The sequence below is a fragment of the Psychroflexus curvus genome, from assembly GCF_020164585.1.
GTDB lineage: Bacteria > Bacteroidota > Bacteroidia > Flavobacteriales > Flavobacteriaceae > Psychroflexus > Psychroflexus curvus.
This window is the reverse complement of record NZ_JAIQZF010000005.1, coordinates 230,687-288,357: the sequence shown is the minus strand read 5'-3', so window position 1 is coordinate 288,357 and position 57,671 is coordinate 230,687. Positions and strand designations below refer to the sequence as shown.

The window sequence follows — 57,671 nt, the reverse complement described above, 5'->3', positions numbered from 1 at the left end:
TTCCATTTGTCGGTCATTTCTTTGGCTTTTTTATCACCGTGTACTTTTTTATAAACTGCAAACGGACTGTCTTTTTTATCGTCTTCATCCAAAGCAGCATAACTAGGAAATGTTTCAGAGACCATATAATCGGGAGCCTCTTGTCCTCCACCCATAAAGCTATACCAATAACCTCTTGGTTCGCCTTCTTCAGCAGCCAGAGTTCCAGAGACCTCTTTAACAACCTCGTTAAACAAAGCTCCATCCTTTACTTTAAAATAGGTCACCCAAACCAGCTCAAAGTCTGTACTCGTGTTCTTTTTACTCCATTTGGGTATGGTTTTAGTAATGTTGTAGACCGCTTTTTCGACATGTGGCATAATAAAGTTCATGGCTACGATTCTGCAGGCTTCTCCTGCTTCATCTTCTTTATCCATTTCAGCCCAGTTGGGCATGAAACCCGATACCCCAAATACATTTCTTTCGCCCTGCACTCTCGACCAGAAGTTCCAGGAATCGGTACCATCATTTTCCTTGTAACAGGCTTTCCATTGTTTAACACCTCCCAGAAACTGAGCAGCATGTCCTTGTTTGATGGTAAATTCTGTTAAGGTCAATAACTGCGTATCTGCATCTTGAGACATAGCCATCAACGGCAACATCAGGATAATCATAACTAATTTTTTCATAACTAATTTTTTTAAATTTATGTTAATTTAACAGTTGAAAAGTATTTAAGAAAGACTTGTCTGTCAATCACATATTGATGTGGTTATATGCTAGAAATGAGTATCTTTGATTTATATCCGCCTATTAAATTGAAAGTCAGGGTTTTAATCGGTTGTGTGTTGTGGGTCATCATTTCAATGGCTTCACTACTCCTCGCGCAAAATTCAATTCAGGTAGAGAAGCTTACTACTCAAGAAGGCTTGAATTTTAGACATGTAGATGCTGTTATCCAGGATAGAGAGGGATTTATGTGGTTTGGTACGACTCAGGGTATTGCCAAATACGACGGTAACCAATTTATAATCTTCGACAGTAGTAAGGGTAACCCGCATTTTATTCCTTTTGAGCAGATCTCTAAATTCATATATCAAGAGACTTCAAATACATTGTGGTTTATTGCTAATCACAAGTTATTCGCCTTAAATCTCGACACCGAAAAACTTAACATAATCAAGGATCCAGAGAAAATACTCGCAGGAGAAGTCCTGGAGATTGCACTGGATAAAACTGATAATTTGTGGGTTGTGACTGATGAATTTGATTCGTATAAAATAAAGCGTCAGTTTCTTATAAAATTCGATGGTAACTCATTCAGATTAATCAAGTCTCTTGAGCGAAAAAGTACGGGCTTTACCTCTATAGATATTACAGCTACCAATCTTATTTGCTGGTCTACTGTCAACCATGGGATCATGTTTCTGAATCAAAACGGCGAAATATTACAGAACAAAATTTTAGAGACTTACGACTGGTATGGTTATAAGATTCATTTCGCAGAGTCTTTTTTCGATTCTAAAAACAGTCATTATTATTTTTCTGAAAGTAAAGGCGGCGTTGATGTTTATAAAGATTTAGAATTTAGCCATACCCTTTTAAAGCATAAGGAAGTTTTTTAGATGCATATGGGGGCATTTGGTTTGCAGGAAAAAAAGAACTGTTTTACCTCGATGCAAACCGTAAGATTATAGATTACAGCTACGATGTTTCGAAAAAAATGAATTTCAGCAGTATTAATACCATTTTTTTGGATGACTCAAATCTTTTATGGGTTGGGACAGATAACGGGTTGCTAAAAGTAAAACTTAAACCTCAAAATTTCGAAAGGATTCTTGAAAATAAAGATAGGAAATGGGGTAAAACCTTTAGAAGTATTTTTCCGTTGAAGGATGGTTATGTGGCCGTCATGTGTGAATCTGAAAACCAGCTTTATAAAATAAATACTGCTGGTAACGCATCGCCTATCCTATTGCAGAATTCTTATCAAAAGCTGAAATATGCACGGTTTTTTGTATCAGATACAGTAAAGAATAAAGCATTCACAGTCAATAATTCTTTAATCGAAATCGATTTTAACTCACAGAGTTTAAACACCTATGACGAATTTAGCTTTTATTTGAATGAAACAAAACCCAACCCAATTTTAAGACTAAAAGACGGTTCACTTTTAACTGGTTTTAAGCTTTCAAAATTAATTCAGATAGATGCTGATACTAAAGCATTTTCACTCATTTTTGATAGTCAACCCTTAAAAGATTACGAGCTCATAACCTATATACAAAGTGAAATCAATCCTGAAATCATATGGATTGCCACTCAGAGTCAGGGTCTTTTAAAAGTTAATCTCAATGGAACTATAGAAGAAGAATTCACGGTTAACACGAATCCGTCTTTGAGTAAAAATTCGGTTTTATCATTGCTGGAATATAAAAATAATCTTCTAATAGGCACTTTTGGAGGGGGCGTTAATGTTTTAGATCTCGAAAAGCATACGATTGAAGTTATAGATAAGAAAAAAGGTTTGTCTGATAATAATGTTGTGTCTATCTTACCTGCTGATGCCAATAAAATCGTTGTGGCTACATATAACGGGTTGAGTACTTTCAATTTAAAAACCAAAATGCATTACAATTATTTTGTGGAAGACGGGTTAACACATAATGAGTTTAATTATACGTCTGCCTATAAAGATATAAACGGAAACTTTTATCTTGGCGGTCTAAACGGAATCAATAAATTTAAATTTGAAGAGCTCTTCCAGGAATATACTTTACCTGCTTTAAATTTTACAGGATTTGAAGTGTATAACCAAAGAAATAAAAGCACACGACGAATCAGTAAATTAAAAGAAGAAGCTATTGTTTTAAGTCCCTATGACCAGCATTTTATGATAGACTGGTCTATTCCCGTTTACTTTGGGAAAAGTCAATATTCTTTTTATACCAAGCTAGAAGGTTTTGATCAGGACTGGTTTTACCAAGGCAGTGCTAACAGTATCAGGTATAATAAATTACCCGCCGGCACTTATAATTTCAAAGTGAAAGGAATGGATGCTAACGGAAATGAGAGCAGGGCAGGGCTGAGTATTCCAATCTATGTGGAACAGATATTTTACAAGCGCTGGTGGTTTATAAGTCTGCTTGTTTTGTTTGTTTTTGGTGTCATTTATCTGTTTTTTCAGTACAGATTGAATCAGGCTTTAGCAATGGAACGCTTGCGGACAAAGATTTCGAGCGATTTACATGATGATGTGGGTTCTATGCTGACAGGATTGGCGATGCAAACCGAAATGCTGGAGATGCAAACCAATCATAAAATTGATAAAAACAGGTTGCATAAAATTACAACTATGAGTAGAGATACGATCTCTCACATGCGAGATCTAGTCTGGAGCATAGATAGCAGACGAGATACCTTTGCCGATTTATTGGAACGCATGCAGGAGCTGGCAGAAGAAATGCTTCTTCCTGCTCAAATCGCTTATAGTATTGATGCTGATGTGATAAACCCTAATAGAAAAATCAACTTTAACTGCAAGCGCAATCTTTTTTTAATATTCAAAGAAGCCATCACTAATATCCTTAAACATTCTAATGCTGATAAAGTAAACGTAAAGATTTCCAATAAAGACGAGCAGTGTATACTTCACATAAAAGACAACGGCCGTGTTGAAACTTTTGAAAGTGGATCAGGAATGGGTCTGGCCAATATGAAATTAAGATGTGAGAACATTAATGGCCAACTCACTTTAGATTTTGAAAACGGCTTTGGGGTAAAAGTTTACTTGCCGCATAGTATTTAATATAATTCACATCAAGATGTGGTTGGAAGGTATCAATAATTATAAGTACTTATCCCTAAAAAATTGCCAGCACAGATTAACATCGCAATAGTAGAAGATGACCCGGTCGTTTTAGACGGGTTGGTGTCATTTTTCACTATGCAAACAAGCATTAAGCTTTTGCATACTTTTGGGAGTGTGGAGAAGTTCATCGAATGGATAGACAAATCCAGTTCCCCTTTTATTTTGTTGCTTGATATTCAATTGCCTGGACAGAGCGGAATCGAGGCCTTGCCAAAAATAAAAACGCTTTTACCAGAACTGGAAGTGATTATACTTACCACCTTTGAAGAAACCGATGTCATTTTTAAAGCTCTAAGTGCCGGGGCCTGTTCATATATCTCCAAACGAAGTTCGTTGCCCAAAATCAAGGAGGCGGTTGAAGTGGTTGCTCAGGGAGGCTCCTATATGTCGCCAGCCATCGCCAGAAAAATTTCAGATTACTACAAACCCAAACCCAAAAGTCAGCTTACCGAAAGACAACTTGAAATCGTTAAGGGTATTGTGATAGGTAAGAGTTATAAAATGATTGCCTCCGATTTATTTATTTCTCTGGATACAGTGAGGAGTCATATTAAGAATATTTATAAGGCTTTGGAAATCAATTCTAAAGCTGAGTTGATTCGCAAATCGTATGATAATGAGTTGTGAGTTGGATAGTATTGAGTTGTAGACGTTTTTCGTAAAATCGTGTATTATAATCGAATAATCGTTTAAAAAGTGAATGGTGAAGGGTGAAATTCCTCCCCAGCCGTTCCAAAGGTGTAGAGTGAGTGTTTGATGACTTTTTTTCGTTTACGCAATAGCCAAGTAGACCATTTGACAAGTTTTATTACTTTAAATGATGATTAGTTAGTGATAGAAACGGCCGACTTTTTATCGAATTGCAAAAAATAAAATCGTGGCGAAGTTTTGGGTGGAAGAGTAACGCCCACGTTCTGGCGCGAGCGTTCCGCTCGTTTCCTTTCGTCTCGCCTGCCTTTGCTGCCAGGCAGGCTCGTGTCCTTGGAAATGTCTATTGCTTGTGGTTTTGATTTTCTGGATTAACGGTGTTAATCCAGATGAGAAGCCCGCTCCTGCAAATAGAAATTCAAAAACCGCTATCGCGTTTTTTGTCTTTTTTGTTGTCGCAGGCGCGAGCGTTCCGCTCGTGTCCTTTTGTCTCGCCTGCCTTTGCTGCCAGGTAGGCTCGTGTCCTTGGAAATGTCTATTGCTTGTGGTTTTGATTTTCTGGATTAACGGTGTTGATCCAGATGAGAAGCCCGCTCCTGCAAATAGAAATCCAAATCCGCTATCGCGTTTTTTGTCTTTTTCATTGGGTACACCCCTACAAGCAAGCTTGGGTTTGTACCCAATGAAAAATCCAATACCTTTGGGTATTGGATTTCTGCTTGATGTGGGTCATACTGGATTCGAACCAGTGACTTCTACCCTGTCAAGGTAACACTCTGAACCAACTGAGTTAATGACCCGGCTTAAAAATAAAAAACCCTAACTTTCAGCTAGGGTTAGTGGGCGATGAGGGGTTCGAACCCCCGACCCCCTCGGTGTAAACGAGGTGCTCTGAACCAGCTGAGCTAATCGCCCCAAATTGGGATTGCAAATATAAACCTTATTTTGATTTCTCAAACTAAAAGCTTTATTTTTTATAAAATTTCTGCCACTGTAAAGGTACTTCCACCTACAAAAATTAAATCCTCTTTTTTTGCTTCTCTCCGTGCGGCCTTTAGCGCGTTATCTACCGTTGTAAAGGCTTTACCGAAAAGCGCATAGTCCTTGGCTTTGTAATATAAGCTGGTTGCTTCCATACCTCTGGGAACGTCAGGTTTAGAAAAGTAATACTTAGCCGTTTTAGGAAATAAAGGTAGAACGCTATCCAGGTCTTTATCGTTTACAAAGCCTAAAACGATGTGTAAATCCTTAAATTTCTCCTGTAGTACTTGCTCTATTACTAAAGTTAGACCTTCTTTGTTGTGCGCCGTGTCTGCAATTATCTTAGGGTACTCGTCTAAAATATCCCAACGTCCTCTTAATCGTGTATTGGCTTTAACTTCTGCTAAACCCCTTTTGATAGCTGTTTTGGTCACTTTCCAGCCGTCTAAAGCATTTAAAACCTCAAGACTTTTCAAACAGGTTTTTAAATTGAATTTTTGATAACTGCCTTTTAGATCGCAATTGGGTAGAGGAGTGTCCCATACTTCAGCAAAGTGTATAGGAGCCATTTCTTTTTTAGCTTTTTTCATAAATACAGCTTTGGTTTTAGGAGTGGTTTCGCCAATTACTACAGGAACCGTTTTCTTGATAATTCCTGCTTTTTCTCCAGCGATTTTTTCCAAAGTGTCTCCTAGAAAAGCCATGTGATCCATGCCTATGTTGGTAATCACAGAGAGGAGGGGAGTGATGATATTGGTAGAGTCGAGTCGGCCGCCCATACCCACTTCAATAATGGCTATATCCACCTTTTTAGCAGCAAAATAATCAAAAGCCATTCCTACGGTCATTTCGAAAAAAGACAGGTTTTGAGTTTCGAGAAAAGTCTTGTGCCGGGCTATAAATTCAATCACATTGGCCTTAGGAATGTGTTCGCCGTTGATTTTGATTCGCTCCCTGAAATCTGTAAGATGAGGAGAGGTATACAGACCAACGTTATACCCTGCGCTTTGCAACACAGAAGCCAACATATGACTTACAGACCCTTTTCCATTGGTGCCTGCCACATGTATGCTTTTGAACTGCTGCTCGGGATTTCCTAGCGCTTTGGTCAAGGCTAAGGTATTGGTTAAATCTTTTTTGAAGGCTGTTTTGCCTTGCCGCTGGTACATAGGAAGTTGATCAAACATCCAGTGTAGCGTTTCAGTATAGGTCATTTGTATTTATTCAGATAATTTAAAAACGTAAGTGATAAAACCGATTTGTGTAGATGGCGCTTTAGAATCACTGTTGAATTTTGTTGCCAGTGCTGCTCGCTTGGCGGGATCCAAAAGGCATGTACTTGAGTTGGTGGTTCCTTTGGCGCCTGGCGTTGCTTTCACCACGTCACCCATTCTGTTGACTTCTATTCTCACAACCACCTCTCCGGACTCATCACATTCCTGGACAAATTTCTTTTTAGAAAGGGCTTTTCTTCCACCAAGTCGGTAGTTGCCATCTCCATCCAGTCCTTTTCCAGTTCCGTAATAGTTTTTGGCATTGGGGTCACCTTCCGGGTCGCCTTTATCTCCTGCCTGATTGTCGGTGCCTTCTCCGCCTTCAGCCTGTCCGTCATTTTCGGGCCCGTTCATCAAACTTTCCATAGCATCGGTAACCGATTTTTCCGGTTTTTGCTCTTTGACAGGTTCGGGTTCTGGAGTAGGTTCAGGTGGAGCTTCCTCGACTTTTTCCTGAACCTCTTCCTTTGGCTTTTCGGGTTGCTTTTTGATTTCTTTTACAACCTTTTCTTTTTCTTTGATGACTGGAGCTTCTTCAAGGTCCTGAGTCACTACATCCTCCTGAATATCCTCAACAACAGCTTCTTCCACTTCTTGAGGTGGTGGAGGCGTACTTGCAGGTTGTGGAGAAGTTTTTAATGGTGTACTGGGTTGTTCGTCGCCAGAACCCATATCTGTCGTTCCAAAATTAATTGCAATGCCTCTCTGCTCCGGAGGATCCATATAGTTTAATCCAAAGAAAAACATCAGCAACACAAACAGGATATACAGCCCTGTGGTGATGAGGAAGGATTTCTTCTCGTGTTTGGTCTTAAATATGCTCACGATTTAGTTGGGTTTCACAGCCAGTACAATTTTATATTTATTTCTGTTGGCAATATCCATTATGAGTACCGCTTTTTCAATAGGAACTCCTTCCGCGGCACGCAAAATGATTGTAGGTTCCTCAATACCGCTCAGCCTGGATTTTAGAGCTTTTTCTATGCTCTTGAAATTGACTTCTTCTTCATCGATATAAAATTTCAAATCTTCAGTAATGCTTACGGCCACGTTTTGTTTGGAAGTGGTCTTTCCTTTGGCTTTTGGTAATATTAAATCCAAAGCTTCGGGGGTGATTATTGGAGACGTCAACATAAAAAAGATGAGCAACAAGAACACAATGTCTGTCATAGAAGACATGCTGAAGGTGGCACTCACTTTATTTCTACCTCGTAAATTCATAACTAACTAGGTTCGTTCAATAAATCCAGAAAATCTACGGCGGTAGCTTCCATCTGGTGTACCACTTTGTCGGTTCTGACGACCACGTGGTTGTAACCGATGTAAGCAATAATACCAACGATAAGGCCAGCCACAGTTGTGGTCATTGCGGTATAAATACCTTCGGCCAGCGATCCCATTTCGGCTTGGCCGCTGCTGCTCGCCAGCTCATGAAAAGCAATAACCATTCCTATCACCGTTCCCAAAAAACCAATCATTGGGGCAGCACCGGCGATGGTTGCCAAAACACTGACGTTTTTTTCCAGCTTGTAAACTTCAAGTCGGCCGGCATTTTCTATGGCAGTATTGATGTCTTCCAAAGGGGAGCCAATTCTGGAAATCCCCTTTTCAGTAAGCCTTGCTACCGGTGAGTTTTCCTGTGCACAACGCATCTTTGCCGACTCAATATTGCCTGATGTCACGCTGTCTTTGATCTGGTTCATAAAATTCTTATCGGTTCTGGAAGCTGCTTTGATAGCGAAAATACGTTCAAAATAAATGTAAATTGCAAGGAACAAAAGCACGGCCAAAATCAATATGATAATAGTTCCTCCTGGCCCACCACTGAACATTAAATCGATGATGGATAAGGTTTTCTCTTCAACAAGTTCTTCTCCGGCGACAGGAGTTTCTTGAGTAAATGGTATCAACATGAGTTATGGTGTATTTATGATATAAACAACGCTAATGTAAGCAATTAATTTTATCACTTCATAAGTATTTCAGCATTAGACCAATTGTTTTAGGGCAATCTCAAAAGCCACACTGCTGATGTGTTTTTTGTCATTGTTATTTTCAAAGGTATGCTGAATGGCATTTTCAATGGTGATAGAAATATCATTAAAAATCGCCTCATCGGTCATCAAAACTTTGCGTTCCATAAAGTAAGCAAAGACTCTGGCCATACCACAGTTGGCAATAAAGTCGGGAATCACGCTGGCCTTTTGGTCGGCGTATTCCATGATAGGACCAAAGAAGATTTCCTTGTCTGCAAAAGGCACATTCGCCCCACAGGAAATCACTTCCAGACCATGCTCCACCAAACTGTCAATCTGGTCTTTTTGAATAAGTCTGGAAGAAGCGCAAGGGGCAAAAATCTCTGCGCCAAGCGACCAGAACTCTTTATTGGCCTTGTCAAAAGGAATTAAATCCTGGCTTTTTAAGGTGTTTCCTTCTTTAGCTAAAAACAAGTCTTTGATCTGTTCATAAGTATATCCGTCTTTATTGATCAATCCCCCATCTCGGTCCAGGATACCAATGATTTTAGCCCCCATTTTGGAGAGGTAAAAGGCTGCTGCAGAACCCACATTTCCAAAACCCTGGATAATAGCTGTTTTACCTTTTACATCACCCCCGTAAATATTATAAAAATGCTTTACCGACTCTGCAACGCCATAGCCTGTACACATGTCGGCCACAGTGAATTTTCTCAATACATCTGGTGTATAATCGGTGTTTTCTATAACCTTGATCACACCTTGTCTCAGCTGACCAATTCTGTTGATTTTATCGGCTTCTGTAGGTTGAAAATGCCCGTTAAAAACACCTTCCTGTGGATGCCACACCCCACAGCTTTCAGTGATGGGAATGACCTCGTTGATTTCATCTACATTCAGGTCTCCACCAGTTCCGTAATAGCTTTTCAACAATGGCGAAACCGCCTTATACCAGCGTTCCAAAACTGCATGTTTCCTGGGGTCATTTGGGTCGAAATTAATGCCCGATTTTGCACCGCCAATGTCCGGGCCAGACACTGTAAATTTTATTTCCATGGTTTTTGCCAAAGACAGCACCTCATTTTCGTTGAGTCCTTCTCGCATGCGCGTTCCACCGCCAGCAGCGCCACCTCTCAGTGAGTTGATCACCGTCCAACCCTCGGCTTCCGTTTCAGAATCTCTCCAGTGAAACACTATTTCGGGCGCTTTATCTTCGTATTTTTTTAAAAGTTCTTTCATAAGAAATCTTCGCGTTTTGATGATTTGCTCGCAAATATATAGATTCAGTAAAGCATGACTAATTATAGATTCAATAATTCTTAAAAATCTATTAAGGCAATAAAACTCGACCAGAAGAATGATCTCGCGAAGCCCCCGTGACCGATGCCAGAACATTCACTTCTCCACGCGCTTTCAAAACCCCCAGAAGGGCAAAAATCAAAGCCTCTTTGTAATGAATCACTTCAGGGTTTGGGATGACAAGTTTGGCATCACATTGCTTAGAAATCAGCTCCACCAAATAGGTATTGAAGGCTCCACCACCCGTAAAAAGAACCTTTCGGTGACCAGTAATAGCCTTTGCAATTTGTTGAGCGAAGTGTTGTGTGCAGGTGCTTATTATTTCTTCGGAACTCAATTCTGTAAGATTCAATAGGGGGAGAAATTCAGCTTCCAGCCATTCGATGCCTAAGGATTTGGGCGGGGGTTTGGAATAATACTGAAGCTTTTCCAGTTTATAACCAAGCTCAACATTTGGAACTGAAGTTCTGGCGATAGAGCCGCTTTCGTCAAATTCTTTTCCAAGCCTGTTGGCATAAATATTCAGGATTTTATTGACAGGGCAGATGTCATAAGCAATACGCTGATTATTCTTTTCAAAGGAAATATTGGCAAAGCCCCCCAGATTCACACAGGCATCGTACTCTCCAAAAAGCAGGCGATCGCCAATAGGAACCAAAGGGGCACCCTGTCCGCCCCGTTCCACATCCTGTACCCTGAAATCGCAGATGACTTTTTGTTTGGTCAACGTGGCCAGCTTTGGCAGATTGCCAATTTGGTAAGTGAATCCCTTTTCGGGTTGGTGTAAAATGGTATGACCGTGAGAAGCGATAAAATCAATGTCAGACAAGTGGTTCTCGTTGATAAATCGGTTGATATAGTCAGCTAGCAAAAGCGTGTAGTCTTCATCCAGGGTTTTAATGTGCTCTAAAGGCCAGGTGTGAGCCTGTTTCAACTTTTCTATCCAGATTGAGGAATAGGCATAAGTACTGCCTGTATGAATTTCAAAAGAAAAGGGTTTTCCTTTTTGGAACCTGCAGTGCAGAAGGTCAATTCCATCGAGGGAAGTGCCAGACATGACGCCGATAACAGAATAGGTGTTCATAGATGAGTTCTCTGTGCTCAAAATTAATTTAAAGTCCTCAAATCCTGTACTTATATCTATTTTTTCTGAAGGAACTTTTGCTTCATGTTTTTTTACATTAATCTTAAATTATGAAAGCTTTGATTGAAAATTCTTTAGGTTAATCTTATATTTGTGTCAAATTTTTAATAAAACTGAAACAGAAATTATATGGATTTTAAGTTGACAGAAGAGCACGAAATGATTCGCCAGGCAGCGAGAGATTTCGCTATAAATGAATTGAAACCCGGGGTCATCGAACGTGATGAAAAACAGGAATTTCCTAAAGAGCAGGTTAAGAAAATGGGTGAACTTGGTTTTATGGGAATGATGGCCTCTCCAGAGTATGGAGGAGGTGGGATGGACACCGTTTCTTATGTGTTGGCAATGGAAGAGTTATCCAAAATAGATGCGTCGGCTTCTGTTGTGGTTTCTGTGAATAATTCGCTGGTATGCTGGGGACTGGATACTTACGGTACCGAAGAGCAAAAGAAAAAATATTTATCCAAACTGACCACAGGTGAGAAAATTGGAGCCTTTTGTTTAAGTGAACCTGAAGCGGGAAGTGATGCGACGTCTCAAAAAACGACGGCCATAGATAAAGGGGATCACTACATCCTTAACGGCACCAAAAACTGGATAACCAATGGGAATTCAGCAGAAATATATCTGGTGATAGCTCATACCGATAAAGAGAAAAAACACCGTGGAATCAATGCGTTTATCGTAGAAAAAGGCATGGAAGGTTTTGAAGTGGGTCCTAAAGAACAAAAAATGGGCATTCGCGGAAGTGATACGCATTCGTTGACCTTCAATGATGTGAAAGTGCCTAAAGAAAACAGAATTGGAGAAGATGGTTTCGGATTCAAGTTTGCCATGAAAACTCTGGCTGGTGGAAGAATTGGAATTGCTGCTCAGGCTCTGGGAATTGCTGCCGGTGCTTATGAAATGGCAAAAGAGTATTCCAAAATCAGAAAAGCCTTTGGAACTGAAATCAAAAATCACCAGGCCATTGCTTTTAAACTGGCAGACATGCACACCAGCATTGAAGCGGCGAGACATATGGTTATGAAAGCAGCCTGGGATAAGGACAATGGACATAACTACGATTTGTCTGGGGCTATGGCTAAGCTTTATGCGTCTCAGGTTGCGATGGATGTAACAGTAGAAGCGGTTCAGGTTCACGGTGGAAATGGATACGTGAAAGAATACCATGTGGAACGAATGATGCGTGATGCGAAAATCACTCAGATTTACGAAGGAACCTCAGAAATTCAAAAAATAGTCATCTCCAGAAGTATTTTGGCAGACTAATTTTGAATTTGAATTATAGCAAAAGCCTGAAATTCTAAATCTAGAATTTCAGGCTTTTTTTGTTTGTCATTCCGACGATAGAAAGTGCAAAGTAGAAAGTAGAAAGTAGAATGACCTTTGACCTTCCCTAAATAGCGTTGACCGTTTAAAACCATTTACAGATGATAAAGAGCGGAAAACGTTTAGGACCTCGAAAGATTTATTCTGAGGATTTTAAATTAAAAATTGTCAAGTTTTATGAATCAGGAAAACATTCAGTTTATGAACTGGAAAAGATTTACGACATTACTAACCAAACGATTTACAATTGGATTTACAAGTATTCAAAGTACAATAAGAAGTCGGTAAAAGTTGTTGAATTTAAAGATAGTCATATGAATAAAGTTAAAGAAATGCAATCTCGTATAGCAGATCTAGAACGAGCTTTAGGGCAAAAGCAAATGAATATAGACTATCTAGAAAAGATGATAGAACTGGCTAAGCAAGACTATGATATCGACATTAAAAAAAACTCAAACACCCCACAATCTGGTGGTTCCAAGACCACAAAGAAGAATTAGATTATAGTCTTAATGCGTTTTATCGATGTTTAAACATCAGCAAACAAGCTGTTTATCAAGCGCGTAATAGACAAATCAAATTTGATTTAGAACTCATGGATTTAGTAAGTCAGGTCGACATTAGTTAGAGAAGAACATCCAGGTTGTGGGGTTGAGAAGTTGTATCGTACGCTCAAACCAGAGTGTATGGGAAGGGATAAGTTTTGTGAGATATTCATTGATTTAGGTTATCGTGTTAGAAGGATTAAAAATTATATAAGAACGACTACACCTACTCATTTGAATTATCCTAACTTAATTGAAGGAATGATAGTCACAGAGCCTTATCAGGTCTTACAAAGTGATATTACATACTTTGATATCGATGGTAAATTTTATTATCTAGTTTTTATAATAGATGTTTATACCAGAGAAATAATAGGCTATAATGTAAGTAAAAATATGCGTAAACAGAGTAACATAAAAGCTTTAAGAATGGCATTGAAACAGATAAAGTCTTCAGAACCAGAAACAATGATCCATCATTCTGACCGCGGTTCACAGTATGGTAGCGAGGCATATAAAGATTTGCTTGGAAATGCTGGTATAGAAGTGAGTATGGGATAAATTGCTCAAGACAATGCCTATGCAGAACGCATTAATGGAACGATAAAAAATGAGTATTTAAAACTTTGGCATATCAAGGATTTAAAGACTTTAAAAGCCAAAAAGCTATAAGGCATTACAATACAAAAAGGCAACACAGTGGCTTAGATGGAAGAACACCAAAAGCCTTTAGAAATTATTTGTTAGATTTAAAGAACTAAAAAAGACCAATGGTTATTATCTATGCTGAGGAAAATTATGAAATCAAATTAGAACTAAGCAAACAAGATTTTGATCCAAAAGAAGAACCTCAAGCTATTAATTGTCCAATAAAATTATGAAAAAAGTAAATTAGTATATTAATCAAAACGGTCAACCTATATCAGGGAATGACAGAATGAAATGGAAATCTTTATTCTATAGTTTGTATGAAAGCGTCGTGGGTCGTGGATCCTGTGTCCTGATTCCTTGAGCCTGCAAAGATTCATCAGTCGCGAAAAAGGCTTCTTCTGAATGACAGTGTGATCTTGTCATCCCGAGAAAGCGCAGCTTGTGCGGAGCGACGAGGGATCTCTTTTTCGTGTAGGATAGGTGATAAGTGGAATTTTTTAGTAAATTGAATAAAATTTTCATTAATCTTTAAAATGAAAACACTTGGGACTCATAACTATTACGTTTATATCCTTTCAAATAAAAATAAAACGGTACTTTAAACAGGTGTTACAAACGACTTACAGGGAAGACTTTATTTCCATAAAAACCCAACAGCATTATCAAAAGCTTTTACTACAAAATACAAATGCTATTATTTAATTTATTTTGAACATTTTCAGGATATTAATCAAGCTATAGCAAGGGAAAAGCAAATAAAAGGATACAGAAGATCTAAAAAAGAAGCACTAATCAATAATTTTAATCCAGAATGGGAATTTTTGAATGATAAAATTTAAGATGATCCCGACTCTAGGAGAAGTCTAATGCTTTTCGAAAGAAAAAGATTCATCAGTCGCTAAAAAGGCTCCTTCTGAATGACAGTGTGATCTTGTCATCCCGACGATAGAAAGTAGAAAGTAGAAAGTAGTCGGTAGTCAGTAGGGGATAGAATGAAAAGCGATATTCGGTGTTTCATAGTCTGTATGTAAGCGTCGTGGGTCGTGGATCCTGTGTCCTGATTCCTTGAGCCTGCAAAGATTCATCAGTCGCGAAAAAGGCTTCTTCTGAATGACAGTGTGATCTTGTCATCCCGACGATAGGAGGGATCTCTTATTGAAAGATATCAGAAGTTAGATTTCAGATATTAGAAGTAGGAAGTACTGCGTTTAGTGTTGATAAGTAAAAAGTAGTCTGTATGAAAGGGGAAATTGTATTCGATATGAAGTAGTTTGTGAGTTTTGAGTTGCTAGTTTGAAATTTGTCCCGCTAGGGACTATTTATAGGTAAAGGTAAAACAAATACATCACTTATCCAGCGTGCCGTAAGGTACGCCATATGATTTTGGGTTGTATATCTTAATCTATCACTTCAAGTTGGAAATCTACTGCTATCGCGAGCGTCTCACCTGCCTTTGCCGTCAGGCAGGCTCGTGAAGAAGCAGCCTTTAGTTTATTTAATTGAAACTTAGTCGTCAAGCATTGAATACTATTGTAGTCAAAAACACTTTTTAATTTTAAATAAATGTATTAACTTTGTAATTACATGATTAAGCTATGGAAACATCAATTATCAAAATCGGGAATTCTAAAGGTCTGCGTTTAAGCAAAACTATTTTGGAAAAATACAACATCAAGAATAAGGTCGAAATGATTCTGGAAAAAGAACAAATCGTTTTGAAACCCATCGACAATCCAAGGAAAGGATGGGAAAAGGAATTTGAAAAAATGCACGAGAATAAAGATGATGAATTGTTGATTAATGATGTCTTTGAAGACGAAAATCTCGACGAATGGAATTGAAACAATATTCTATTGTACTTGTAAATCTTGATCCGACCCAGGGCAGCGAAATCAAAAAGACCCGTCCTTGTGTTATTGTTTCGCCAGATGAAGTCAATAAATTTTTAAATACTATAGTTGTTGCACCTATGACAACTAATTTGAAAAAATATCCTACCAGGATAGGAGTTAAACACAAGGGTAAAAAAGGAATGATCGCCATTGACCAGATTCGAACAATTGATAAATCACGACTACTTAAAAAATTCGATCAATTGTCAAAAACTGAAATACAGAAGTGTAAAGCTATCATCAAAGAAACCTTTGTGGACTGATTTTTTAGTAAAGTCTTTTTGACTATAGAAAGTATAAAGTAGTCAGTAGGGAATAGAATGAAATGGAAATCGGTATTCTATAGTCTGTAGTTAAGCGTCGTGAGTCGTGGATTGTGTCCTGATTCCTTGAGCCTGCAAAGATTCATCAGTCGCTAAAAAGGCTCCTTCCATGTCTGGGCGGGACAGTGAGCCTTGTCATCCCGACGATAGGAGGGATCTCCCTTTCGAGTAAAAAGAGGAGTATGAGATATTTTTCAGTAAATTGAGTAAATTTTCATCAGTCAAAAAATGAAAACACTAGGAACGCACAATTACTACGTTTATATCTTAACCAATAAAAATAAAACGGTGCTATATACTGGTGTTACAAACAATTTACAAGAAAGACTCTATTTTCATAAAAACCCAACAGCCTTGTCAAAAGCTTTTACTACTAAATACAAATGCTTCTACTTGATTTATTTTGAACATTTTCAAGATGTAAGCCAAGCTATAGCGAGAGAAAAACAAATCAAGGGATACAGAAGGTCCAAAAAAGAAGCATTGATTGATGGTTTTAATCCAGAATGGGAATTTTTGAATGATAAGATTTAAAGTAATCTCGACTATAGGAGAAGTTTAATGCTTTTCGATAGATAAAGATTCTTCATTCCATTGCATTTCGTTCAGAATGACAGTGAGCCTTGTCATTCATGCGAGCGATCTTCCATTGTCATCCCGACGATAGGAGGGGTCTCTTATTGAAAGATATCAGAAGTCAGATTTCAAATAGTGGAAGTAAGGAGTACTGCCTTAAGTGTTGATAAGTATAAAGTACTAAGCAGTCGATATGAAACGGAAAATTATATTCGGTGTTTTATATTCAGTATTCGATATGAAGTAGTCTGTGAGTTTTTGAGTGCTTAGTTTGAAATAACATATTCACACCAAGCCCGTTTTGAAATGTCACACACCTGCTTAACGCATAAGATGTGGAACCTGTCCCGCTAGGGACTATTTATGGGTAAAAACAAAGACATCACTTATCCAGTGTGCCGTTAGGTACGCTATATCATTTTGTATTGTATATCTGTTAATCAATCATCTCAAATGGGTGGCCTACTGCTATCGCGATCGTCTAACCTGCCTTTGCCGTCAGGCAGGCTCTTGAAGAAGCAAGCCATTAGTTAATTTGATGGATTCCAACTCACCTTTGCCTATTACTTGTTTTGAAAAGTTTTTCTTCTAAGAAAAAATAGTAACCTTGCCATTCAAAAGCTAAACTATGAAAATTTCAGTAGAACTGACACTGACACCCATTCAGGACGATTATGAACCTATCATTATCGATTTTATAAAAGCCCTGCGTGATTCCGGACTTAGGGTTTTAGAAAATCCGCTGAGCACTCAGGTGTATGGCGAATATGACAAGGTGATGCAAATTCTGCAGGAAGAAGTCCAGACGGCATTTGAAGCCATGGACCGTGGTTTGCTGCACATGAAACTAGTAAAATCTGATAGAAGTAATTATGAGCCTCATTTTTGATTGGTTATTTTCAGAATATGAAAACACCCCAACTCATTTTATCGTTTTAGAAGTCATTGCCATTGTCTTTGGTTTTTTGAGTGTTTTATTTTCAAAAAAGGACAATATTTTGGTGTTTCCCACGGGGATTGTAAGCACGCTTATTTTTGTTTACATCCTCTATCAATACAGTCTTTTAGGAGATATGATGATAAATGCCTATTACTTTATCATGAGTATTTACGGCTGGTATATCTGGACTCGAAAAGTCGATGAGTCTCATTTTATTCCTATTGAAAAAGCTACGGCAAGAGAAAATGTGAAGTCAATTTTCATTTTCATAGGGACCGCAATTTTTGTTTGTATTGTCTATGAAGTTTTTGATAAGTGGGACGGATGGATCAGTTATATGGATGTACTGACCACGGCCATTTTCTTTGTAGGAATGTGGTTGATGGCTAAAAAAAGGCTTGAAAACTGGATTTATTGGATTGTTGGTGACCTGATTTCTATTCCTTTGTATTATTATAAAGGACTTACGTTTACTTCATTTCAATATATACTTTTTACTATTATTGCTGTTTATGGATTTTTAGAATGGAAAAAGAACTTGAACAAACCCAAAGAGACCTTACTAAAATAGTGCTCTTTGGTCCAGAATCTACTGGGAAATCGACTTTAGCGGAAGCTTTAGCTAATGCGTATCACACAGAGTGGGCACCTGAGTTTGCCAGAGACTATTTGCAAGAAAAATATAATAATTCTGCTGAGGTGTGTGCGCCATCCGACCTGATTCCTATTGCTAAAGGTCAAATTCAGCTAGAGAATGAAAAAGCAAAAAAAGCTAAAGAGTTCTTATTTTGCGATACCAATGTGCTTCAAACACTAACCTACGCCAAAACCTATTTCGAAAATTTTGAGGACCCTGTTCTTGAGGAGTGTGTAAAGCAACATGACTATGCTCATTACTTTCTGACTTATATCGATGCCCCCTGGGTTGAAGATGATTTGAGAGATAAACCCAATGAGAGAAACAAAATGTTTGCTATATTTGAAAATACGCTCATCCAAAGAGATATTCCTTACACTATTTTAAAAGGGGATCTCAGTCAGCGTTTACAACTAGCAAAATCAACCATTAAAACTCTTTAACTTTTATTATGAACTTCGATCCTACCGACCTTTCTCACATAAAAAAGCATGAACTTACAGTAAAAAAGATTGAACAAGATTTAAGTCATCTTAAAACTGGATTCCCTAAAGTCGAAATTGTTAAGCCAGCGACTTTAGATGATGGAATTATTCAACTACAAGCTGATAAAAAGGCTGAATTGAAGGAGGTTTATCAGCATTCAGGTCTTAAGGTTTTAAAATTCGTTCCTGCTAGTGGAGCTGCCTCCAGAATGTTCAAGTTACTTCATCAATTTCAAAAAGAATTTCTAACTTCTGAATTAAGCTTTGAAGACTTCCTAAACCAAGATCAATTTAAATCGCTTAAAGTTTTTTTTGAGTCTATCGAAAATATAGCATTTTATGAAGATTTAAAATCAGCATTAAACCAAAAAGGCATAGATGTAAAGGAGTTATCTGAAGGTGAAAAAGCCTTGAAGTTGACCGATGTAATGCTAGCTGAAGAGGAGTTTGATATGCCGAATTTGCCTAAGGGGCTTATTCCGTTTCACAGCTATCCTAACGAAAAATTAACCGCATTTGAAGAACATTTTTATGAAGCTTTAAGCTACGCGGTAAAGAATAAGAAAGTTCAGCTTCATTTTACAATATCTTCTGGTCATCTCGATGAATTTGAAGAGAAGTTGAAAAGATTTCAACCTATAATTGAAGAAAAAACTGGAGTGAACTATAAAGTTGATTTTTCATTCCAACATCCCTCTACAGATACAGTTTGTGTAGATGCAAGCGAAAATTTATTTAGAGATAAAGATGGTCAAATAGTATTTCGACCAGCAGGACATGGCGCGTTAATAGAAAATCTAAATCAACTTGAAGCTGATTTGGTTTTTATTAAAAACATTGACAATGTTTCTCATCAAAATTCTGCTATTGAAACCAATCAGTCCTCTCTGGACTACAAATCCATTCTTGCAGGACTGCTTATTCAGCTTCAGGAAAAATCCTTTTCTTTTTTGAAAAAGCTGGAGAAAGACCCAGATAATCAGGAATTGCTCGAAGAAGCAGTTTCTTTTTTAAGAAAAGAACTGAATGTTCACCTGAACATTAAAGATAAACAGGATGTGTCTCATTATCTCAACAGGCCGATAAGGGTTTGTGGAATGGTAGTGAATACAGGAGAGCCTGGTGGTGGTCCATTTTGGATTAAAAATGAGGATGGCAGTGTATCCCTTCAAATTGTAGAAAAGAATCAAATTGACTTATCGGACTCAGATCAAAAGGAGAAAATGGAAGCGTCCACTCATTTCAATCCAGTGGATATTGTATGCAGCATGAAAAATTATAAAGGAGAAGCTTTCAATTTGAAAGCCTTTGTAGATACCGAACGTGGATTTGTTGCTAATAAGTTTGTAGGAGGCGAACCCATAAGAGGGTTGGAACTGCCAGGGCTTTGGAATGGAGGAATGGCTCTTTGGAATACGGTTTTTGTAGAAGTACCTGTTGAAAGTTTCAACCCTGTAAAAGCAGTTATGGATTTGCTAAAACCCGGACATCAACCCCAGGCTGATGTTTGATACTAAGCTGCTTTATAAAGAACTTGAATTTCAATTTGCGCTGAGTGGTGGTCCCGGAGGGCAGCACGTTAATAAAACAGAGACCAAAGTCATTATCACCTGGCATCCTTCATCGTCAATTGTTTTTTCTGAAGCTCAAAAAAATCGAATTCAGGAGAAACTGGCTTCCAAAATCAATGCTGAAGGGGAGCTGAAATTAAGTGTTTCTCAAACCCGAAGTCAGCTTCAAAATAAAAAGCTGGCAGTATCCCTTCTGGAAGAGAAGCTCAAAAAAGCGCTTCATAAACCAAAAAGAAGAATCAAAACCAAACCTTCGCGCTCTTCCAAATTGAAACGCCTTCAAAAGAAAAAACAACATTCAGACAAAAAACAATTGAGGAAAAAGCCGAAGCTTTAGGGGACGATGTCATCCCGACGATAGAAAGTAGAAAGTAGTCGGTAGTCAGAAGGGATAGAATGAAATGGAAATCGGTATTCTATAGTCTGTAGTTAAGCGTCGTGAGTCGTGGATCTTGTGTCCTGATTCCTTGAACCGGAGAAGATTCATCAGTCGCTGAAAAGGCTTCTTCTGAATGACAGTGTGATCTTGTCATCCCGAGAAAGCGCAGCTTGTGCGGAGCGACGAGGGATCTCTTTTTCGTGTAGGATAGGTGATAAGTGGAATTTTTTAGTAAATTGAATAAAATTTTCATTAATCTTTAAAATGAAAACACTTGGGACTCATAACTATTACGTTTATATCCTTACAAATAAAAACAAAACGGTACTTTATACAGGTGTTACAAACGACTTACAGGGAAGACTTTATTTCCATAAAAACCCAACAGCATTATCAAAAGCTTTTACTACAAAATACAAATGCTATTATTTAATTTATTTTGAACATTTTCAGGATATTAATCAAGCTATAGCAAGGGAAAAGCAAATAAAAGGATACAGAAGATCTAAAAAAGAAGCACTAATCAATAATTTTAATCCAGAATGGGAATTTTTGAATGATAAAATTTAAGATGATCCCGACTCTAGGAGAAGTCTAATGCTTTTCGAAAGAAAAAGATTCATCAGTCGCTAAAAAGGCTCCTTCTGAATGACAGTGTGATCTTGTCATCCCGACGATAGAAAGTAGTCGGTAGTCAGAAGGGATAGAATGAAATGGAAATCGGTATTCTATAGTCTGTAGTTAAGCGTCGTGAGTCGTGGATCCTGTGTCCTAATTCCTTGAACCGGAGAAGATTCATCAGTCGCTGAAAAGGCTCCATCCACGCCTGAGGCGGGACAGTGGGCCTTGTCATTCATGCGAGCGATCTTCCTTTGTCATCCCGACGATAGGAGGGATCTTTCAATAAAAAGTACAAAGTAGAGAGTAGTCGGTAGTCAGTAGAATGAAATGGAAATCTTTATTCTATAGTTTGTATGAAAGCGTCGTGAGTCGTGGATCCTGTGTCCTGATTCCTTGAACCGGAGAAGATTCATCAGTCGCTGAAAAGGCTCCTTCCACGCCTGAGGCGGGCAGGCAGAATGAGAAATGGCCATTCATCCGTCAATCAAATCTGCTAATTCTTTCCCTACACTACTTCCAATGGCAACGCCCATTCCGCCTAATCGGACTGCACAAAACACTCGATCCGAAATGGGTTTTATGATTGGTTTTTTCTGCTCACCTACACCCAAAATACCACTCCAGCGTTGATCGATTTCAATATCTTGATCGGGTAAAATCACGTTTTTAAGTAACTCCTCCAAAGCATTCTGAATACGAGCAGTAGTTGCTAATTCTGAAGTCATTTCGCGTTCACTATCCAGATTTCGACCACCACCAAGCAAAATCCGGTCGTGTACATTTCTGAAATAATAAAAACCTTCATCTAAATGAAAGGTGCCTTTAATTGGTAAATTCGGAATAGGTTTGGTAATCAACACCTGACTTCTCGCTGGAGTTACTTTTAGATCCAATAACTCGGAAGCGAAGGCATTGGTCGCAATGCAAAGGTGCCTGGCTTTAAAACTAAACTCTTTCAGCTGAATATGAACTGACTCAGCTTCAGTTGAAAAATCGGTGACTTCTAAAGAATTTAAAACGGAAATGCCTTTAGATTGTGCTTTTTTCAATAAAGCCTGTATCATTTTACCTGTATCAATCTGTCCCTCAAAAGGAGTATAAATCAAATTGGATAACGAATTTTTAAATCCAAACCTATTGGTTTTCATTTGGAATGTATCTGCCTTGAAAACAGGGCGCAACATGTCGTTCAGATGGTCCAAGTTGGCTTCGCACTCTTCAAAGCTGTCTTTGTTTTTCTCCTGAAAAACTTCGTAGCCGCCGTGCTGTTGATAGTCGATTTGTTTTTCACCTAAAGTAGATTTAAGCAATTCCAAACCATCAACGCGTTGTTGTACTAAATTCACAAGCTCTTCTGTATCGTGATGCTGCAGATCAGAGAGCAATTCACTCGCACTTCCAAAACAGGCGAAGCCTGCATTTTTGGTACTTGCACCTTGTGGCAAACTGCCTTTTTCCAGCACTATAACCTTAGCTTTTGGAAACTTATTCTTGAGCTGAAGGGCGCAGGATAAACCTACAATTCCACTTCCAATGATGCAGAAATCTACATTTTTAAACCAGGTATGTTGCTCCCAATAGGATAAATTCATAAGGCGAAATTTTCAGCAAAGATAAGCCTCTCCAAATTTATACTACGGATGAAGTACAAATCTTGGAGAGGCTGAATTGAATCAGGTTTTTTTCTCTTGATGAGAACCTGAGGCTCTTGCTTAAGCTGAATTTCGACTAGCGTTGATATTACCAAACAAAGCCCTGATGACCATTTTTTCGTAAATCTCCTTATTTGGATCGTTTTCCTGAATTTTTTGCAAAGCATATTGCTGTATGCTTAGCAGTGGCAGAACAATATTCTCACGCATACTAATTGATTTTCTAGCCAGCTCTTCATTTTCCATCAATTCGGTTTGATGGGTTAGTTTAAGAACTAGTTTTTTAGTAAGCTCATATTCTGTTCGCAGATTTTTCCAAAACTCTCCATATTTCTTATCGTTTTTCATGTAGGAAGTTAAGGGGAAATAGGATTTTTTCATGGACATGATGCTATTCAGAATTAAGGATCTAAAAAAGGCTGAATGTTCATATAAGTCTTCAACTACATGAAACTGGCCTGCATACGAATTGAGTGCAGTACCTAAGCCGTAATAACCTGGCACATTTTGTCTGACCAATCCCCAGGACCCCACAAATGGAATAGCCCTCAAATCTTTCAATCGAAGTTCGGCATTTTGGTTTCGCTTGGTTGGTCTACTGCCAATATTTGTTGCTCCATAATATTTGAGTGTGGTCATTTCCTCGAGATAAGGAATAAACAGCCTGTGTTCTTTTAAACTGATGTATTTTTCATAGCTCTTGTCAGCCAAATTAGTCAGTAATTCTTTATGGTTTGGTTTCCAGTTTTTGCTTTGCTTGGATTTGACACCCGCCAAAAGCAATTGTTCAAAATTATAAGTGGCTTGCTCATGAGTCCCAAAAACACTTGTAATGGTTTGCCCCTGTATGGTCAGTTGAATTTTTTCATTGGCAATTTCATTGCCCTGAGCCGCATAAAATTGATGGGTTTTACCACCACCACGAGCGGGTGGGCCACCACGGCCATCAAAAAAGACAACCTGGTAACCCTCTTGTCTCGATAAACTCGTTAGACGTTCTTTGGTTCTGTAAATTTCCCAGTTGGCTTTCAGGTAGCCACCGTCTTTGGTGCCGTCTGAAAAGCCTAACATGATGTGCTGTTCTTTATTTCTCTTATGCAAATGCTTCTTGTAAACTTCATTCTCGTAAAGTTCTTTCATAATTGCTTCAGAGTTGTCCATCCCTGCCATGGTTTCAAATAAAGGAACGATGTCTATGTTGATATCTTCTTCCAGATATCCGCAGTATCTGAACAGCGCATACACATGCAAGACATCAAAAATACTTTCTGAATTGGAAATGATGTAGCGATGCAAACCGCGCTGACCATTCAGTTCTTGGATTTCTCGAATTTGATAGACGTTTCTAATGGTATCTACTACCAAATCATCAGAATAATCGTCCGGGTTTATTTCCAGGGACTTTTGAGTCAGGTAGTTCAATTTTTCATCTGAAGACAATTCGGTATAATCAACTTCAAATTCTTTTTTGAATATTTCAGCAATCACTTGATTATGAATGCTGCTGTCCTGGCGAATATCTAAGGCAGCAAAATGATTTCCGAAGAGATGAATCCGTCCGATGAAATCATCGATTAAATCAATATTTAAAGACTTGTAGTTGTCTTTAACTAAGCTTCTGACGTTATACATTATGTCTAAGATCTCCTCAGAAGTTAAGCTGGTCTTTTTCTTGAAAATCTGCTTATATAGCTTGCCTTTCAATTTATTTAAAGGGGCATTGACTTCTCTGAAGGTGAGTTTACGCATCAGAATTTTCAGGTGATTGTAATAGCATTTCATGATGGTGATTCTCAATTGAGTCGCCACTTTGTAAGTGGTTTCTTTTGTTACAAAAGGATTACCATCTCTGTCTCCGCCCGGCCAAAATCCTAATTCCAGTAGATTGGGATTGAAGTCAGGTTGTAAATTAGCTTCCTTACCAATCTTGTGATAAATCTTGCCCAGGGTATCGTAATACACATATCTCAAATAAAAAATAATACTTTGTGCTTCGTCGAAAGGTGTAGGTTTTTCCCTGTTTATAAAAGGTGTGTAGGCTAATTGCTGGAGTAAGTTATCGATTTTTGTAATGCTGTCTTGTTGAACCGCACTGCGAAGTTCGTGCATAATTCCCTGTACATTGTTAGGGTAAAATTGGGTAGGATGAGCAGTAAAAACGATTCTTGAACTAAAGCTTTTGAGATGTTCTACCAAGTCTTGGTAATTTTCATTTCCTGGTTGCAAGACGTTTTCGATTTTTTGTTTTTCAAAACTGGAAAAAGCGGCGTCTTCAATACTGTCAAATAAAACCACCTGACGTTCGATGTATTTTATCATCCTGAACAATAAATCAAACTTTTCCTTATCTGTTTTTAACTCTGTATGATTCGCTAAGAAATCCTCTATCACCTCTTTGGGCTGAGCATCTTTTTGATAACCTTCTTTGCTTAATTTATGCAAAAGCGGGATGAAAATACCTGTATAAGCCGTGTTTTCATTTGGGAGATTTAAAAATAGACTATTATAAATTAGATATTTATTGCTTACAAGTTGTCTAAATTTTTCTACACGTTCGTTGTTTTGCATGGTCTGCTGATTTTAGGTTAAAAAGCTTTAGTGAAAACTAGAGATACATTCTTACTGCATCTAGCATATCAAAAATACAGAAAAACAATAAAATTAATAATAACTCTGGAGTTTAATCATTTCAAATCGAAAAACATAAGGTTTTGTCAAATTGAATTCGATCAATCTTATAAAACAAATAATTCTAAGCTACTGTCTTATATCTTAGGTGATTGAAATCTTTATGAAGATATCACTCAAATTTTAAATAAATAGCGGTAAGCTTAGGTTGATTTCAAAAGATTTATTTTAGTTTTGCACCACATCTCAAAGGGGTGTTCCGGTTGTTATCGGGACTGAGATTATACCCAATGAACCTGGGCAAGTAATGTTGCCAAGGGAAAATGACAAGTTTGTCATGCATTGTTTTATACTCCTGATACCAGAGCGGTCATCAGGTTTTTTTATGTTTAACTTTGAATAATTGCCCCTTTTATTCGTAAATCATTTTACGAATGAAAACCAAATTATTTCTACTATGCGCTATCCTTTGGGGATGGCAATCCTTCTCACAAACTTACACGGTAGAAGGAAAAGTAACCGACAATGGCAAATCACTCCCAGGCGTGAGTGTTTTTACAAAAGCCAGCAATCTTGGAACCGTTACAGATGAAAATGGGCACTATGAACTTGAGGTTTCTCCAGGAACCTATACGTTTGTGTTTACTTTTGGTAACCGAAGAGAGTTTAAGGTTAGTGTAGATTCTGACCAAACTTTAAATGTGGATATGTCCAATGCCGAAGAGGCTTTGGATGAAGTTTTAGTTCAGGCCTTTCGAGTGAATGCCGACTCTCCAATTACCCACTCCAACTTCAGTAAGGAAGAGATTGAAGAGCGAAACCTTGGCCAGGATATTCCTGTTTTGCTGAATGTGTTACCTTCTGTAGTTTCTACCACAGATGCCGGGAATGGAATTGGTTATACCTCCATTAGGGTAAGAGGGAGTGACGCCTCTCGGGTAAATGTGACCTTAAACGGAATTCCTTACAACGACCAGGAAAGCCAGGGCACTTTCTGGGTGAATTTACCAGATTTTGCTTCGTCAACAGAAAACTTACAGTTACAAAGAGGTGTAGGAACGTCTACTAATGGCTCCGGTGCTTTTGGAGCGAGTTTGAACATCCTTACTGAAGCTAAAAATGACGAACCAAGTGCGGAGTTGAGCAACTCGTTTGGCTCTTTCAATACCAGGCGACATACCGTAGAATTTGGAACCGGGCTTTTGGAAGATAAGTTTACCTTTTCCGGCCGTTTATCTCAAATCAAGTCTGATGGCTACATCGACAGAGCCTTTTCAGATTTAAAATCTTATTTTCTGCAAGGAACCTTTAAATATGGCGGGACATTTATAAAAGCATTAAGTTTTGGTGGTAATAATATCACTTATCAAGCATGGTATGGTGTAGACAGAGAAACTTTAGCAACCGACAGGACCTTCAACCCCTCTGGAATTTATACCGATGAAAATGGCACTACTCAATTTTATGCTAACGAAGTTGATAACTACAAGCAGAATCACTATCAGCTGCATTGGAACCAAAGGCTAAATCAGAATTGGTCCACTAACCTGAGTTTAAATTACACTTACGGTCGGGGCTATTTTGAACAATACAAAGAAGAGGCAGATCTGGTTTTTCATGACATCGGTGCAGTTTCCATAGGAAATGAAACCATAGAAAATTCAGATTTGATAAGAAGACGCTGGCTGGATAACGATTATTATGTAGTCAATGGAACTCTAAATTATAGCGATAGTCAGTTTGATTTCACTTCTGGCTTGTTTTACAGCTATTACACCAACGATCATTTTGGAGAAGTGATTTGGTCAAGGTTTGCAGGAGATTCTGAAATTAGAGATAACTATTACTTCGGAAACGGTACAAAGAAAGAATTTACAGCTTTTAGTAAAGTCACCTGGCGTCTTAATGATGAGCTCAGCGTTTTTGGCGATGTTCAAGGTCGGTTTGTAAATTACGAAACCAGCGGATTAACTTCAGATAAAGTCAATCTCCTGGTGGATGAAAATTATAACTTTTTCAATCCTAAAGCTGGGATGACGTATCAGCTCAATGAAGAAAATCAATTGTATGGATCTTACGGTAAAGCTCAGCGAGAACCACGACGAAGAGATTTTGAAAATGGGATTACTAATCCGGAAATTTTAGATGATTTTGAATTGGGGTGGAGATTAGCTCTGGGGAACTCTACCATCAACACAAACCTCTATTATATGTACTACAAAGACCAAATGGTACTCACAGGTGCATTGGATGATGTAGGGGCGCCTATAAGAGAAACCAGTGGTGAAAGTTATAGAGTAGGTTTAGAAATTGATGCTGACATTAAAATCAGTAGTTTGTTTTCAACTCGTCCTAATTTGACTTTGAGCAGAAATAAAAACATCGATTTCAAAGCCAATTTAGATGGTGAAATACGTAATCTTGGAAATACCAATATTTCTTTTTCACCAGAAATTATTGCTGCCAATCAGCTCATTTTTCATCCAAGTGAAGCCTTTCAGGTGAATTTGATTTCTAAATATGTTGGAGAACAGTACATGGGGAATATAGATAGTGAGGTGTCTTTGCTGGATAGTTTTTTCACCAATGATATCAATATTGTCTACGAATGGAAAAATCCACCCTTATTTAAATCAGTTATGTTTTCTGGACTCATCAACAATGTTTTTGATGTGAAGTACGAGTCTAATGGTTACTTTTATTTTTTTGATATGCAAAATCAAGCAGGGCAAACTGAAACTATTGAAGGTGCTGGCTTTTATCCTCAGGCAGGTATTAACTTTCTGGCAGGGGTTACTTTTAAGTTTTAGCAAAATGAGTTTAACCAGACAAAAAAAGACCTCGATCAAGAGGTCTTTTTTTTTTATTATAAATTCAGGAATTAATCTATAAATTCAGCTGATTTTAAGATAGCTTCAATTTCAAACATTTGCAATCTTTTAGAAGAAGAAGGTTTGAAGACAAAACCTTCAAGAATTACATAACGGTCGTTTTTATCATCCTTTATAGCGTAGGTGACGAAAGGACCAGCCATAAAAAAGTCTTTTACTTCCCAGGTTCCTTTGACCTCGTAAGTAAATTTGCCGTCAATTTCAGTTTCGAATAAATAAGGAGCATAAGCTTCTTCTGTAATCATGTGTGTGTCTTCCTTTGGGCCAGGTATATATTTCGCTCCTACAGAATCTCTCATTTTGACTACATTGGCTATAATGTCACCATTTTTTTCAATAGTAGATACGGGAACTTCGTAAGCTAATAATTCCATGCTCCCGTTTTTGATGTCTTTACGCATCCAGAAGAAATCTTCTTCTTGCTTAGCGTAGCGATAGGCAGAAGGAAACAGCATACTAATGCCCAGTGATTTTTTGAGAACATCAACTTTGTTTGGAGACTTTTTCATGCGTCTCCTTTTCTCATCGATCTCAGTTTTTTCGAGTAGGTCCAGGAATTTTTCTTTGTTTTCTTCTAACTCTGTAATAATTGATTTTGGATTTGGACCTGTTATAGCAATACCTAACTGTGGTTCTGCAAAAGAATCTAAAAGAATTTGATGTCCGGTAAGTTTAGAGTTTTCAATTTTCAAAAAGGTTCTGTTTTTTCTTGCAAAGCCGTTAAAAGCTGAAGGAGGGATTTGATTTAGAGCATATTTTGGTTCTTGTTGCGGAAGACCTAAAGCGTCTGCTGCGAAAATATCTCGTATATGTTCGCCAACAGAATCCTGCCACTGTTCATTTGTAATGACTACATTGAGCCGGTTGAGGTTTCCAGAAGACTCCGCTTTGTATCCGGTATTACTTGTGTCAACGCAGGAGGCGATAAACAATAACAAAAGTGTCGCTATGCCAAATCTGTTTAAGAAGCGTAAAGGTGATTGCATGTTTGATGTTTTAAGTTGAATAACCTGTATCCAATATTGTTCCAAAAATACAATTCTAATTTATAAATGGTCTAACTCGCTAAATTATTCATAAGTTTAAACTTGTGTTCCTGAATAAACCTATCTAATCTTTGATTCCAGAAAGGGACGTCTTTATAAAATTCTACACAATCCTCCAGGGTTTGTTGTTTAACAAATTGAGGGATAATGTATTTTTCAAAATCGCGTTGTACTACGGTTAAGAACTCTTCCATGTCATCTTCATTTTTTATACAATAACCTATGCTGTTTTTGAATTTATGAAACTGGATGTCTTCCGGGAGATAACAGTCCTGAGAAACGCAAACAGCTAATTCTGTGATTTCAGGTCGTTTTTTATTAGATTCTTTTATAGGAGGGATCATAAGACCAAGGTTAATTCTGAAATCTATCTTATCTTCTGTTGACCACCAGTACTTCTGCAGAGTAAGTACCAAGGAAAAGTCCTCTGTAGATTTCCACCAAATCTCTCCGTCATTTTGAAAATTATTCTTCAGCATAAGAGGTTTTAAGACTTGGTTTTCCATTTTTTGTAATAATTCTATTGCTTTCATAATTAAGAGATTTTGACTTATTCAAAAGTACACCCCTTCTTTAGTTTTTATTTACGGTTCAGCCGTAAACCTGGTGCGGTAAAACCGTATATTTTTCAGTTTCTTTTTTTTGATTTAGAATAGCATAGATAATTTTCACCCTACACTAAAATTGTTTCTTCATATCATAATACACGACTTTTAAAATTTTCATTTCCAACTGCTTTAAAAACAGTATCTTTGCGCAAATTTTGAAAATGAAAGACCCGAAAAAACATAAAGACTCAAGTAAAAAGGATTCTAAAAATAAATTCAGTAAAAAGGAAGTTGCTCAATCTAAAGTAGATAAGCAGATAAAAAATCCAAATGCAGGCATGCGTCTCAATAAATACATCGCCAATTCTGGTGTGTGTTCCAGAAGAGATGCAGACATCTACATAAAATCTGGAAATGTTACCGTAAATGGCAAGGTTGTTATTGAAATGGGGCATCAGGTGAAATTGGACGATGAGGTTAAATTTGATGGTAGATTAATTAATCCTGAGCCAAAATCCTATGTGCTTTTAAACAAGCCCAAAGGATTTTATGTGACAGGAAGCTATGAAAAAGGCAAATTAACCGCTATGGATTTGGTGCAGAATGCATCTAAATCTAAATTGGCTCCAGTTGGTAAACTAGATACGAGTGCCATGGGATTGATTCTGTTTACGAATGATGGAACTCTGGCCAAAAAGTTGTCCGGACATAAAAATGGTGTTCGTCAAATTTATCAGGTAGAATTAACCAAGCCCCTAAGAGAACAGGATCTGGAAGTCATTAAGGACGGTCCGTTTATAGAGGGTTCTAAGGTGAAGATAGAGGAAGCTTCTTACGTAGATAACAGACCGAAAAACATCATCGGACTGGAGCTGAGAAGTCAGCGTGCTCATATCGTACAACGTATATTTAAAAAGCTAGGTTACGAAATTGAAAAGCTGGATCGCGTGGTATATGCTAATCTTGACAAGAAAAATGTTCCGAGAGGACATTACCGCATCCTTACAAAGCAGGAAGTCATCAATTTAGGAATGGTTTAAAGATATTTATGGATAAAACAAAAAGACATTATTTTTTTAATTTCTACTTGTTTTTGAGTAGGGCTCTCTTAATTTTTATTTTAACTTATTCAACTGTAGCGCTTGCACAGCAAAGAAAAGTTAAGAAAGATTCTTTGAAAATAAATGAGAGTACTTCTGGACTTGTAGAGTATGAATACGCTGTATCCAAAGGTGTAGATATTTATGATGGTAAATTCTTTTTTCAATCTTTACAGTCTTCCCAATTAAAAAGCTTCGATTATGAGGTGACTACTTATGAAGGCGAATTTTCCTCTAATCAGAAATCCGGAAACTGGGTCTTTTCTGATAAAAAAATGAAAGAAGAAGACCAGAAGTTTGTATCTGGTTTTAGGATTGTAAAGCCTGCCACAGGAAATGAGAATAGGATCTCAGGGAAATTTCAAGATGGTAAAGCAGTTGGAAATTGGGAAGCGGTCAAGCAAGATTTTATAACTTCGGAAGTTCAAGATACGCTCTTTTTTATTGAATCTACTTTCAAAGATAATAGGTTGATAGGGCTTTTTAAATCCAGATCAAAGTCTATAAGCATTCAAGGTTATTTTAACGCAGATGGCTATTTTCAAGGAGATTGGGAAATTAATCATCAAACCGAAGATAAGTTTATTCAAGAAATTAGAACTTACGAAGCAGGTATTCTCAAAACCTATAAAATTGTAATTGATGATAAGACCTTTGATATTTCTTACTCGGGCTTTGATACATCTGAGTCGAGAGATGAAGGCCAGTGGGAAGATTATTCTTTGGAAGAGGGATACTTTAAAATTCTTAATCTTGTAGACTTAGATATAAAACAATCTGTTTCATCCTCAATAAACGTTTCGATTAATGACTCTCATCAAAAAGGTAATGAGTTTATAAAAAACAGTGTACTTGCCTTTTCTCATAACTCTGGATTTGATATTTGGAACAGCTTAAGAGGAAGTAGTCCTTTGGGACTTGGGAAATTTAGGGTTAAAAAGTTTGAGTTTACCACAGAAGAAAAGCAACAGATAAAAGAAACTGCTGAAAATTTTGAAGCGATCCAATCTATTTTGAATGAATTTTCAGACAATCCTAAGGTTGAAATTGGCAAGCCTGCTTACGAGAAACTGAATGAAGTTGAACTCATTTTTAATATTTATAAAAATGAATTGAACCAACTCAAAAGAATGGTAGAGGTCATCACTTCAGATGCTTTTGAGTTTGTAAACAGAGATGAAATTTACGGGAAAATCTGGCCTAAACTCCGTTTGCCAATTGAAGTGACTTATGAATTTCAGTCAGAATTGGTCACTAAATCTCATGAATTTCCAAAAGTTCCAGAACGTAACAACTTCGACTTGGGTCAAGCGAATTCTTTGATCAAGAGGATAAGGGAAGACGTTGACGCTTTATATGGCGATGCCAAAACAATTTTTAAGGCGATGGAAATTGAAAAATCGCTTTCCAATGATGAAAAAAGACTTGTAGAAAAGAAGGACAAAATCGAAAGTTTATTCAATACAGAATCTAAAGAAAATGATTTTAATAACTATCACGAAAGGTATTCTGAACTGGTTTTGAAACTCACAGAGGATAGCTTTAACACCTATGGAGGACTGAAAATTGATGAGAAGAAAAATAGAATTAAGGGTTTGCTCAATTGCTATGACGAGTTAATAGACTTCTATATTTTTCTAAAAGATTTGAAATCCAAAAACGAAAGATTGGATGTTGCATACACGAAGATAACCTTCAATCCTTACATGATGGTGGACATGTCCGAAAGAATTAAGGAAAATATCTACGAAGCCTTTGATGAAAGTTTAAAGCCTTATTTGTTTAAAAAACTCAGTGATGATTTTACATGTGAGTCTGTTGATTTTGCCATGGAGGATATAAATATGGTCTATCAGAAAATGTTGGAATTGAGCAAACGCGATACAAAGCAAGAGGAAAAGGAATTAAGAAGAGAAAAAAATCCTGAAGCTATATTGTCTGTTTTAGAATTGAAGTTGAAATATTAATGTATATGATGTTAAGAGGGACAATTGGAGTCACTTTATTCTTTGTTTTTGTTGTTACTGCCGTTTTTGGTCAAGAGGGTACTGCTACCCATCCAGATCAATCTGTTTTTAATGAACCTGAAACCCTTACTTGGATTAATAGTTATGGCACTTTTCGACTTAGTGATAAGTGGTTCTGGCACGCAGAACTTCATTATAGAATGCGAGAAAACGAGTCCAGGAATTTTATAGGAGATGTGGCTCAAGTTTATAACAGACACGGTATTCAATATATTCCTACCAAAAATTTTAAGTTCACCGCAGGAGGGGTTTTGCGAATTGATTTTGGTGATCAAAGTGGTGATGCATATGAAAAAATCAGACTAGAACCTCGAATTTGGCACGAATATCAGTTGATGATGCCTTTTGATCGATTTAGAGTTTATCACCGTATTAGAATCGAACACCGATGGAAGAAAAAGTTTAAAAAGGGATCAGACTATGTTTTTGGAAACAGGTGGCGTTATAAATTTATGATGAAGATTCCGCTCAACAAACCTAAATTACAACCAGGGACTATATATTTTAACCCAGATGTAGAGCTGATTATGCAAAGTGGTAAGGCGATAGTAGATAATCCATTGGAAGACCTAAGGTTGTATCCTGGGATTGGGTATATAGCCTCACCACGCACGAGTTATTCTGCAAATATGATGTACAGTTTTGGACAGTCTGGAGAATACGGAGGATTTTACAGACAGCGATGGGTGTTCAAATTTAATATTTATATCAATTTGGATTTGAGAGCGTTTGATGATAAGATACCAGAAACCAGATTCTACGACTAATTAATATTTAAGTATGAGCTCAAAAGACAAAAACAATAAAAATCGATTTAAGATCTTATTCATTATCTCCTTTGCAGTGAATTTGGGTTTTCTTGCCATAATTTATTATACTGATTCAAAACTTGAAGCGTACCGAGGAAGTGAAACTATACCTGCTTCGGCTTATTCAAAATTAGAATCTGACTTTTCTGTTCTTCAGGAAATAATTAAAGCAGATGAGGTTTGGATGTTAGAAAAGCAACCAAAACAAGCCTTGAGGCGATACAGAAGTTTTGAAATTTCAAATCAGGAGTTAAAACGAAAAGTAAATCAAAGGATACAACGTCTGGAAGAGATCATAAGTTCTGAAAATGACGATGATTTTGCAAAAATCAATTTGAGAACCGAGCTTAGCACTATGTTAGAGGCCAAGGATTCTATTACGAGTCGGTTGGATTCACTGCAACAAAATTTGAGGTTTTCACTTCATGAGCTCGAGAGTAGAACTGATAGTCTTGAAAATGAATTGAATATTAAGACAAGACAGCTCAACCGTAAAGAGACCTTAAAAGTCATAAGTTTCAAATCTGATAAAAATATTTTAATCCATTATATCGGTGAAACAGAAAATAATACTGCAACAGGAAGTGGAGTAGGTGTTTGGGCAAATGGCTCTATATATAGAGGCGAATGGAAGGAAAATAAACCACACGGAGAAGGAGAATTTCAATGGGCTGATGGAGCAAAGTACGAAGGCGATTTTGTCATGGGAGAACGAACTGGAGAAGGAACTTTTCATTATCCTAAGGGTCAGGAATATGTGGGAGGTTTCAAAAATGGATTGAGAAGCGGTTCAGGTATTTTATACGATATTGATGGAAATGTAAGTTTTGAAGGAGATTGGGAAAAAGACAAACCTATTCAATAATAACTTTGCAATTGTAACTAAATCCAAAGCTTTAAAATTTAACATTTTAAGGCTTTTTAATTCTATCAAAATAAGTTTCATTTGTAATGAAATTAAACCTAAACTCTCAACTTCGATTATGAAGTTTTATTCAGAAAATCAGGATTCAATTCTTCCAACACCACCTATAAACTATACTAAGGTTGTCATTCTTTCATAAAACATATATTTTTTACTTAACTTTAAAACTAATAACTAGTTATAAATGAACACGAAGTACATTGACTTAATAAGTCAAACCTATGATTTCCCTCAAGATGAATTTACTTTACATGAAGATGAACTCAAGTTTCATAATATCAACTTGATGGAACTTGTAGAGAACTATGGAACCCCTTTAAAATTCACATATCTACCCAAAATTTCCGAAAATATTCTTCGTGCTCAAAAGTGGTTTCAAAACGCTATAGAAAAGCATGATTATAAGGGGACATACAATTATTGCTATTGTACAAAAAGCTCTCATTTCAAACATGTTTTGGATGAAGCTTTAAAGAACAATATTCACATAGAGACCTCTTCTGCTTTCGATATTGATATTGTAAATAGTTTAAAAGAAAAAGGAAAAATCACGAAAGACACTTTTGTGATTTGCAATGGCTTTAAAAGGGATCAATACGTTTCAAATATCGCTAAGCTCATTAATGGCGGACAGCATAACTGTATTCCCGTTATCGATAATTATGAGGAGATCGACTTGCTCACCAAAGATATCGATAGGGATTTCAAAATTGGAATCAGAATTGCCTCTGAAGAAGAACCCAAATTCGAATTTTATACCTCCAGGTTAGGGATAGGTTATAAAAATATCGTTCCGTTTTACGAAGATCAAATCAAAACTAACGACCAGCTTGAGCTGAAAATGCTTCACTTTTTTATCAATACAGGTATTAGGGATAATGCTTACTATTGGAATGAGCTGCAAAAGTGTTTGCGTGTATATACGCGTTTGAAAAAAGTTTGCCCTAGTCTGGATAGTCTTAATATTGGTGGAGGTTTTCCTATCAAAAACTCTTTGGCTTTTGAGTATGATTACCAATACATGATCGATGAAATCATCAATCAAGTCAAGTTGACCTGCGAAGAAGAAGACGTTCCTGTTCCTCATATTTTCACTGAATTTGGCAGTTTTACTGTTGGTGAAAGTGGTGGAGCTATTTATGAAGTCTTGTACCAGAAGCAACAAAACGATCGTGAAAAATGGAATATGATCAACTCGTCATTTATCACGACTTTACCAGATTCCTGGGCAATTAGCAAACGATTTATCATGCTGGCCGTCAATAGGTGGCAGGACAGATACGAGCGTGTTTTGCTTGGGGGATTGACCTGCGATAGCGACGATTATTACAATTCTGAACAGCATATGAATGCGATTTACCTTCCTAAATACGAGAGGGAAGATCCGCTCTATGTGGGCTTTTTCAACACTGGCGCCTATCAGGAAACCATAGGAGGTTTTGGTGGTTTGCAGCACTGTTTAATCCCAAGTCCCAAACATATTTTAATACAAAAAAACGACGACGGAAGTTTGTCGACGGAACTATTTAGCGAACAACAAAAAAGTGAAGATTTACTCAAAATTTTAGGTTATCATGGCATCTAAGACAAATTACGCAGGAATTCCAGACAAGTACGCACGTATCGACGAAGCGAAAGTCGTTTTAATTCCAGTTCCTTATGACGGAACAAGTTCTTGGCAAAAAGGAGCAGACAAAGGGCCGCAGGCTTTCCTGGAAGCTTCAGAAAACATGGAGTTGTACGACATAGAAACCCGAACAGAAGTTTACAAAAAGGGTATCTATCTGGCACCTCCGGTATCGGAAAACTCTTCACCAGAAAAGATGGTAGAAGCCGTTCATAAAACGACCAAAAACTACATCAATCAGGATAAGTTTGTAACTATTTTTGGTGGTGAACACTCTGTTTCCATAGGAACTATAAGAGCTTTTCATGAGCATTTCCCGGAACTGACTGTTGTTCAAATTGACGCACATGCAGACTTAAGGCCTTCTTACGAAGGAAGTGCCTGCAACCATGCCTGTGCGGTACACGAAGCCAGTAAAAAGGGAAATCTAATTCAGATAGGTATTCGTTCTATGGATGAGTCTGAAGTAGAACATATGGATGAAAACCGCGTGTATTTTGCTCACGACCTTTACGAAGACTGGTCGGATGATGCTGTTGGACAAATGACGCCAAATGTCTTTATTACCATCGATCTTGATGCGTTCGATCCTTCTATTTTGCCTTCTACCGGAACACCAGAGCCCGGAGGTTTGTTTTGGTATGAGACCTTAGAATTTTTGAAGGAAATCTTTAAAAAGAAAAATGTAGTCGGTTTTGATATCGTGGAACTTTGTCCAAACGAAGTGGATAAATCTTCAGATTTCCTCGCAGCTAAGCTGTATTACAAAATGCTGAGCTATAAATTCAAATATGAAAATGCTTCTGAAGAGGAGGAGGAAGATTAGATTTATAGATAATAGACTTTAGATATTAGATTTTAGATACAAGGTATAACACACAAAAGTTTACTTTATCCATAGCTACCATAGAAACCATAGAAACCATAGCTACCATAGAAACCATAGAATCAATAGCAGCCATAGAATCAAAAGCAAAAACGACAAGCATAGAAGTAAGGAACAGAGAGAAAAGAAAATAGAACAAAGAGAATAGAGAAAAGAACAAAGAGAATAGAGAATAGGGAAAAGAGCAAGGAGAATAGAGCTTAATTCAAAACAATATTTCTAATGGCTAAAAGGCATAACTATAAGAATTTAAATATTTGGAAGTTAGGTCTTGAGATCACCTTTGATGTATCGGATATCATAAAGGAGTTTCCTGATGTTGAAAGATTTGCGCTGTCCGATCAAATTAATCGCTGTTCTATTTCTATACCAAGTCATATAGCTGAAGGCTCCGCAAGAAGTCAAAAAAGCTTTAAGCACTTCATTAATATCTCAATTGGTTCTTCGTTTGAACTCATCACTCAGTTAATTATCGCAAAACATAAATTATATATTACAGAAATAGAATTTGAAGCTATAGAGGCCAAAATTGAACATTTTCAAAGAAAGGCATCAGCTTCTCAAAATCAACTTTAATCAAAAATAAATTAATCCTAGAATACATAAGGCTAGTTCGAATAAGTCTTTTTTCCTTGTTCTTTTTTCTATAAAGTATTCTTAGATTTTAAATAAAAAAAACCATGAGTAAACCCATTTCAGACTTTATAGAAAACTATTACTTACACTTTAACGCAGCGAGTCTGGTCGATGCGGCCAAGGCTTACGAGAAGCAACTGGAAGGCGGTTCCAAAATGCTGGTATCCCTTGCAGGAGCCATGAGTACTGCCGAGCTGGGTAAGATTTTTGCAGAAATTATTCGTCAGGATAAAGTTCATATTGTGTCCTGTACAGGCGCTAATCTGGAGGAAGATGTCATGAATTTGGTAGCGCATTCTCATTATAAACGCGTACCGGAATACCGGGATTTAACACCACAAGACGAATGGAAATTATTGGAAAAAGGACTTAACCGAGTTACTGACACCTGTATTCCGGAAGAAGAAGCATTTAGACGTTTGCAGAAACACATAGTGAAGATCTGGAAAGATGCGGAAGCCAAAGGCGAGCGTTATTTTCCACATGAATACATGTACAAACTATTGCTGTCTGGAGTTTTGGAAGAGTATTATGAAATCGACCTGAAGGATTCCTGGATGTATGCCGCTGCAGAGAAAAACTTACCTATCGTTGTTCCGGGATGGGAAGACAGTACGATGGGAAATATTTTTGCCAGTTATGTGATGAAAGGAGAGCTGAAAGCCTCTACCGTAAAATCGGGTATTGAGTACATGACCTTTTTGGCAGACTGGTACACCGATAACTCGAAGGAGGGCATTGGCTTTTTCCAGATAGGCGGAGGTATAGCCGGTGATTTTCCAATTTGTGTAGTACCGATGCTTTACCAGGATATGGAACGAACCGACACCCCCTTCTGGAATTATTTCTGCCAGATTTCTGATTCTACTACAAGTTATGGTTCTTACTCCGGGGCGGTTCCTAACGAGAAAATTACCTGGGGTAAACTAGACATAGATACCCCTAAATTTATCATAGAAAGCGATGCAACTATAGTTGCTCCCCTTATCTTTGCTTACCTTCTGGAAATGTAATTAGGTTGAAACAGACGAAAAAACTTTCAGAATTCATCTTCACTTTGGACGCTGATTCGAGTGAATGTGAATTCTGGAAGTTGGATGTCTAAAAACTCACAAAGCTTACTCGTATTAATATCCGAAGAAAACTCAGTTCTGAAATAACTACTGCTTACTATCAAGCTAAAAATTAAATTTATTTTACCCTACTATGGATAATTCCCCAAAAATTGAACAAATTGAATTAAAATACCTTTCGCTAAAGGATTTTGAAGTCCTTAAAGAGGTGTTTATTGAAATTTATGGTGACGTTGCAGATGCGTATTGGCGCAAAGATGAGTTGAGGAGTCTGATAGATATTTTTCCTGAAGGGCAAGTGGTGATTCTGGTGAACGGTGACCTGGCAGGTTGCGCTTTTTCCATCATCGTGGACTATAATAAATTATCCAATCAGCATACCTACGATGATATTGCGGGGGACGTGAAGTTTAAAAATCACACGGAGGATGGCGACATGCTTTATGGTATTGATGTCATCGTCAGGAAAGAATACAGGGGCTTAAAATTGGGCAGACGACTATATGATTATAGAAAAGAGTTAACCGAGCAGTTGAATTTAAAAGGAATTGTGTTTGGTGGAAGAATTCCAAATTATCATAAATTTTCAAGTGAGTTAAGTCCGAAGCAATACATACAAAAAGTGAGGACGAAGGAGATAAATGATCCCGTCTTAAACTTCCAATTATCCAACGATTTTAGACCGGTTAGAATTTTGTCCAACTATCTGGATGGTGACAAGGATTCTAAAGAATACGCGGTCTTGATGCAGTGGGATAATATTTATTTTGAAAAAGAAAGCAAAGCCCCCTCCAACCAGAAAAGCGAAGTTCGCCTGGGTCTCGTTCAGTGGCAGATGCGTTCTTACAGCAGCCTGGAAGAATTGTTGCATCAGGTGGAATTTTTCGTAGAATCTTTATCGGGTTACCGCTCGGATTTTGCTCTATTCCCTGAGTTTTTTAATGCGCCTTTGATGTCAAAATACAACCATCTCAGCGAGCCGGATGCGATACGGGAACTGGCGAAGTATACAGAGCCTGTCAAACATAAAATGGCAGAACTGTCCATTGCTTATAATATCAATATCATTTCTGGAAGTATGCCAGAATTGATTGACAACAAGTTGTATAATGTGGGTTATCTCTGTAAACGCGATGGAAGCATAGAGCGTTACGAAAAAATTCATGTGACTCCAGACGAAGCAAGAGTCTGGGGGATGCAGCGCGGAAGCGAGTTTAAAGTATTTGATACCGATTGCGGTAAAATAGGGATTTTGATTTGTTACGATGTGGAGTTTCCGGAGTTGTCCAGAATCCTGGCCAAAGAAGGCATGGATATTTTGTTTGTCCCTTTTCTAACCGATACCCAAAATGGTTTTTCGAGAGTTAAACTTTGTGCACAGGCGAGAGCTGTAGAAAATGAATGTTATGTAGCTATTGCGGGAAGTGTTGGTAATTTGCCAAAAGTTCACAATATGGATATTCAATATGCACAGTCCGCGGTGTTCACCCCATCGGATTTCGCGTTTCCTAGCGATGGCATAAAGGCTCAGACCACGCCCAATACCGAAATGATTTTGATCGCCGATGTGGATTTACTGGCGTTGCGGGAACTTCATAGTTTCGGAAGTGTGAAGAATTTGAAAGATATACGAAATGACTTGTATTCTTTAACAAGGAAGAAATAACTTGATTTTTTTATTCCCTTCTGAATTTTATAAATCCTCAATTCCTAAGATTCGTAAGGAGTGGTTAGAAATTAAAAAAGCGCTCTTTGGATTCCAAAAGCGCCTTTGATTATTTTTTTTGACTATTATTCTCTGCCTAAATAAATACTCAGGAAGTAAAGTAAAGTTGCAAGTGATCCTATAGCGGCCACCACATAGGTCCTGGCGGCCCACTTCAAAGAATCTTCAGACATTTTGTACTCTTCCTGGTTGACGATATTGTGATCTTTCATCCAGGCCAGAGCCCTGTTGCTGGCGTCATATTCTACTGGCAGAGTTATAAAACTAAAGAGTGTGCCTAGTCCGAACATGATAATTCCAGCAAGAAGCACCATCTGACCAACGCCTACCGAGACCATGGTCATCAAAATAAGACCGCCAAAAATAACCCACTGGCTCCACTGGGAGACAACGCTTACAATGGGGACAAGTTGACTTCTCATTTCCAGCCAGGAATAAGCTTTAGCGTGTTGTACGGCATGCCCCACTTCGTGAGCAGCTACTGCAGCAGCGGCAGCGTTTCTCTGGTTGTAGACGCTCTCACTTAAGTTTACCGTTTTCTTAGTAGGATGGTAGTGGTCTGTGAGTTTACCTGAAGTAGAAATAACTTCAACATCGTAAATATGGTGATGTTCCAGCATCTTCCTGGCAATTTCTGCTCCACTCATCCCATTCTGAAGTTGAATTTTGGAGTATTTTTTGAATTTACTTTTCAGTTTGTTGCTTACATACCAACTTACAAGCAGTATGGCACCTATTAAAATATAATATCCTAACATTGTTTTTGTTTAAATGTATCACATCAAAAGTTTGACCAAAATTGAATTTGTCAGTTTAAAGTTGCTGAAAATTTCTGTGATCTTAAAGTTTATTGTTGTTTGTGTCAATCACAATGGCATTTGTCATCATAAATACTTGAGACTAAATATACTTAACAAATTATTTAAGGCCATAGCTTGCTATATAAATTTATAATCGTAAATTTGCACCCTTATTTTCAAGACTTTGAAGATAAAAAGGAATGTTTAATTATTAAAAATTTAAGTGTGGATACATTAAGTTACAAAACGGTTTCAACCAACAAAGCTACTGCAGATAAGCACTGGGTTGTTGTTGATGCCAGCGGACAATCTCTTGGACGTGTAGCTTCTATTGTTGCCAAGCTTTTGAGAGGTAAGTACAAACCTAGCTTTAGCCCTCATGTTGATTGTGGAGACAATGTTATCATTGTGAACGCAGAGAAAGTCAACCTGACAGGTAAAAAGTGGGACTCAAAAGAGTATATCCGACATACTGGATATCCTGGTGGACAGAGAAGTTTAACAGCTCAAGAAGTATTTGACAAGAGCCCGGAGCGTCTTGTTGAAAAATCTGTAAAAGGCATGTTGCCTAAAAACAAGTTAGGTGCTGATTTATTTAGAAATCTTCGCGTTTTTACAGGGACAGAGCATAACATGAATGCTCAACAACCAAAGGAAATTAATATAAACGAACTAGTGTAAATGGAGACAATTCACAAAATTGGCCGTAGAAAAACTGCCGTAGCTAGAGTTTATCTTACTGAGGGGAAAGGCGAAATTACCGTTAACAAGAAAAAAGTTAATGAGTACTTTACGACTGGAACTTTGCTTTATAAAGTCAACCAAGCTTTGGCTTTAACTGATAATGAAGATAGATTTGATGTCAATGTCAACGTGTTTGGTGGTGGTATCACCGGTCAGGCAGAAGCTATTAGGCTGGCATTGTCTAGAGCAATGTGCGAGCTAGACCCTGAAAACAGAATTACTCTTAAGCCAGAAGGATTACTTACGAGAGATCCTAGAATGGTAGAGCGTAAGAAATTTGGTCAGAAAAAAGCAAGAAAGAAATTCCAATTCTCAAAACGTTAATCGAGAATTTCATTCAATTATTGAAATTATTAATAGTTCAATTTTTTGTTGTTATTTGGGCAAAGCCCAAAGTTAGTTTAGCATCTAAATGAATAAGACCAATCCAATTGCTACTTATTTATTGCTATCCCAACAGAAGAACGTAAACTAAAACAAAAATGGCAAATCAAATAGAGGTCAAGGATTTACTTGACGCCGGTGTTCACTTTGGACACCTTACAAGACGATGGAATCCAAACATGGCTCCTTATGTATACATGGAGCGTAATGGTATTCACATTATCAACTTATATAAGACAGTTGCTAAAATGGAAGAAGCTGGTGCAGCTCTTTCAAAAATAGCAGCTAGCGGAAGAAAAATTCTTTTCGTCGCCACCAAGAAACAGGCAAAAGAAATTGTAGCTCAGGAATCTCAAAGAGCACAGATGCCTTACATTACTGAAAGATGGCCTGGAGGTATGCTTACCAACTTTGTGACTATCAGAAAGTCGGTGAAGAAAATGGCAACTGTGGATCGTATGAAAAAAGACGGGACTTTCAATTCTCTTTCTAAAAAAGAAAGATTGCAGGTCGACAGGATGAGAGCCAAGCTTGAAAAAAACTTAGGTTCTATCTCAGACATGTCCAGATTGCCTGCAGCTATCTTTGTTGTGGATACACTTAGAGAGCATATCGCTGTTAAAGAAGCACAAAAATTAAACATTCCTGTGTTTGCAATGGTAGATACAAACTCCAATCCTAGAGATGTGGATTATGCTATACCTGCAAATGACGATGCTTCTAAATCTATCCATAAAATCATGTCTTACATGGCAGATTCTATACTTGAAGGCATGAACGATAGAAAAGATAGTAAAGATAATTCTGACGCTAAGCCGGCAAAAGCTAAAAAAGAAAAAGAAACAGAAGAGAAATCAACTGAAGAAAAACCAGCAAAAGCTGAGAAGAAAGCTCCTGTTGTTGAAGAAGTCCCTGCTGATAAAGCAGAGCCAACTGAACCAGCTGGTGATGAAAACAAAGCTTCAGAATAATATAGATTTAATAACATCAAATCGCTTAAGTCTTACTTAAGCGATTTTTATATTAACACAAAATATACAAATCATGGCAAAAATTACGGCTGCTGAGGTCAATAAACTTAGAAAAAGCACTGGTGCTGGTATGATGGATTGCAAAAAAGCTCTTGTGGAAAGCGAGGGTGATTTTGATAAAGCTATCGAAATATTAAGAAAGAAAGGTCAGAAAGTTGCTGCTAAAAGAGCAGACAGAGAGTCTTCTGAAGGTGCAGCAATTGCTGTAGTAAACGAGTATGCTACTAAAGGTGCTATCGTTTCTTTAAATTGTGAAACAGATTTCGTTGCAAAAAATGATTCTTTTACAAAAATGGCAAATGATTTTGCTCAGCTTGCTCTTGGAGTTGAAAGTAAAGATGAATTATTGAAGCTTGACTACAACGGAATTACTGTTGGTGAAAAACTGACCGAACAAACAGGTGTAATAGGTGAAAAAATAGAAATCGGTGATTTCAGAATTTTGAAAGCTCCATTTGTGGGGTCTTATATTCACGCTGGTAACAAAATTGCTGTTTTAACGGGTCTTTCCAAGTCTGTTGAAGGTGCAGAAGAAGTTGCTAAAGAAGTTTCTATGCAGGCGGCTGCAATGAACCCTGTTGCTTTGAATGAAGAGGGTGTAGATCAATCTACTATCGACAAAGAAATTGAAATTGCTAAAGATCAATTAAGACAAGAAGGGAAGCCAGAAGATATGCTGGATAAAATCGCTAAAGGAAAAATCAATCGTTTCTTTAAAGACAATACTTTGGTCAACCAGGCATTCATTAAAGACAGTAAGATTTCCGTTGCTCAACATGTGAAAACATTGGGTGATGTAGAAATCGTTGCTTTTGAAAGAGTAGCCTTAGGTTAAACCTAGCTAACATGTCAAAAAGCCCTTTAGTTGAATTCTAAAGGGCTTTTTTTATACTCAAAATTGAAGTCGATATCTCATTTTTTCGTATGAGATAATCCTTATATTTGCAAAACTTTATTCTAGAATCAATATGCAGTATAAGCGAATTTTACTCAAACTATCAGGTGAGGCTCTTATGGGAGACCGCCAATATGGAATTGACCCCAAGCGACTTGATGATTACGCAAAAGAAATCAAATCCATAATCGATAAAGGAGTAGAGGTTGCTATAGTTATTGGAGGCGGTAACATCTTTAGAGGTATTGCCGGTGCCAGCAAAGGAATGGATAGAGTACAAGGCGATCATATGGGGATGCTGGCGACGGTCATAAACGGACTTGCTTTGCAAAGTTCCTGTGAAGATAATGGAATGCAAACCAGGCTTCAGTCCGCTATCAAAATCAACGAAGTGGCAGAGCCTTTTATAAGAAGAAAAGCAATTCGACACCTTGAAAAAGGGAGAGTAGTTATTTTTGGAGGTGGAACAGGAAATCCCTATTTCACTACAGATTCTGCTGCTGTCCTTAGAGCTATTGAAATGGAAGCAGACGTTATTTTGAAAGGAACACGTGTGGATGGTATTTATACATCAGATCCAGAGCAAAACAGAGACGCCACAAAATTCGATTTTATCAGTTTTGAAGAAGTTTTAAAAAAAGGTTTGAAAGTCATGGACACCACTGCTTTCACGCTTAGTCAGGAAAATGAATTGCCTATTATTGTATTTGACATGAATACACCTGGAAATTTATTGAGAATAATTTCAGGAGAAAAAATTGGAACCAAAGTGAATTTATAGACTAAAGATATGAATGAAGAAATAGAATTTATTGTAGATAGCGCCAAAGAATCGATGCAGGAAGCTATAAAGCATCTTAGAAAACAGTTGGTAAACATTAGAGCGGGGAAGGCCAATCCTTCCATGCTGTCTTCAGTTATGGTAGAGTATTACGGAACTATGACTCCGCTAAACCAGGTGGGTAATGTGAATACACCCGATGCAAGAACGCTAACTATTCAGCCTTTTGAAAAATCTATAATGAAGGAGATTGAAAAAGGAATCATGAATGCCAATCTTGGTTTTAACCCGATGAACAACGGAGAAAGTGTGATTATCAACGTTCCGCCATTAACTGAAGAAAGACGTGTTCAGCTTTCTAAACAAGCCAAAGCTGAAGCTGAAGAAGCTAAAATTGGTATCAGAAATGACAGGAGAGCTGCCATGAATGAGATTAAAAAAGCGGATCTTCCAGAAGATGTCCAGAAGGATACTGAAGATGAAATTCAGAAACTGACAGATGCTTTTATAGAAGAAATCGATAAGATTTATACCAACAAAGAAAAAGAAATCATGACCGTATAAGTAACGCGGCCTCTTAGATTTATAATTTTTACATTTGAAAATACAACATTTTTTAGGGTTTCTGCCATTTATAATAGCACTAAACGTCAATGCTCAATCTCCTATAAAAGGAAAGATAGTTGACAGTTCAAATTCTGAAAAAAATATCCATAACGCTGTTTTGATAACTGATCAACAGCGTTATTTTTTTTCAAATAGCCTGGGTGAGTTTTCTGTACAACTCAGGCAAGGTGAAAAAATAGACAGGCTCGTCTCCAAGGGCTATCAAACTTTAGACACTTTTTCAGAGGTTTCAATTTTGAAAATGACTCCTGCTAAGTCAGAAAATTCAAAAAGAATAAATCGGGACGAAATTGATTTCATCGCAGAGAATCAAGTCATGTCAACCAATTTCAGTTTCAAAAGCCAAAGCAAAACTTTGATTTCCAGTTCTGAATTTGATTTCGTTTTAAGAAAAGACATCCACCTAAAATTGACAGAGGAAGAAGGGCTTCAACGAACGTATAAGGCCTTAGGCGTAGATGGTTTGGATGAAGTTGTTCCTAAACTGGTGAACAGAGACATTAATCCTTTCAATTGGTTTCAAACCTATATTGAAATCTTTGATCATGAATTTGTCTCACCATTTCATAAATTGAGGACTCATCTTTATGACTTTTATTCGATTTACGAAGACGCTGATGTCAAAATAATAAGTTTTGAGCCCTTAAAGAAAGGCTTTCAACGCTCATTTAAGGGTGTTTTGATTTTGGACAAGTCCACTTCAAAACTTAATAGTCTAAAAGCCACGTTAGATGGAGATTTTAAATTAGATCTAGTTACAAACTTCCATCTCGAAACGGGTCTCCCTGAAAAAACTCAACTCACTATCAATCCTGGTGCTGGCGGAACAAAGCTTTCCTTTTTTGGTGGAGGGTTGTCTTTTGGCAGAATTCAAAAGAAGAATCCTGACGGAGAAGCTCAGTTAACCCACCAGCAAGTGTATTACGATGTTATGGCTAATGATACTGTTTCTCCGTTTCCAAAATCTTTTTCTAAAATCTTAGAGGATAAAAATCAAGAGGTCCCAGAGGAATATTGGACAGATGTTGAGCATTCGTTTATGAATGAGTTTGAGCAAAATACGTCTGAGTTGAAAGCCTACATCAAAGAAGAAAAGATTGAAAAAAGAGTCAAAAGAATTTCCAGTTTTGATGGCGGCTATTTACCTGTGAGCATATTCGATGTGGATCTGACTCGGCTCTTCAAGGCTAACAGTTACGAAGGTATTCGTCTAGGGGTAGGAGTGATTACCAATGAATCCTTTTCAGAAAAATTTCGTTTGGGCGGTTTTACGGCTTATGGGTTCAAAGATGAAACTGTTAAGTATGGTTTTAATGGAGGAATGCTTCTGGATGCTGATTCTTCCACCTGGCTAAATGCCTTTTATGATAACGATATTGAGGAAGTGGGAATGAACAATTATCTTACAGACCAACGCGTGTACTCATTGTTTGAGCCTAGACTCGTCAATATTACTTTCTTTTATAAATATGAAAAATATGGATTAAGTCTTCAGCATAATTTCACACCACAATTGATGTCTGAATTCAAAGTCGATAAAAACAAAATATCGCAAACCACTGATTATGCTTTTCTAAATGATGGAAACTTGTTTGATGATTACGACTTGACCACTGCAACCTTTGGGTTAAGATGGACCCCAAATTACACCTATTCCAAAATTGGTAAGAGAATTTATATCAATGATAAATCCACACCAGAAGTCTCAGCACAGGTGAGTCAGAGTTTTAAAGGAGTGATGGACGGAGACTTTAGTTTTACAAAACTGAGTGCTAAAATTGATTATGATATTCAGCATAACTGGGGAAGCCATTCCAGTATCGAATTGGGTGGCGATGTTGGTTTTGGAGATATTCCACTAATGCAAACGTTTCATGCTTTTCCCAACAGTCCCAACAAAGAGACGATTCTCAACAGATTTTCAGTAGCAGGGGTAAAGAGTTTTGAAACCATGTACTTTAATGAATTTTTCAGTACAAAGCTGGCAACATTGCACCTAAAGCACACCCTGCCACCTTTTAAAATCACAAATACAATACAGCCAGAATTGGTTTTACTTTCACGGCATGCGATTGGCAATTTTGATAACCCTGAACAGCATCAGAATATTGGTTTTAATACCTTATCAAAAGGTTATAATGAAGCAGGATTTGAGCTCAATAAGTTATTTTTTGGCTTTGGGTTGAGTTTTGCTTATCGCTATGGAGCCTATCACCTTCCCAATCTAGAAGATAATATGTCTTTCAAGTTCACTTTTTACTTAAAGCTTTAACATTTAAAACAGTTAAGCGTTTTTGATTTTTTACATTTGCAAATTCATATAACATACTAAATGCAAAAGGTTTTTAGCTTCGGATTTTGGAACTTCATCGCTAGCAGGATTTTAAGAAACAGAATAGTAATCATTCTTATACTTTTAGGGATCACGGTGTTTCTTGGTTTTCAATGGAAACACATGCAGTTTTCTTTTTCAGAAGCGAATATGCTTCCCGATGATGCCCCAATCAACCAGCAGTATGCCGATTTTGAAGAAAAATTTGGGTCTGATGGTAATGTGATTATGATTGCCACAGATGATTCTGATTTATTCACATCAGAAAACTTTAAAGCCTGGGCTGAACTAGCGGATACCTTAGCTACTTTTCCTGAAATAAAATCGGTTATAGGAATTCATAACCTTCAAAAATTGCAGAAACGTGAAGATCCCAAACGTTTTGAAATGCAACCGATTTTAGATAGCGATACTATCTCTGGAACACAGATAAAATCTTACGAAGAGTCCCTTTTTACTGAGTATCCTTTCTATGATGGACTCATTTTTAATTCTGAAACCAAGACTGTCCAGACCGTTGCCTACATGAAGGATAGCATCGTTAATGCTAAAGGGCGTAAGATTTTCATCATGGATAAATTTGTTCCATTGATAGAATCTTTTAAGGCCAAAAATTCCATGGAAATTCATGTGTCGGGCATGCCTTATATACGAACTTTGAATTCTCAAAATATAGTGGACGAGATTCAGTGGTTTGTCCTCTCCGCCTTATTGGTGACTTCCTTTATTTTCTTTTTCTTCTTTAGGTCTTTTCGAGCAACGCTTATCTCTATGCTTACGGTAATTATAGGGGTGATGTGGGCGTTTGGGTTTATTGGGTTGCTTGGATTTGAAATCACTGCATTAACAGCTGTCATACCGCCTTTAATTATCATTATAGGTATTCCCAACTGTATATTTTTGATCAATAAATACCAACACGAGATCAAGCAACATGGCAATCAGGCTAAATCTTTACAGCGTGTCATTACTAAAATTGGTAATGCAACCCTGATGACCAATGTGACGACCGCCTCTGGATTCGCCACCTTCATATTTACGCGAAGTGAGCTGCTAAAGGAGTTTGGTATCTTAGCCTCTATCAATATCATCGCCATTTTTATTCTGAGTTTACTTCTCATACCTATCATTTACAGTTATATGCCGTTGCCAAAAGACAAGCATTTGAGGCATCTTGGTAAAAAATGGATAGAAGGTTTTGTAGAGTGGATTGTGAAAATGGTAAAATATAAAAGGATTGCTATTTACTTCACTTCAGTTGCTATTTTAGGCTTAAGCATTATAGGTATTTTCAACATAAAAATCTCTGGAAGTTTGTTGGAAGATATGCCGCAAAGCGCAGAATTTTTTAAAGACATCAAATTTTTTGAAGATAAATTTGACGGAGTACTTCCGCTTGAAATCATGATTGATACCAAACGAGAAAATGGAGTCACCAAGTTATCTACGCTTAAAAAAATGGATAGGTTAAAGTCAGAAATTAGCGAAATTGAAGAGCTTTCTCCTCCACTTTCTGTTGTGAATCTGGCCAAATATGCCAAGCAGGCTTTTTATAACAACAATCCCAAATTTTACCAGCTGCCTACTTCGCAGGAACAGACGTTTATGTCCCCTTACATTAAAAGCATGGACAATATGGAAGGCGGTATAACCTCTTTTGTAGATTCTACCGGTCAATTTGCAAGGATGACCATGTTTATGAAGGATGTCACTACTGAAGAAATTTCGAGAATAGAATCAAAATTACTTCCCGAAATCAATAAAATATTTCCAGAAGACCGCTACGAAGTCACTTTGACCGGGAAAGCTTTGGTTTACCAAAAAGGCACTTATTATTTGGTTGATAATCTTATTATTTCATTGACCCTGGCCATTGTGCTTATCGCCTTGTTTATGGCCTGGATGTTCCGTTCCTTTAGGATGATCTTGATTTCACTTATTCCTAATTTACTGCCGTTATTGATGACTGCAGGAATGATGGGCTTTATTGGGGTCCCTATAAAACCTTCTACTATTCTGGTGTTTAGTATTGCCTTCGGAATTAGTGTAGATGATACTATTCATTTCCTGGCGAAATATAGACAAGAGCTTAAAGCGAATAACTGGAGGATAAAACAGTCGGTTTATCCGGCCTTAAGAGAGACAACGGTGAGTATGTTTTATACCTCAATTGTCCTGTTTTTTGGTTTTTCGGTGTTTATGATTTCAAGTTTTGGAGGGACGGTTGCTCTTGGCGGTCTGGTGTCGGCGACTCTATTGTTTGCCATGCTGGCGAACTTACTGCTGCTTCCTTCTTTGTTGCTTTCTTTGGAAAGAAGTATCGCTAACAAGAAAACGATGAAGGAGCCACAGATGAAAATCATTGATGAAGATAATGACGATTCTAAGGCGATTTATTAGATTGCTTGAAGTGAAAAGGTTATAATTTCAATGCAAAATGGCAAAAAGAAAAAATGGTACAATACCATAGAGATGGTAGGAACTTTACTATTCGTATTTCCTCCTGTTGGAATTTACGAACTGTATAAAAGTGACACGATTAGTTCAAAATGGAAAAATATGGTTTATATCGTTTTAGCGATGGTCATCTTATTTTTTTCAATACTCTTTTTGACTTGAACTCATTGTACATAACCAAAAATCCCCTTTTGTTTTTATATTGATTTAGTAGACCTCACAGATTTTGAAAACCGGAGAGGTCTGAATGCATAAGTTAATACTTAGAGTTTTGTAATATGATTGTACTTATAATCCTAAATACATACTTATCATTGTCTTAATGAAAAATTTTGAAGTCAATAAAGGTCTTTTCAAATGCATTGATCTTAAATTCAATGCCTTACTAAATAAGTCAAATGTGCTATGAAAAAGCAAGTGTTTCGATTTAAAGAATTTGAAGTAAATCACTCTAAATCTGCCATGAAAATTGGAACGGATTCGGTTTTGCTCGGGGCGTGGACCTCTATTGGCCATAGCGTCAATTCCATTCTCGATGTTGGTGCAGGAACTGGTATTCTGGCTCTTCAGCTCGCTCAGCGGTCGCCTGCTGAAACTATTGATTCGGTGGAAATTGATCCTGATGCTTTTGAAGAATGCGTCACTAATTTTGAAAACAGTCCGTGGGGAGATCGCTTGTTTTGCTATCATGCCAGTTTCACAGAATTTTATTCTGAAATGGACGAGACCTATGATTTGATTGTCTCCAATCCCCCTTATTTTTCTGAACAGCCCAAATTTGATATTCAAAATACGGCCCGCGAAAAGGCTAGATTCCAGGAACACCTCAGTTTTGAAGATTTGTTGCTGGGGGTTTCCATCTTGTTGTCACCCGATGGAGCATTCAGTGTGGTTCTTCCCTTTTCAGAACAAGAGAAATTCATTTCGGTAGCTAACGACTACCAGCTTTACCCATCAGATATACTGGAGGTAAGAGGCCAGCCCACTTCCCCAATTAAGCGAACTCTGCTTAAATTCAAAAGAAATAAAACAGAATCCATTTCCAGAAAAGAACTGATTATTGAACTTTCCCGGCACGATTACACGCAAGACTATAAAGAGTTGGTAAAAGATTTTTACCTAAAGATGTGATTTAAGTAAAATAATAACAAAGCTTCATAGTAAATCAGTCTTGTATTCGTTAAATTTGAACATAAGAACAATTAGACATGAAACAGGATACCTTTCAAGCTCCAGATTATTACAATATAGATGATCTACTGACCGAAGAGCACCAGATGATCCGCCAGGCGGCGAGGGACTGGGTAAAGCGTGATGTAAGTCCGATTATAGAAGAAGCTGCGCAAAAGGCAGAATTTCCTAAGTCCATCATAAAAGGCTTGTCCGAAATTGGAGCTTTTGGGCCTTATATTCCGGAAGAATATGGTGGTGCAGGTTTAGATCAGATTTCTTACGGATTGATCATGCAGGAGATAGAACGCGGAGATAGTGGGGTCCGGTCTACGGCATCGGTGCAATCTTCCTTGGTGATGTTTCCCATCTATGCTTATGGAACGGAGGAACAGCGAAAGAAGTTTTTACCAAAACTGGCGACTGGTGAGTTTATGGGATCGTTTGGATTGACAGAGCCAGACCACGGTTCCAATCCAAGTGGGATGACCACTCATTTTGAAGATAAAGGAGACCATTACCTGCTCAATGGAGCCAAGATGTGGATATCCAATTCACCATTTTGTGATGTTGCTGTGGTGTGGGCCAAAAACGAAGAGGGAAGGATTCACGGACTGATAGTCGAGCGCGGAATGGAAGGCTTTTCTACTCCAGAAACGCATAATAAGTGGTCGCTGAGAGCTTCCGCTACTGGTGAATTGATCTTTCAAAATGTAAAAGTTCCAAAAGAAAATTTACTGCCAGGCAAAAGCGGTCTTGGAGCCCCTTTATCCTGTTTGGATTCTGCCCGTTATGGCATTGCCTGGGGAGCGATAGGAGCAGCGATGGATTGCTATGATACAGCTTTGCGCTATGCTAAAGAAAGAATTCAGTTTGGAAAACCTATTGCTGGTTTTCAACTTCAGCAAAAGAAGCTGGCCGAAATGATTACTGAAATTACCAAAGCCCAGTTATTGGCTCTGCGTTTGGGTCAGTTAAAAAATGAAGGCAAAGCGACCTCAGCCCAAATTTCTATGGCCAAACGAAACAATGTGGAAATGGCGATTAACATTGCCAGAGAAGCAAGGCAAATCCTAGGCGGTATGGGCATTAGTGGAGATTACAGTATTATGCGACATATGATGAACCTGGAAAGTGTCATCACTTACGAGGGAACACACGATATTCACCTGCTGATTACAGGACTGGATATTACGGGGATTTCGGCTTTTAAATAAAAGAACTTCAGCAAGAACATACATGAGTCAATTTTGTTTAGGTCCGAACGGAGTCGAGAACAAACAAAAACTGAATCCATACTCAAATCATGAAAACCTACTTTGTTTAAATCATCGAGTGTCTACTCCACAGGAATGACTAACAACACAAACAGGAGGTGGCAGAAGCATTGCTATAGTGATTAAAATAAAGTGGCTTACCCTTATAACCGAAAACCACTGGAGTTTTTATGAAATTTTTAATGATGCTAAGCAAGCTTTTGATTTTGAATAAAAAATAAAGAAGCGGAGTTGTCTTGAAAAAGAGTCTTTGATAAATATAAACTGGAATAAGTCAAAAGAATTATCTGAATGAAGAAATCAGTTGCTTTATCAATTTAAAGATTAAAAATAAAAGGTTCCCGCCTCATCTTTATATGTCATCAGTACATCCAGATGGACTTTGAAACAAAAATGGTTTTGGGCTGAATTTATTTTAAGCCAGGTCGAAGAGCTCAAACATAAATAAAACAATTCGAAAATCGGTAAAGTAAATAGAAGTGCCATTGATAGGTATTTTAGATGGAGGTTTTAAATTAACAATCGCACATTCAAAATAAAATTTTAAAATATATAGGCAGGGAGAGTTTAATCTCCAATGTCTCTTTATTTTTGTAAAAAAATGATGATGCAGATAGAGCAGCTTAAAGAAAATTTAAAAGAATTAAGATCACAACTTATTGATCACAGGCTCTACAAAAGCGTAGAATCTCCGCAGGACTTACAGATTTTTATGAAGCATCATGTGTTTGCGGTCTGGGATTTTATGTCTTTGCTGAAATCTCTTCAGACTCAGTTAACCTGTACCACTACACCATGGATGCCTAAAGGGAACCCAAAGCACCGCTACCTGATCAATGAAATTGTTCTAGCGGAAGAAACCGATATCAACTTTGAAGGCGAACGCCAGAGTCATTTTGAAATGTATCTCGATGCCATGAAAAGTGCAGAGGCTTCCACCGAGCAGGTGATGGATTTCATCCACCAGGTTCAGCATGGAACCGACATTTTTTTAGTGATTGCTACAAGTGATTTGCCAGAGACTGTCAAAGCGTTTTTACTGTTTACATTCAACACCATACAGCGCGGAAAAGCTCATGAAGTCGCCGCCTGTTTTACGTTTGGCCGAGAGGAACTTATCCCCGATATGTTTACCTCTATCATCGGTGAAATCCAGAAAAATTTTCCTGAGAAGGACCTGAGTCTTTTCAAATATTACTTTGACAGGCATATCGAGCTGGATGGAGATGAGCACGGGCCTATGGCTCTTGAATTGATCTCTGCTTTATGTGGTGATGACGAGCAGAAGTGGAAAGAAGTCGAGGTTTGTTCCCGGGAGGCTTTGGAAAAGCGACTCGGCCTTTGGGATGGGATAGCCAAAGAAATCGAGTATTACAAGGCGATTGCTTGAAAAAAAAAAGCCCCCCTTGTTTTAGACACGAGCCTGCCTGACGGCAAAGGCAGGCGAGACGCTCTCGCCAGCAATGGAATTATATAATATCAGAAGTAGAGTAAAAGTCCTCCCTCCTTGGGAGGGAGCTAGAGGGAGGATTTCACTCCTCGCTCGGTGCCAATCTTACTTTTAGACCTTCAAGATCTTCAGTAATGGGAATTTGACAACTCAATCTGCTGTTGTCTTTTACGAAAAATGCTTCAGCCAGCATAGCTTCCTCATCGTCTTCTTTTTCCGGAAGTTCTGTGTTGGATTGAACATAGCACTGGCAGGAAGCGCACATGGCCATTCCACCACAAATTCCAATTGTTCCTTCCGGAGCGAGTTCGTAGGAGCGAATCACTTCCATCAGATTCATTGCCATATCCGTAGGGGCATCGACTGTATGAGCAGTGCCTTCTCTGTCTATAATTGTGATTTTTACATCCATAATTCAAACTAAAATCTGTGATGCAAAACTACAGAATTGATTGCTCATGTTTCTCGAAAATAGTTAAGTTTTAGATGGTATTTTGAAAAGCTATAGCAAGCCTGTTTGGCTTATTCTATTTATATATTCTCAACGCCTCAAGTGAGTCTTAAAAAGAGTTCGAACTTGTAAAATTTTATTTTTTGTTTTCTTCCATTTCTTTTTCAAACGTAGAAATACTCCGGTTTAAAGCTGTTTTCAGCTGAATAATTTCGGATTTCAACTCTTCCTTTTTTTCACCCGAAGCCTTTTTAAACTCTTCCAGTTTTTTATTTAGCTCAGCTTTTCTATCCGCTATGTCTTGCTTTTCGTCCTTAAACTGGTTCTGAAGATCTGCACTTAAGCTGTTGTAATTTTCTATCACGTCATTAGTACTGGCCTCAATATCCTTTTCCAATTTATCGATATTATCACTCAGGTTATCCCACTTTTCTGCAGTGTATGCTTTGGAGACCTGTATAACGTCCTCCATCTCTCTTTGAATGTCTTCAGAAGAGGTGTTTTCATCTTTTTTGGATGTATTGCAGGAAATTATAAGCGCGGAAAGAATCAATACGATGATTAACGATTTCAATTTAGTCCTGCTTCCAGTATAAGATTCTGAGCCTATAGAAAACTTTAGGTTTGTAGGAATCTTTTCTGTTGATTGTTTTTGAGTGTTCATAATCCTGATTTTTTTAAGAATTAAAATTTAAGTTTAGCCGAAAGGATTTAAAAAGCAAGTGGACTCTAGAAATTTCTAAACTCAAACCGGTAATCTTTTAATCAATACTTCTTATCACTGATTTTGGCGCTTCCTTTTTGGTTCCGTCAAATCCAGTGACGCCGCCAACGGTGGTGTACTTTAAGACATTGCGTTTGTTGGGATGAATTTTGGCAAATGCACTTTGGCACATCAGGGTGGCTTCATGAAATCCGCAAAGAATCAATTTCAGCTTACCCGGATAGGTGTTCACATCACCAATGGCGTAAATGCCTGGAATGTTGGTTTGGTAATCTAAGGTATTATCGACTTTGATGGCATTTTTCTCAATTTCCAACCCCCAGTCAGCGATGGGACCCAGCTTTGGAGATAATCCAAACAAAGGAATAAAGTAGTCGGTTTCTAAGGTATAATCTTCCTCAGGATTATTGTTTTTTCTGATGGATACGGATTCTAAATGGTCTTCACCATGAACGTCAACGATTTCAGCCGGAGTAATCAATTTAATTTTTCCGATGTCCTTTAGCTCTTTCACGCGGTCTACTGATTCCAAGGCTCCTCGAAACTCGTTTCTTCTGTGTACCAAAGTGACTTCAGAAGCGACATCGGCCAGATAAATACTCCAGTCTAAAGCTGAATCTCCACCTCCGGCAATCACCACGGATTTATCACGAAATTTTTCAGGGTCTTTCACCATATAGTGAATGCCTTTGTTTTCAAACTTGTAGATATTGTTGATTGGCGGTTTTCTTGGTTCAAAACTTCCAAGGCCTCCGGCTATAGCGACAATAGGAGCGTGGTGTTTTGTGCCTTCATCCGTCGTGACAATAAAACTCCCATCGTCTTGTCTCTCGATATCTTTTGCTCTTTCGCCAAGGGTAAATCCGGGTTGAAAGGATTTGATCTGCTCCATCAAATTATCTACCAGTTGTCCGGCTTTCACTTCTGGAAAACCAGGAATATCGTAGATAGGTTTTTTGGGATAGAGTTCTGACAATTGACCTCCAGGTTGTGGTAAGGCGTCAATAATATGACATTTTAGTTTTAATAACCCTGCTTCAAATACAGTAAAAAGTCCTGTAGGACCAGCTCCAATGATGAGAATATCCGTTTTGATCATATCAAAATTTACTATTTTTTTAAACTTGAATCTTAAGCTAACTGATCAGCTTTTATGTTGATGACCTCTTTGATTTGAGGTGCATGCTTTTTAATCGTCATTTCCACACCAGATTTTAATGTCATCTGGTTAACCGTACAATCCACACAGGTTCCCATAAGCTGAACTTTCACGAGTGAATCATCTTCAATAGAGATGAGCTCAATGTCTCCTCCGTCACTTTTCAAAAAAGGGCGAATTTCATCCAGAGCTACTTCTATGGTTCTTCTTAATTCTTGGCCAGTCATCATATTTACTTATTTTTTACAGCACTACATCCAGCCATAGTTGTGATTTTAATAGCTTCAGTAGGCGGTAAGTTTTTATTTCTATTTACCACTTGTTGTACAGTGTTTCTTGTCAGTTCTGCAAAGGATTCGCTTAATGGGGTTCCTTCCTGTAGCGCTGCCGGGCGACCAATATCACCAGATTCTCTTAGGCTTTGCACCAATGGAATTTCTCCTAAAAATGGAACGTCTAAATCTTCTGCAAGGTATTTGGCTCCTTTTTCGCCAAAAATATAATACTTGTTGTCTGGTAATTCTTCGGGAGTGAAGTAAGCCATGTTTTCGCAAATTCCCAATACAGGAACATTGATGCTCTCCTGTTGAAACATCGAAACTGCTTTTTTAGCATCTGCCAAAGCCACATTTTGCGGAGTGCTTACAATTAAGGCGCCAGTTATTGGCATAGACTGCATAATGGACAGGTG

General features: G+C 37.7%; 55 protein-coding genes, 2 tRNA genes and 1 pseudogene (2 of these 58 running past the window's edge). 37 read left to right on the top strand and 21 right to left on the bottom strand.

The annotated features are described in order from the left end of the window. On the bottom strand, nucleotides 1-668 hold the 5' portion of the coding sequence (locus LB450_RS09685; protein WP_224487806.1) for a hypothetical protein. It extends 61 nt beyond the left edge of the window; 668 of the gene's 729 nt are visible here — the first part of the coding sequence; its start codon is at nucleotides 666-668; its stop codon lies beyond the left edge, outside the window. A 96-nt stretch (nucleotides 669-764) separates the two neighbouring features. Between LB450_RS09685 and LB450_RS09680 the strand changes: the two genes are divergently transcribed. The 3 genes from LB450_RS09680 to LB450_RS09670 all read left to right on the top strand — a co-directional run bounded on the left by LB450_RS09680 (nucleotide 765) and on the right by LB450_RS09670 (nucleotide 4,477). Next, on the top strand, nucleotides 765-1,604 hold the full coding sequence (locus LB450_RS09680) for a two-component regulator propeller domain-containing protein (RefSeq protein ID WP_224487804.1): 840 nt from the start codon (nucleotides 765-767) through the stop codon (nucleotides 1,602-1,604). Nucleotides 1,605-1,702: 98 nt separating this feature from the next. Then, the gene (locus LB450_RS09675; RefSeq protein ID WP_224487802.1) at nucleotides 1,703-3,787 is read left to right on the top strand and encodes a sensor histidine kinase; all 2,085 of its coding nucleotides are present in this window, start codon (nucleotides 1,703-1,705) and stop codon (nucleotides 3,785-3,787) included. Nucleotides 3,788-3,850: 63 nt separating this feature from the next. Further along, the gene (locus tag LB450_RS09670; RefSeq protein ID WP_224487800.1) at nucleotides 3,851-4,477 is read left to right on the top strand and encodes a response regulator transcription factor; all 627 of its coding nucleotides are present in this window, start codon (nucleotides 3,851-3,853) and stop codon (nucleotides 4,475-4,477) included. A gap of 746 nt (nucleotides 4,478-5,223) precedes the next feature. Here the strand turns inward: LB450_RS09670 and LB450_RS09665 are convergent. The 8 genes from LB450_RS09665 to LB450_RS09630 form a co-directional block, all read right to left on the bottom strand. Beyond that, nucleotides 5,224-5,298, bottom strand: a tRNA-Val gene (locus LB450_RS09665). A 40-nt stretch (nucleotides 5,299-5,338) separates the two neighbouring features. Continuing rightward, nucleotides 5,339-5,413 (bottom strand) — tRNA-Val (locus LB450_RS09660). Nucleotides 5,414-5,472: 59 nt separating this feature from the next. Then, complete coding sequence (locus LB450_RS09655) at nucleotides 5,473-6,693, bottom strand: bifunctional folylpolyglutamate synthase/dihydrofolate synthase (protein ID WP_224487798.1); 1,221 nt, start codon at nucleotides 6,691-6,693, stop codon at nucleotides 5,473-5,475. A gap of 6 nt (nucleotides 6,694-6,699) precedes the next feature. Next, complete coding sequence (locus LB450_RS09650; protein WP_224487796.1) at nucleotides 6,700-7,578, bottom strand: energy transducer TonB; 879 nt, start codon at nucleotides 7,576-7,578, stop codon at nucleotides 6,700-6,702. Nucleotides 7,579-7,581: 3 nt separating this feature from the next. Continuing rightward, nucleotides 7,582-7,974 carry an ExbD/TolR family protein gene (locus LB450_RS09645; RefSeq protein WP_224487794.1) on the bottom strand — a complete coding sequence of 131 codons (393 nt, stop codon included), beginning with the start codon at nucleotides 7,972-7,974 and terminating at the stop codon, nucleotides 7,582-7,584. Nucleotides 7,975-7,976: 2 nt separating this feature from the next. Beyond that, nucleotides 7,977-8,666 carry a MotA/TolQ/ExbB proton channel family protein gene (locus tag LB450_RS09640; protein ID WP_224487792.1) on the bottom strand — a complete coding sequence of 230 codons (690 nt, stop codon included), beginning with the start codon at nucleotides 8,664-8,666 and terminating at the stop codon, nucleotides 7,977-7,979. A 75-nt stretch (nucleotides 8,667-8,741) separates the two neighbouring features. Beyond that, nucleotides 8,742-9,968 carry a Glu/Leu/Phe/Val dehydrogenase dimerization domain-containing protein gene (locus tag LB450_RS09635; protein WP_224487790.1) on the bottom strand — a complete coding sequence of 409 codons (1,227 nt, stop codon included), beginning with the start codon at nucleotides 9,966-9,968 and terminating at the stop codon, nucleotides 8,742-8,744. A gap of 91 nt (nucleotides 9,969-10,059) precedes the next feature. Next, the gene (locus LB450_RS09630) at nucleotides 10,060-11,133 is read right to left on the bottom strand and encodes an anhydro-N-acetylmuramic acid kinase (RefSeq protein WP_322962769.1); all 1,074 of its coding nucleotides are present in this window, start codon (nucleotides 11,131-11,133) and stop codon (nucleotides 10,060-10,062) included. Nucleotides 11,134-11,301: 168 nt separating this feature from the next. Between LB450_RS09630 and LB450_RS09625 the strand changes: the two genes are divergently transcribed. The 13 genes and pseudogenes from LB450_RS09625 to LB450_RS09565 all read left to right on the top strand — a co-directional run bounded on the left by LB450_RS09625 (nucleotide 11,302) and on the right by LB450_RS09565 (nucleotide 21,073). Further along, entirely contained in the window at nucleotides 11,302-12,444 is a 1,143-nt protein-coding gene (locus LB450_RS09625; protein ID WP_224487788.1) for an acyl-CoA dehydrogenase family protein, read from the top strand. Between the two features lie 161 nt (nucleotides 12,445-12,605). Continuing rightward, entirely contained in the window at nucleotides 12,606-13,004 is a 399-nt protein-coding gene (locus tag LB450_RS09620) for a transposase (protein ID WP_224487786.1), read from the top strand. A gap of 186 nt (nucleotides 13,005-13,190) precedes the next feature. After that, nucleotides 13,191-13,610, top strand: a complete 420-nt coding sequence (locus LB450_RS09615; RefSeq protein WP_224487784.1) for a DDE-type integrase/transposase/recombinase — start codon at nucleotides 13,191-13,193, stop codon at nucleotides 13,608-13,610. A 704-nt stretch (nucleotides 13,611-14,314) separates the two neighbouring features. Beyond that, nucleotides 14,315-14,539, top strand: a pseudogene (locus LB450_RS13845) (GIY-YIG nuclease family protein); the annotation flags it as partial. A gap of 756 nt (nucleotides 14,540-15,295) precedes the next feature. After that, a complete protein-coding gene (locus LB450_RS09605; protein ID WP_224487775.1) occupies nucleotides 15,296-15,541 on the top strand; it encodes an AbrB/MazE/SpoVT family DNA-binding domain-containing protein in 246 nt (81 codons plus the stop codon). Then, on the top strand, nucleotides 15,532-15,855 hold the full coding sequence (locus LB450_RS09600; protein WP_224487773.1) for a type II toxin-antitoxin system PemK/MazF family toxin: 324 nt from the start codon (nucleotides 15,532-15,534) through the stop codon (nucleotides 15,853-15,855). Before LB450_RS09605 ends, LB450_RS09600 begins: the two co-directional genes overlap by 10 nt. A 288-nt stretch (nucleotides 15,856-16,143) precedes the next feature. Next, on the top strand, nucleotides 16,144-16,449 hold the full coding sequence (locus LB450_RS09595) for a GIY-YIG nuclease family protein (protein ID WP_224487771.1): 306 nt from the start codon (nucleotides 16,144-16,146) through the stop codon (nucleotides 16,447-16,449). Between the two features lie 670 nt (nucleotides 16,450-17,119). Continuing rightward, nucleotides 17,120-17,380, top strand: a complete 261-nt coding sequence (locus LB450_RS09590; RefSeq protein ID WP_224487769.1) for a thiamine-binding protein — start codon at nucleotides 17,120-17,122, stop codon at nucleotides 17,378-17,380. Then, entirely contained in the window at nucleotides 17,364-18,002 is a 639-nt protein-coding gene (pnuC, locus tag LB450_RS09585; RefSeq protein WP_224487767.1) for a nicotinamide riboside transporter PnuC, read from the top strand. The genes LB450_RS09590 and pnuC overlap by 17 nt, the downstream gene beginning before the upstream one ends. Next, nucleotides 17,957-18,511 (top strand): AAA family ATPase, encoded by a 555-nt coding sequence (locus LB450_RS09580; protein ID WP_224487759.1) that lies wholly within the window; start codon nucleotides 17,957-17,959, stop codon nucleotides 18,509-18,511. The genes pnuC and LB450_RS09580 overlap by 46 nt, the downstream gene beginning before the upstream one ends. Nucleotides 18,512-18,519: 8 nt before the next feature. Continuing rightward, the gene (locus LB450_RS09575) at nucleotides 18,520-20,064 is read left to right on the top strand and encodes a DUF4301 family protein (RefSeq protein ID WP_224487757.1); all 1,545 of its coding nucleotides are present in this window, start codon (nucleotides 18,520-18,522) and stop codon (nucleotides 20,062-20,064) included. Then, nucleotides 20,057-20,461, top strand: coding sequence for an alternative ribosome rescue aminoacyl-tRNA hydrolase ArfB (gene arfB, locus LB450_RS09570; RefSeq protein WP_224487755.1), 405 nt, complete (start codon nucleotides 20,057-20,059; stop codon nucleotides 20,459-20,461). The genes LB450_RS09575 and arfB overlap by 8 nt, the downstream gene beginning before the upstream one ends. A 306-nt stretch (nucleotides 20,462-20,767) precedes the next feature. Next, nucleotides 20,768-21,073 (top strand): GIY-YIG nuclease family protein, encoded by a 306-nt coding sequence (locus tag LB450_RS09565; protein WP_224487748.1) that lies wholly within the window; start codon nucleotides 20,768-20,770, stop codon nucleotides 21,071-21,073. 158 nt (nucleotides 21,074-21,231) lie between these two features. Here the strand turns inward: LB450_RS09565 and LB450_RS13720 are convergent, their stop codons facing one another. The 3 genes from LB450_RS13720 to LB450_RS09555 all read right to left on the bottom strand — a co-directional run bounded on the left by LB450_RS13720 (nucleotide 21,232) and on the right by LB450_RS09555 (nucleotide 25,344). Continuing rightward, complete coding sequence (locus LB450_RS13720; protein WP_262902917.1) at nucleotides 21,232-21,360, bottom strand: hypothetical protein; 129 nt, start codon at nucleotides 21,358-21,360, stop codon at nucleotides 21,232-21,234. A gap of 237 nt (nucleotides 21,361-21,597) precedes the next feature. Continuing rightward, nucleotides 21,598-22,716, bottom strand: a complete 1,119-nt coding sequence (locus tag LB450_RS09560) for an NAD(P)/FAD-dependent oxidoreductase (protein ID WP_224487746.1) — start codon at nucleotides 22,714-22,716, stop codon at nucleotides 21,598-21,600. Nucleotides 22,717-22,836: 120 nt separating this feature from the next. Next, entirely contained in the window at nucleotides 22,837-25,344 is a 2,508-nt protein-coding gene (locus LB450_RS09555) for a phosphoenolpyruvate carboxylase (protein ID WP_224487744.1), read from the bottom strand. 494 nt (nucleotides 25,345-25,838) lie between these two features. On the opposite strand from LB450_RS09555, the gene LB450_RS09550 reads away from it, so the two are divergent. Continuing rightward, nucleotides 25,839-28,214 (top strand): TonB-dependent receptor, encoded by a 2,376-nt coding sequence (locus LB450_RS09550; protein WP_224487743.1) that lies wholly within the window; start codon nucleotides 25,839-25,841, stop codon nucleotides 28,212-28,214. Between the two features lie 71 nt (nucleotides 28,215-28,285). Here LB450_RS09550 and LB450_RS09545 read toward each other — a convergent pair whose 3' ends face one another. Together LB450_RS09545 and LB450_RS09540 are read right to left on the bottom strand one after the other, a co-directional pair. Then, complete coding sequence (locus LB450_RS09545; protein ID WP_224487741.1) at nucleotides 28,286-29,281, bottom strand: DUF4837 family protein; 996 nt, start codon at nucleotides 29,279-29,281, stop codon at nucleotides 28,286-28,288. Nucleotides 29,282-29,352: 71 nt separating this feature from the next. After that, complete coding sequence (locus LB450_RS09540; protein WP_224487731.1) at nucleotides 29,353-29,874, bottom strand: DUF4304 domain-containing protein; 522 nt, start codon at nucleotides 29,872-29,874, stop codon at nucleotides 29,353-29,355. A 236-nt stretch (nucleotides 29,875-30,110) separates the two neighbouring features. On the opposite strand from LB450_RS09540, the gene LB450_RS09535 reads away from it, so the two are divergent. The 6 genes from LB450_RS09535 (at nucleotide 30,111) to speB (ending at nucleotide 37,203) form a co-directional block, all read left to right on the top strand. Continuing rightward, nucleotides 30,111-30,929, top strand: coding sequence for a pseudouridine synthase (locus LB450_RS09535; RefSeq protein WP_224487729.1), 819 nt, complete (start codon nucleotides 30,111-30,113; stop codon nucleotides 30,927-30,929). A 134-nt stretch (nucleotides 30,930-31,063) separates the two neighbouring features. Then, nucleotides 31,064-32,956: a hypothetical protein gene (locus LB450_RS09530; protein ID WP_224487727.1), complete on the top strand. Its 1,893-nt coding sequence runs from the start codon at nucleotides 31,064-31,066 to the stop codon at nucleotides 32,954-32,956. Nucleotides 32,957-32,961: 5 nt separating this feature from the next. Further along, nucleotides 32,962-33,783, top strand: coding sequence for a DUF2490 domain-containing protein (locus LB450_RS09525; RefSeq protein ID WP_224487725.1), 822 nt, complete (start codon nucleotides 32,962-32,964; stop codon nucleotides 33,781-33,783). A gap of 13 nt (nucleotides 33,784-33,796) precedes the next feature. Then, nucleotides 33,797-34,690 carry an MORN repeat-containing protein gene (locus LB450_RS09520; protein WP_224487723.1) on the top strand — a complete coding sequence of 298 codons (894 nt, stop codon included), beginning with the start codon at nucleotides 33,797-33,799 and terminating at the stop codon, nucleotides 34,688-34,690. Between the two features lie 244 nt (nucleotides 34,691-34,934). Beyond that, the gene (locus LB450_RS09515) at nucleotides 34,935-36,335 is read left to right on the top strand and encodes an arginine decarboxylase (protein ID WP_224487721.1); all 1,401 of its coding nucleotides are present in this window, start codon (nucleotides 34,935-34,937) and stop codon (nucleotides 36,333-36,335) included. Further along, nucleotides 36,325-37,203, top strand: coding sequence for an agmatinase (gene speB, locus LB450_RS09510; protein WP_224487719.1), 879 nt, complete (start codon nucleotides 36,325-36,327; stop codon nucleotides 37,201-37,203). Before LB450_RS09515 ends, speB begins: the two co-directional genes overlap by 11 nt. 25 nt (nucleotides 37,204-37,228) lie before the next feature. On the opposite strand, the gene LB450_RS09505 is transcribed toward speB, so the two are convergent. Then, complete coding sequence (locus tag LB450_RS09505) at nucleotides 37,229-37,366, bottom strand: hypothetical protein (RefSeq protein ID WP_224487717.1); 138 nt, start codon at nucleotides 37,364-37,366, stop codon at nucleotides 37,229-37,231. 119 nt (nucleotides 37,367-37,485) lie between these two features. On the opposite strand from LB450_RS09505, the gene LB450_RS09500 reads away from it, so the two are divergent. The 3 genes from LB450_RS09500 to LB450_RS09490 all read left to right on the top strand — a co-directional run bounded on the left by LB450_RS09500 (nucleotide 37,486) and on the right by LB450_RS09490 (nucleotide 40,638). Next, nucleotides 37,486-37,839, top strand: coding sequence for a four helix bundle protein (locus LB450_RS09500; protein WP_224487715.1), 354 nt, complete (start codon nucleotides 37,486-37,488; stop codon nucleotides 37,837-37,839). Between the two features lie 104 nt (nucleotides 37,840-37,943). Beyond that, on the top strand, nucleotides 37,944-38,912 hold the full coding sequence (locus LB450_RS09495) for a deoxyhypusine synthase family protein (protein ID WP_224487713.1): 969 nt from the start codon (nucleotides 37,944-37,946) through the stop codon (nucleotides 38,910-38,912). Nucleotides 38,913-39,105: 193 nt separating this feature from the next. Beyond that, nucleotides 39,106-40,638 (top strand): carbon-nitrogen hydrolase family protein, encoded by a 1,533-nt coding sequence (locus LB450_RS09490; RefSeq protein ID WP_224487710.1) that lies wholly within the window; start codon nucleotides 39,106-39,108, stop codon nucleotides 40,636-40,638. 125 nt (nucleotides 40,639-40,763) lie between these two features. Here the strand turns inward: LB450_RS09490 and LB450_RS09485 are convergent, their stop codons facing one another. Then, nucleotides 40,764-41,456: a zinc metallopeptidase gene (locus LB450_RS09485; RefSeq protein WP_224487708.1), complete on the bottom strand. Its 693-nt coding sequence runs from the start codon at nucleotides 41,454-41,456 to the stop codon at nucleotides 40,764-40,766. Nucleotides 41,457-41,723: 267 nt separating this feature from the next. Between LB450_RS09485 and rplM the strand changes: the two genes are divergently transcribed. The 11 genes from rplM to LB450_RS09430 all read left to right on the top strand — a co-directional run bounded on the left by rplM (nucleotide 41,724) and on the right by LB450_RS09430 (nucleotide 54,586). Then, entirely contained in the window at nucleotides 41,724-42,179 is a 456-nt protein-coding gene (gene rplM / locus LB450_RS09480) for a 50S ribosomal protein L13 (protein ID WP_164005535.1), read from the top strand. Further along, a complete protein-coding gene (rpsI, locus tag LB450_RS09475) occupies nucleotides 42,180-42,566 on the top strand; it encodes a 30S ribosomal protein S9 (RefSeq protein ID WP_224487706.1) in 387 nt (128 codons plus the stop codon). Nucleotides 42,567-42,724: 158 nt separating this feature from the next. After that, nucleotides 42,725-43,597 (top strand): 30S ribosomal protein S2, encoded by an 873-nt coding sequence (rpsB, locus tag LB450_RS09470; protein ID WP_224487704.1) that lies wholly within the window; start codon nucleotides 42,725-42,727, stop codon nucleotides 43,595-43,597. Between the two features lie 73 nt (nucleotides 43,598-43,670). Next, nucleotides 43,671-44,492 carry a translation elongation factor Ts gene (tsf, locus tag LB450_RS09465; protein WP_224487702.1) on the top strand — a complete coding sequence of 274 codons (822 nt, stop codon included), beginning with the start codon at nucleotides 43,671-43,673 and terminating at the stop codon, nucleotides 44,490-44,492. 133 nt (nucleotides 44,493-44,625) lie between these two features. Next, nucleotides 44,626-45,333: a UMP kinase gene (gene pyrH / locus LB450_RS09460; protein ID WP_224487700.1), complete on the top strand. Its 708-nt coding sequence runs from the start codon at nucleotides 44,626-44,628 to the stop codon at nucleotides 45,331-45,333. Between the two features lie 9 nt (nucleotides 45,334-45,342). Further along, nucleotides 45,343-45,897, top strand: coding sequence for a ribosome recycling factor (gene frr / locus LB450_RS09455; protein WP_224487693.1), 555 nt, complete (start codon nucleotides 45,343-45,345; stop codon nucleotides 45,895-45,897). A 34-nt stretch (nucleotides 45,898-45,931) separates the two neighbouring features. Further along, nucleotides 45,932-48,232 carry a DUF5686 family protein gene (locus tag LB450_RS09450; RefSeq protein WP_224487691.1) on the top strand — a complete coding sequence of 767 codons (2,301 nt, stop codon included), beginning with the start codon at nucleotides 45,932-45,934 and terminating at the stop codon, nucleotides 48,230-48,232. 60 nt (nucleotides 48,233-48,292) lie between these two features. After that, nucleotides 48,293-50,692: an efflux RND transporter permease subunit gene (locus LB450_RS09445; protein WP_224487689.1), complete on the top strand. Its 2,400-nt coding sequence runs from the start codon at nucleotides 48,293-48,295 to the stop codon at nucleotides 50,690-50,692. A 462-nt stretch (nucleotides 50,693-51,154) separates the two neighbouring features. After that, entirely contained in the window at nucleotides 51,155-51,880 is a 726-nt protein-coding gene (locus LB450_RS09440) for a tRNA1(Val) (adenine(37)-N6)-methyltransferase (RefSeq protein ID WP_224487688.1), read from the top strand. Between the two features lie 77 nt (nucleotides 51,881-51,957). Next, the gene (locus LB450_RS09435) at nucleotides 51,958-53,136 is read left to right on the top strand and encodes an acyl-CoA dehydrogenase family protein (RefSeq protein ID WP_224487686.1); all 1,179 of its coding nucleotides are present in this window, start codon (nucleotides 51,958-51,960) and stop codon (nucleotides 53,134-53,136) included. A gap of 667 nt (nucleotides 53,137-53,803) precedes the next feature. Next, complete coding sequence (locus tag LB450_RS09430; protein WP_322962768.1) at nucleotides 53,804-54,586, top strand: DUF3050 domain-containing protein; 783 nt, start codon at nucleotides 53,804-53,806, stop codon at nucleotides 54,584-54,586. 142 nt (nucleotides 54,587-54,728) lie between these two features. Here the strand turns inward: LB450_RS09430 and LB450_RS09425 are convergent, their stop codons facing one another. From LB450_RS09425 to LB450_RS09405, 5 genes are all read right to left on the bottom strand, one after another. Continuing rightward, a complete protein-coding gene (locus tag LB450_RS09425) occupies nucleotides 54,729-55,058 on the bottom strand; it encodes a 2Fe-2S iron-sulfur cluster-binding protein (RefSeq protein WP_224487682.1) in 330 nt (109 codons plus the stop codon). A 175-nt stretch (nucleotides 55,059-55,233) separates the two neighbouring features. Next, complete coding sequence (locus LB450_RS09420; RefSeq protein ID WP_224487673.1) at nucleotides 55,234-55,761, bottom strand: hypothetical protein; 528 nt, start codon at nucleotides 55,759-55,761, stop codon at nucleotides 55,234-55,236. 97 nt (nucleotides 55,762-55,858) lie between these two features. Further along, nucleotides 55,859-56,920, bottom strand: a complete 1,062-nt coding sequence (locus LB450_RS09415) for an NAD(P)/FAD-dependent oxidoreductase (protein ID WP_224487672.1) — start codon at nucleotides 56,918-56,920, stop codon at nucleotides 55,859-55,861. A gap of 32 nt (nucleotides 56,921-56,952) precedes the next feature. Beyond that, nucleotides 56,953-57,207 carry a NifU family protein gene (locus LB450_RS09410; RefSeq protein WP_224487903.1) on the bottom strand — a complete coding sequence of 85 codons (255 nt, stop codon included), beginning with the start codon at nucleotides 57,205-57,207 and terminating at the stop codon, nucleotides 56,953-56,955. A 5-nt stretch (nucleotides 57,208-57,212) separates the two neighbouring features. Then, a protein-coding gene (locus LB450_RS09405; protein ID WP_224487670.1) for an Mrp/NBP35 family ATP-binding protein crosses the window boundary here: on the bottom strand, nucleotides 57,213-57,671 show its 3' end. Its footprint extends 681 nt past the window's final position; only the last 459 of its 1,140 coding nucleotides appear in the window; the start codon falls outside the window, past its right edge; its stop codon occupies nucleotides 57,213-57,215.

Coding starts and splice junctions, on each gene's coding strand:
- LB450_RS09600 (WP_224487773.1), top strand. CDS start 15,532: ATGGAATTGAAACAATATTCTATTGTACTTGTAAATCTTGATCCGACC.
- LB450_RS09590 (WP_224487769.1), top strand. CDS start 17,120: ATGAAAATTTCAGTAGAACTGACACTGACACCCATTCAGGACGATTAT.
- LB450_RS09545 (WP_224487741.1), bottom strand. CDS start 29,281: ATGCAATCACCTTTACGCTTCTTAAACAGATTTGGCATAGCGACACTT.
- LB450_RS09550 (WP_224487743.1), top strand. CDS start 25,839: ATGAAAACCAAATTATTTCTACTATGCGCTATCCTTTGGGGATGGCAA.
- LB450_RS09515 (WP_224487721.1), top strand. CDS start 34,935: ATGAACACGAAGTACATTGACTTAATAAGTCAAACCTATGATTTCCCT.
- LB450_RS09555 (WP_224487744.1), bottom strand. CDS start 25,344: ATGCAAAACAACGAACGTGTAGAAAAATTTAGACAACTTGTAAGCAAT.
- rpsB (WP_224487704.1), top strand. CDS start 42,725: ATGGCAAATCAAATAGAGGTCAAGGATTTACTTGACGCCGGTGTTCAC.
- pnuC (WP_224487767.1), top strand. CDS start 17,364: ATGAGCCTCATTTTTGATTGGTTATTTTCAGAATATGAAAACACCCCA.
- LB450_RS13720 (WP_262902917.1), bottom strand. CDS start 21,360: ATGAATGACAAGGCCCACTGTCCCGCCTCAGGCGTGGATGGAGCCTTT.
- rpsI (WP_224487706.1), top strand. CDS start 42,180: ATGGAGACAATTCACAAAATTGGCCGTAGAAAAACTGCCGTAGCTAGA.
- LB450_RS09445 (WP_224487689.1), top strand. CDS start 48,293: ATGCAAAAGGTTTTTAGCTTCGGATTTTGGAACTTCATCGCTAGCAGG.
- frr (WP_224487693.1), top strand. CDS start 45,343: ATGAATGAAGAAATAGAATTTATTGTAGATAGCGCCAAAGAATCGATG.
- pyrH (WP_224487700.1), top strand. CDS start 44,626: ATGCAGTATAAGCGAATTTTACTCAAACTATCAGGTGAGGCTCTTATG.
- LB450_RS09415 (WP_224487672.1), bottom strand. CDS start 56,920: ATGATCAAAACGGATATTCTCATCATTGGAGCTGGTCCTACAGGACTT.
- LB450_RS09505 (WP_224487717.1), bottom strand. CDS start 37,366: ATGCTTGTCGTTTTTGCTTTTGATTCTATGGCTGCTATTGATTCTATG.
- LB450_RS09525 (WP_224487725.1), top strand. CDS start 32,962: ATGATGTTAAGAGGGACAATTGGAGTCACTTTATTCTTTGTTTTTGTT.
- LB450_RS09625 (WP_224487788.1), top strand. CDS start 11,302: ATGGATTTTAAGTTGACAGAAGAGCACGAAATGATTCGCCAGGCAGCG.
- LB450_RS09565 (WP_224487748.1), top strand. CDS start 20,768: ATGAAAACACTTGGGACTCATAACTATTACGTTTATATCCTTACAAAT.
- LB450_RS09640 (WP_224487792.1), bottom strand. CDS start 8,666: ATGTTGATACCATTTACTCAAGAAACTCCTGTCGCCGGAGAAGAACTT.
- LB450_RS09645 (WP_224487794.1), bottom strand. CDS start 7,974: ATGAATTTACGAGGTAGAAATAAAGTGAGTGCCACCTTCAGCATGTCT.
- LB450_RS09680 (WP_224487804.1), top strand. CDS start 765: ATGAGTATCTTTGATTTATATCCGCCTATTAAATTGAAAGTCAGGGTT.
- LB450_RS09560 (WP_224487746.1), bottom strand. CDS start 22,716: ATGAATTTATCCTATTGGGAGCAACATACCTGGTTTAAAAATGTAGAT.
- speB (WP_224487719.1), top strand. CDS start 36,325: ATGGCATCTAAGACAAATTACGCAGGAATTCCAGACAAGTACGCACGT.
- LB450_RS09500 (WP_224487715.1), top strand. CDS start 37,486: ATGGCTAAAAGGCATAACTATAAGAATTTAAATATTTGGAAGTTAGGT.
- LB450_RS09615 (WP_224487784.1), top strand. CDS start 13,191: ATGGGAAGGGATAAGTTTTGTGAGATATTCATTGATTTAGGTTATCGT.
- LB450_RS09575 (WP_224487757.1), top strand. CDS start 18,520: ATGAACTTCGATCCTACCGACCTTTCTCACATAAAAAAGCATGAACTT.
- LB450_RS09635 (WP_224487790.1), bottom strand. CDS start 9,968: ATGAAAGAACTTTTAAAAAAATACGAAGATAAAGCGCCCGAAATAGTG.
- LB450_RS09595 (WP_224487771.1), top strand. CDS start 16,144: ATGAAAACACTAGGAACGCACAATTACTACGTTTATATCTTAACCAAT.
- LB450_RS09420 (WP_224487673.1), bottom strand. CDS start 55,761: ATGAACACTCAAAAACAATCAACAGAAAAGATTCCTACAAACCTAAAG.
- LB450_RS09490 (WP_224487710.1), top strand. CDS start 39,106: ATGGATAATTCCCCAAAAATTGAACAAATTGAATTAAAATACCTTTCG.
- LB450_RS09520 (WP_224487723.1), top strand. CDS start 33,797: ATGAGCTCAAAAGACAAAAACAATAAAAATCGATTTAAGATCTTATTC.
- LB450_RS09540 (WP_224487731.1), bottom strand. CDS start 29,874: ATGAAAGCAATAGAATTATTACAAAAAATGGAAAACCAAGTCTTAAAA.
- LB450_RS09605 (WP_224487775.1), top strand. CDS start 15,296: ATGGAAACATCAATTATCAAAATCGGGAATTCTAAAGGTCTGCGTTTA.
- LB450_RS09655 (WP_224487798.1), bottom strand. CDS start 6,693: ATGACCTATACTGAAACGCTACACTGGATGTTTGATCAACTTCCTATG.
- LB450_RS09620 (WP_224487786.1), top strand. CDS start 12,606: ATGATAAAGAGCGGAAAACGTTTAGGACCTCGAAAGATTTATTCTGAG.
- arfB (WP_224487755.1), top strand. CDS start 20,057: ATGTTTGATACTAAGCTGCTTTATAAAGAACTTGAATTTCAATTTGCG.
- LB450_RS09580 (WP_224487759.1), top strand. CDS start 17,957: ATGGAAAAAGAACTTGAACAAACCCAAAGAGACCTTACTAAAATAGTG.
- LB450_RS09440 (WP_224487688.1), top strand. CDS start 51,155: ATGAAAAAGCAAGTGTTTCGATTTAAAGAATTTGAAGTAAATCACTCT.
- LB450_RS09435 (WP_224487686.1), top strand. CDS start 51,958: ATGAAACAGGATACCTTTCAAGCTCCAGATTATTACAATATAGATGAT.
- LB450_RS09495 (WP_224487713.1), top strand. CDS start 37,944: ATGAGTAAACCCATTTCAGACTTTATAGAAAACTATTACTTACACTTT.
- LB450_RS09425 (WP_224487682.1), bottom strand. CDS start 55,058: ATGGATGTAAAAATCACAATTATAGACAGAGAAGGCACTGCTCATACA.
- LB450_RS09535 (WP_224487729.1), top strand. CDS start 30,111: ATGAAAGACCCGAAAAAACATAAAGACTCAAGTAAAAAGGATTCTAAA.
- tsf (WP_224487702.1), top strand. CDS start 43,671: ATGGCAAAAATTACGGCTGCTGAGGTCAATAAACTTAGAAAAAGCACT.
- LB450_RS09675 (WP_224487802.1), top strand. CDS start 1,703: ATGAATTTCAGCAGTATTAATACCATTTTTTTGGATGACTCAAATCTT.
- LB450_RS09485 (WP_224487708.1), bottom strand. CDS start 41,456: ATGTTAGGATATTATATTTTAATAGGTGCCATACTGCTTGTAAGTTGG.
- LB450_RS09410 (WP_224487903.1), bottom strand. CDS start 57,207: ATGACTGGCCAAGAATTAAGAAGAACCATAGAAGTAGCTCTGGATGAA.
- LB450_RS09430 (WP_322962768.1), top strand. CDS start 53,804: ATGCAGATAGAGCAGCTTAAAGAAAATTTAAAAGAATTAAGATCACAA.